The organism is Streptomyces sp. GL_141 (genome assembly GCF_057834385.1).
The window spans coordinates 1-55,364 of record NZ_JBYQMI010000003.1 but is presented as its reverse complement, the minus strand read 5'-3'; the positions used below and the strand labels follow the sequence as shown (position 1 = coordinate 55,364).

Annotated in this window: 57 protein-coding genes and 2 pseudogenes (1 of these 59 running past the window's edge); 34 read left to right on the top strand and 25 right to left on the bottom strand. The window is 72.1% G+C overall.

The window, feature by feature from the left end:
* The 6 genes from AC3IX6_RS40065 to AC3IX6_RS40040 form a co-directional block, all read left to right on the top strand.
* Window positions 1-549, top strand: partial view of an ATP-binding cassette domain-containing protein gene (locus tag AC3IX6_RS40065; protein ID WP_489371888.1) — the 3' portion only. 444 nt of this gene lie to the left of the window's left edge; 549 of the gene's 993 nt are visible here — the last part of the coding sequence; its start codon lies off the left edge, out of view; the stop codon is at window positions 547-549.
* Complete coding sequence (locus AC3IX6_RS40060) at window positions 546-1,331, top strand: ABC transporter permease (RefSeq protein WP_489371887.1); 786 nt, start codon at window positions 546-548, stop codon at window positions 1,329-1,331. The genes AC3IX6_RS40065 and AC3IX6_RS40060 overlap by 4 nt, the downstream gene beginning before the upstream one ends.
* An 81-nt stretch (window positions 1,332-1,412) precedes the next feature.
* Complete coding sequence (locus AC3IX6_RS40055) at window positions 1,413-2,249, top strand: alpha/beta fold hydrolase (protein ID WP_489371886.1); 837 nt, start codon at window positions 1,413-1,415, stop codon at window positions 2,247-2,249.
* A complete protein-coding gene (locus AC3IX6_RS40050; protein WP_489371885.1) occupies window positions 2,242-2,796 on the top strand; it encodes a TetR/AcrR family transcriptional regulator in 555 nt (184 codons plus the stop codon). Before AC3IX6_RS40055 ends, AC3IX6_RS40050 begins: the two co-directional genes overlap by 8 nt.
* Before the next feature lie 110 nt (window positions 2,797-2,906).
* Window positions 2,907-3,581, top strand: coding sequence for a ScbR family autoregulator-binding transcription factor (locus AC3IX6_RS40045; protein WP_489371884.1), 675 nt, complete (start codon window positions 2,907-2,909; stop codon window positions 3,579-3,581).
* Window positions 3,582-3,741: 160 nt separating this feature from the next.
* Entirely contained in the window at window positions 3,742-3,909 is a 168-nt protein-coding gene (locus AC3IX6_RS40040) for a hypothetical protein (RefSeq protein ID WP_489371883.1), read from the top strand.
* 85 nt (window positions 3,910-3,994) lie between these two features.
* On the opposite strand, the gene AC3IX6_RS40035 is transcribed toward AC3IX6_RS40040, so the two are convergent.
* Entirely contained in the window at window positions 3,995-5,011 is a 1,017-nt protein-coding gene (locus AC3IX6_RS40035) for a helix-turn-helix transcriptional regulator (RefSeq protein WP_489371882.1), read from the bottom strand.
* 300 nt (window positions 5,012-5,311) lie between these two features.
* Here AC3IX6_RS40035 and AC3IX6_RS40030 point away from each other — a divergent pair, with 300 nt between their 5' ends.
* The 15 genes from AC3IX6_RS40030 (at window position 5,312) to AC3IX6_RS39960 (ending at window position 18,345) form a co-directional block, all read left to right on the top strand.
* A complete protein-coding gene (locus AC3IX6_RS40030; protein ID WP_489371881.1) occupies window positions 5,312-5,503 on the top strand; it encodes a hypothetical protein in 192 nt (63 codons plus the stop codon).
* Window positions 5,504-5,676: 173 nt separating this feature from the next.
* Entirely contained in the window at window positions 5,677-6,663 is a 987-nt protein-coding gene (locus tag AC3IX6_RS40025) for an LLM class flavin-dependent oxidoreductase (protein WP_489371880.1), read from the top strand.
* Window positions 6,664-6,826: 163 nt separating this feature from the next.
* Window positions 6,827-7,927, top strand: a complete 1,101-nt coding sequence (mpaB, locus tag AC3IX6_RS40020) for a daptide biosynthesis RiPP recognition protein (RefSeq protein WP_489371879.1) — start codon at window positions 6,827-6,829, stop codon at window positions 7,925-7,927.
* Complete coding sequence (mpaM, locus tag AC3IX6_RS40015) at window positions 7,927-8,754, top strand: daptide-type RiPP biosynthesis methyltransferase (protein ID WP_489371878.1); 828 nt, start codon at window positions 7,927-7,929, stop codon at window positions 8,752-8,754. The genes mpaB and mpaM overlap by 1 nt, the downstream gene beginning before the upstream one ends.
* Window positions 8,754-10,073, top strand: coding sequence for a daptide-type RiPP biosynthesis aminotransferase (gene mpaD / locus AC3IX6_RS40010; RefSeq protein ID WP_489371877.1), 1,320 nt, complete (start codon window positions 8,754-8,756; stop codon window positions 10,071-10,073). Before mpaM ends, mpaD begins: the two co-directional genes overlap by 1 nt.
* Entirely contained in the window at window positions 10,070-11,275 is a 1,206-nt protein-coding gene (gene mpaC, locus AC3IX6_RS40005; protein ID WP_489371876.1) for a daptide-type RiPP biosynthesis dehydogenase, read from the top strand. The genes mpaD and mpaC overlap by 4 nt, the downstream gene beginning before the upstream one ends.
* An 82-nt stretch (window positions 11,276-11,357) precedes the next feature.
* Window positions 11,358-11,504: a daptide-type RiPP gene (locus AC3IX6_RS40000; protein WP_489371875.1), complete on the top strand. Its 147-nt coding sequence runs from the start codon at window positions 11,358-11,360 to the stop codon at window positions 11,502-11,504.
* Window positions 11,505-11,585: 81 nt separating this feature from the next.
* Window positions 11,586-11,732 carry a daptide-type RiPP gene (locus AC3IX6_RS39995; protein WP_389690519.1) on the top strand — a complete coding sequence of 49 codons (147 nt, stop codon included), beginning with the start codon at window positions 11,586-11,588 and terminating at the stop codon, window positions 11,730-11,732.
* A 51-nt stretch (window positions 11,733-11,783) separates the two neighbouring features.
* On the top strand, window positions 11,784-11,933 hold the full coding sequence (locus tag AC3IX6_RS39990) for a daptide-type RiPP (RefSeq protein WP_327257905.1): 150 nt from the start codon (window positions 11,784-11,786) through the stop codon (window positions 11,931-11,933).
* A 65-nt stretch (window positions 11,934-11,998) separates the two neighbouring features.
* Window positions 11,999-12,148, top strand: a complete 150-nt coding sequence (locus AC3IX6_RS39985; RefSeq protein ID WP_327257905.1) for a daptide-type RiPP — start codon at window positions 11,999-12,001, stop codon at window positions 12,146-12,148.
* A 143-nt stretch (window positions 12,149-12,291) separates the two neighbouring features.
* Window positions 12,292-13,083, top strand: coding sequence for an ABC transporter ATP-binding protein (locus tag AC3IX6_RS39980; protein ID WP_489371874.1), 792 nt, complete (start codon window positions 12,292-12,294; stop codon window positions 13,081-13,083).
* Complete coding sequence (locus AC3IX6_RS39975; RefSeq protein WP_489371873.1) at window positions 13,076-13,816, top strand: ABC transporter permease; 741 nt, start codon at window positions 13,076-13,078, stop codon at window positions 13,814-13,816. The genes AC3IX6_RS39980 and AC3IX6_RS39975 overlap by 8 nt, the downstream gene beginning before the upstream one ends.
* A gap of 93 nt (window positions 13,817-13,909) precedes the next feature.
* On the top strand, window positions 13,910-15,553 hold the full coding sequence (mpaP, locus tag AC3IX6_RS39970; RefSeq protein ID WP_489371872.1) for a daptide biosynthesis intramembrane metalloprotease: 1,644 nt from the start codon (window positions 13,910-13,912) through the stop codon (window positions 15,551-15,553).
* 32 nt (window positions 15,554-15,585) lie between these two features.
* Window positions 15,586-18,063, top strand: a complete 2,478-nt coding sequence (lanKC, locus tag AC3IX6_RS39965; protein ID WP_489371871.1) for a class III lanthionine synthetase LanKC — start codon at window positions 15,586-15,588, stop codon at window positions 18,061-18,063.
* 30 nt (window positions 18,064-18,093) lie between these two features.
* Window positions 18,094-18,345 (top strand): hypothetical protein, encoded by a 252-nt coding sequence (locus AC3IX6_RS39960; protein ID WP_489371870.1) that lies wholly within the window; start codon window positions 18,094-18,096, stop codon window positions 18,343-18,345.
* Window positions 18,346-18,431: 86 nt separating this feature from the next.
* Here the strand turns inward: AC3IX6_RS39960 and AC3IX6_RS39955 are convergent, their stop codons facing one another.
* Window positions 18,432-20,213: a trypsin-like serine peptidase gene (locus tag AC3IX6_RS39955; RefSeq protein ID WP_489371869.1), complete on the bottom strand. Its 1,782-nt coding sequence runs from the start codon at window positions 20,211-20,213 to the stop codon at window positions 18,432-18,434.
* A gap of 261 nt (window positions 20,214-20,474) precedes the next feature.
* Here AC3IX6_RS39955 and AC3IX6_RS39950 point away from each other — a divergent pair.
* Window positions 20,475-21,279, top strand: a pseudogene (locus AC3IX6_RS39950) (AAC(3) family N-acetyltransferase).
* Between the two features lie 13 nt (window positions 21,280-21,292).
* Here the strand turns inward: AC3IX6_RS39950 and AC3IX6_RS39945 are convergent.
* Window positions 21,293-21,955 carry a GNAT family N-acetyltransferase gene (locus AC3IX6_RS39945; protein WP_489371868.1) on the bottom strand — a complete coding sequence of 221 codons (663 nt, stop codon included), beginning with the start codon at window positions 21,953-21,955 and terminating at the stop codon, window positions 21,293-21,295.
* Window positions 21,956-22,207: 252 nt separating this feature from the next.
* Between AC3IX6_RS39945 and AC3IX6_RS39940 the strand changes: the two genes are divergently transcribed.
* From AC3IX6_RS39940 to fabI, 4 genes are all read left to right on the top strand, one after another.
* Window positions 22,208-24,418, top strand: coding sequence for a molybdopterin-dependent oxidoreductase (locus AC3IX6_RS39940; RefSeq protein WP_489371955.1), 2,211 nt, complete (start codon window positions 22,208-22,210; stop codon window positions 24,416-24,418).
* A 124-nt stretch (window positions 24,419-24,542) separates the two neighbouring features.
* Window positions 24,543-25,067 carry an SgcJ/EcaC family oxidoreductase gene (locus AC3IX6_RS39935; RefSeq protein ID WP_489371867.1) on the top strand — a complete coding sequence of 175 codons (525 nt, stop codon included), beginning with the start codon at window positions 24,543-24,545 and terminating at the stop codon, window positions 25,065-25,067.
* A gap of 48 nt (window positions 25,068-25,115) precedes the next feature.
* Window positions 25,116-25,820 carry a 3-oxoacyl-ACP reductase family protein gene (locus tag AC3IX6_RS39930; RefSeq protein ID WP_407841951.1) on the top strand — a complete coding sequence of 235 codons (705 nt, stop codon included), beginning with the start codon at window positions 25,116-25,118 and terminating at the stop codon, window positions 25,818-25,820.
* Window positions 25,821-25,824: 4 nt separating this feature from the next.
* Window positions 25,825-26,640: an enoyl-ACP reductase FabI gene (gene fabI, locus AC3IX6_RS39925; RefSeq protein WP_489371866.1), complete on the top strand. Its 816-nt coding sequence runs from the start codon at window positions 25,825-25,827 to the stop codon at window positions 26,638-26,640.
* A gap of 97 nt (window positions 26,641-26,737) precedes the next feature.
* Here fabI and AC3IX6_RS39920 read toward each other — a convergent pair whose 3' ends face one another.
* The 13 genes from AC3IX6_RS39920 to AC3IX6_RS39860 form a co-directional block, all read right to left on the bottom strand.
* Window positions 26,738-27,526 (bottom strand): MBL fold metallo-hydrolase, encoded by a 789-nt coding sequence (locus AC3IX6_RS39920; RefSeq protein ID WP_489371865.1) that lies wholly within the window; start codon window positions 27,524-27,526, stop codon window positions 26,738-26,740.
* Window positions 27,519-28,334 (bottom strand): 4'-phosphopantetheinyl transferase family protein, encoded by an 816-nt coding sequence (locus tag AC3IX6_RS39915; protein WP_489371864.1) that lies wholly within the window; start codon window positions 28,332-28,334, stop codon window positions 27,519-27,521. Before AC3IX6_RS39915 ends, AC3IX6_RS39920 begins: the two co-directional genes overlap by 8 nt.
* Window positions 28,331-29,194, bottom strand: coding sequence for an aminoacyl--tRNA ligase-related protein (locus AC3IX6_RS39910; protein WP_489371863.1), 864 nt, complete (start codon window positions 29,192-29,194; stop codon window positions 28,331-28,333). The genes AC3IX6_RS39915 and AC3IX6_RS39910 overlap by 4 nt, the downstream gene beginning before the upstream one ends.
* 13 nt (window positions 29,195-29,207) lie before the next feature.
* Window positions 29,208-29,453, bottom strand: coding sequence for an acyl carrier protein (locus AC3IX6_RS39905; RefSeq protein ID WP_489371862.1), 246 nt, complete (start codon window positions 29,451-29,453; stop codon window positions 29,208-29,210).
* Entirely contained in the window at window positions 29,450-30,340 is an 891-nt protein-coding gene (locus tag AC3IX6_RS39900; protein WP_489371861.1) for a diiron oxygenase, read from the bottom strand. The genes AC3IX6_RS39905 and AC3IX6_RS39900 overlap by 4 nt, the downstream gene beginning before the upstream one ends.
* Before the next feature lie 17 nt (window positions 30,341-30,357).
* On the bottom strand, window positions 30,358-31,458 hold the full coding sequence (locus tag AC3IX6_RS39895; protein ID WP_489371860.1) for a hypothetical protein: 1,101 nt from the start codon (window positions 31,456-31,458) through the stop codon (window positions 30,358-30,360).
* On the bottom strand, window positions 31,455-33,080 hold the full coding sequence (locus AC3IX6_RS39890) for an AMP-binding protein (protein WP_489371859.1): 1,626 nt from the start codon (window positions 33,078-33,080) through the stop codon (window positions 31,455-31,457). Before AC3IX6_RS39890 ends, AC3IX6_RS39895 begins: the two co-directional genes overlap by 4 nt.
* Complete coding sequence (locus AC3IX6_RS39885; RefSeq protein ID WP_489371858.1) at window positions 33,077-33,661, bottom strand: L-2-amino-thiazoline-4-carboxylic acid hydrolase; 585 nt, start codon at window positions 33,659-33,661, stop codon at window positions 33,077-33,079. The genes AC3IX6_RS39890 and AC3IX6_RS39885 overlap by 4 nt, the downstream gene beginning before the upstream one ends.
* A gap of 75 nt (window positions 33,662-33,736) precedes the next feature.
* Window positions 33,737-35,002: a beta-ketoacyl-[acyl-carrier-protein] synthase family protein gene (locus tag AC3IX6_RS39880; protein WP_489371857.1), complete on the bottom strand. Its 1,266-nt coding sequence runs from the start codon at window positions 35,000-35,002 to the stop codon at window positions 33,737-33,739.
* Window positions 34,999-35,649: a beta-ketoacyl synthase chain length factor gene (locus tag AC3IX6_RS39875; RefSeq protein WP_489371856.1), complete on the bottom strand. Its 651-nt coding sequence runs from the start codon at window positions 35,647-35,649 to the stop codon at window positions 34,999-35,001. Before AC3IX6_RS39875 ends, AC3IX6_RS39880 begins: the two co-directional genes overlap by 4 nt.
* Entirely contained in the window at window positions 35,646-36,800 is a 1,155-nt protein-coding gene (locus AC3IX6_RS39870) for a beta-ketoacyl-[acyl-carrier-protein] synthase family protein (RefSeq protein WP_489371954.1), read from the bottom strand. Before AC3IX6_RS39870 ends, AC3IX6_RS39875 begins: the two co-directional genes overlap by 4 nt.
* A 14-nt stretch (window positions 36,801-36,814) precedes the next feature.
* On the bottom strand, window positions 36,815-37,072 hold the full coding sequence (locus AC3IX6_RS39865) for an acyl carrier protein (protein WP_489371855.1): 258 nt from the start codon (window positions 37,070-37,072) through the stop codon (window positions 36,815-36,817).
* Window positions 37,069-37,341 (bottom strand): acyl carrier protein, encoded by a 273-nt coding sequence (locus AC3IX6_RS39860; RefSeq protein ID WP_489371854.1) that lies wholly within the window; start codon window positions 37,339-37,341, stop codon window positions 37,069-37,071. The genes AC3IX6_RS39865 and AC3IX6_RS39860 overlap by 4 nt, the downstream gene beginning before the upstream one ends.
* A gap of 75 nt (window positions 37,342-37,416) precedes the next feature.
* Here AC3IX6_RS39860 and AC3IX6_RS39855 point away from each other — a divergent pair, with 75 nt between their 5' ends.
* Window positions 37,417-38,064: a 4'-phosphopantetheinyl transferase family protein gene (locus AC3IX6_RS39855; RefSeq protein ID WP_489371853.1), complete on the top strand. Its 648-nt coding sequence runs from the start codon at window positions 37,417-37,419 to the stop codon at window positions 38,062-38,064.
* 86 nt (window positions 38,065-38,150) lie between these two features.
* On the opposite strand, the gene AC3IX6_RS39850 is transcribed toward AC3IX6_RS39855, so the two are convergent.
* Entirely contained in the window at window positions 38,151-39,587 is a 1,437-nt protein-coding gene (locus AC3IX6_RS39850; protein WP_489371952.1) for a class I adenylate-forming enzyme family protein, read from the bottom strand.
* 461 nt (window positions 39,588-40,048) lie between these two features.
* Between AC3IX6_RS39850 and pabB the strand changes: the two genes are divergently transcribed.
* Together pabB and AC3IX6_RS39840 are read left to right on the top strand one after the other, a co-directional pair.
* Window positions 40,049-42,217: an aminodeoxychorismate synthase component I gene (pabB, locus tag AC3IX6_RS39845; RefSeq protein ID WP_489371852.1), complete on the top strand. Its 2,169-nt coding sequence runs from the start codon at window positions 40,049-40,051 to the stop codon at window positions 42,215-42,217.
* Window positions 42,214-43,104, top strand: coding sequence for an aminotransferase class IV (locus tag AC3IX6_RS39840; protein ID WP_489371851.1), 891 nt, complete (start codon window positions 42,214-42,216; stop codon window positions 43,102-43,104). The genes pabB and AC3IX6_RS39840 overlap by 4 nt, the downstream gene beginning before the upstream one ends.
* A 195-nt stretch (window positions 43,105-43,299) precedes the next feature.
* Here the strand turns inward: AC3IX6_RS39840 and AC3IX6_RS39835 are convergent.
* Window positions 43,300-43,557 (bottom strand): annotated as a pseudogene (locus AC3IX6_RS39835) (hypothetical protein); the annotation flags it as partial.
* A 397-nt stretch (window positions 43,558-43,954) separates the two neighbouring features.
* Entirely contained in the window at window positions 43,955-44,725 is a 771-nt protein-coding gene (locus tag AC3IX6_RS39830; RefSeq protein WP_489371850.1) for a GbsR/MarR family transcriptional regulator, read from the bottom strand.
* Window positions 44,726-44,959: 234 nt separating this feature from the next.
* On the opposite strand from AC3IX6_RS39830, the gene AC3IX6_RS39825 reads away from it, so the two are divergent.
* The gene (locus AC3IX6_RS39825; RefSeq protein ID WP_489371849.1) at window positions 44,960-45,631 is read left to right on the top strand and encodes a DUF4097 family beta strand repeat-containing protein; all 672 of its coding nucleotides are present in this window, start codon (window positions 44,960-44,962) and stop codon (window positions 45,629-45,631) included.
* A 396-nt stretch (window positions 45,632-46,027) separates the two neighbouring features.
* On the opposite strand, the gene AC3IX6_RS39820 is transcribed toward AC3IX6_RS39825, so the two are convergent.
* From AC3IX6_RS39820 to AC3IX6_RS39805, 4 genes are all read right to left on the bottom strand, one after another.
* Window positions 46,028-46,225 carry a hypothetical protein gene (locus AC3IX6_RS39820; protein ID WP_489371848.1) on the bottom strand — a complete coding sequence of 66 codons (198 nt, stop codon included), beginning with the start codon at window positions 46,223-46,225 and terminating at the stop codon, window positions 46,028-46,030.
* 618 nt (window positions 46,226-46,843) lie between these two features.
* Window positions 46,844-47,587 (bottom strand): class I SAM-dependent methyltransferase, encoded by a 744-nt coding sequence (locus tag AC3IX6_RS39815; RefSeq protein WP_489371847.1) that lies wholly within the window; start codon window positions 47,585-47,587, stop codon window positions 46,844-46,846.
* 216 nt (window positions 47,588-47,803) lie between these two features.
* On the bottom strand, window positions 47,804-48,262 hold the full coding sequence (locus AC3IX6_RS39810) for a DUF2871 domain-containing protein (protein ID WP_489371846.1): 459 nt from the start codon (window positions 48,260-48,262) through the stop codon (window positions 47,804-47,806).
* A 231-nt stretch (window positions 48,263-48,493) separates the two neighbouring features.
* Window positions 48,494-48,865, bottom strand: a complete 372-nt coding sequence (locus AC3IX6_RS39805; RefSeq protein WP_489371845.1) for a DUF4267 domain-containing protein — start codon at window positions 48,863-48,865, stop codon at window positions 48,494-48,496.
* Between the two features lie 94 nt (window positions 48,866-48,959).
* Between AC3IX6_RS39805 and AC3IX6_RS39800 the strand changes: the two genes are divergently transcribed.
* Window positions 48,960-49,541: a TetR/AcrR family transcriptional regulator gene (locus AC3IX6_RS39800; RefSeq protein WP_489371844.1), complete on the top strand. Its 582-nt coding sequence runs from the start codon at window positions 48,960-48,962 to the stop codon at window positions 49,539-49,541.
* 10 nt (window positions 49,542-49,551) lie between these two features.
* Here the strand turns inward: AC3IX6_RS39800 and AC3IX6_RS39795 are convergent, their stop codons facing one another.
* On the bottom strand, window positions 49,552-49,962 hold the full coding sequence (locus AC3IX6_RS39795) for an IPT/TIG domain-containing protein (RefSeq protein ID WP_489371843.1): 411 nt from the start codon (window positions 49,960-49,962) through the stop codon (window positions 49,552-49,554).
* A 214-nt stretch (window positions 49,963-50,176) separates the two neighbouring features.
* On the opposite strand from AC3IX6_RS39795, the gene AC3IX6_RS39790 reads away from it, so the two are divergent.
* From AC3IX6_RS39790 to AC3IX6_RS39780, 3 genes are all read left to right on the top strand, one after another.
* Window positions 50,177-51,364 carry an NAD(P)/FAD-dependent oxidoreductase gene (locus AC3IX6_RS39790; RefSeq protein WP_489371842.1) on the top strand — a complete coding sequence of 396 codons (1,188 nt, stop codon included), beginning with the start codon at window positions 50,177-50,179 and terminating at the stop codon, window positions 51,362-51,364.
* Window positions 51,365-52,057: 693 nt separating this feature from the next.
* Window positions 52,058-52,255, top strand: a complete 198-nt coding sequence (locus AC3IX6_RS39785; protein WP_489371841.1) for a serine protease inhibitor — start codon at window positions 52,058-52,060, stop codon at window positions 52,253-52,255.
* A gap of 131 nt (window positions 52,256-52,386) precedes the next feature.
* Window positions 52,387-52,878 (top strand): hypothetical protein, encoded by a 492-nt coding sequence (locus AC3IX6_RS39780; protein WP_489371840.1) that lies wholly within the window; start codon window positions 52,387-52,389, stop codon window positions 52,876-52,878.
* A 181-nt stretch (window positions 52,879-53,059) separates the two neighbouring features.
* Here the strand turns inward: AC3IX6_RS39780 and AC3IX6_RS39775 are convergent, their stop codons facing one another.
* Window positions 53,060-53,725 carry a class I SAM-dependent methyltransferase gene (locus AC3IX6_RS39775; protein WP_489371839.1) on the bottom strand — a complete coding sequence of 222 codons (666 nt, stop codon included), beginning with the start codon at window positions 53,723-53,725 and terminating at the stop codon, window positions 53,060-53,062.
* Window positions 53,726-55,364 lie beyond the last annotated feature (1,639 nt).

The following is a 55,364-nucleotide window of genomic DNA, read 5'->3' as shown; positions in this document are numbered from 1 at the left end:
GGCGGGATGAAGCGTCGCCTGGACATCGCGATGACGTTGGTCGGTGATCCGCGGATCATTTTCCTCGATGAGCCGACCACGGGTCTCGATCCGCGGTCCCGGCACACCATGTGGCAGATCATCCGCGAGCTCGTCGCGGGCGGTGTGACCGTCTTCCTCACCACCCAGTACTTGGAGGAGGCCGACGAACTCGCGGACCGGATCGCGGTGCTGAACGACGGCAGGATCGCCGCCGAAGGCACCGCCGAGGAGCTGAAGCGGATGATCCCGGGGGGACATGTGCGCCTTCGGTTCTCCGACCCGGCCGTCTACCGGTCCGCCGCCGCGGTACTGGGCGAGGTCGGCCGGGACGACGAGGCGCTGGCGCTGCAGATCCCCAGTGACGGCAGTCAGCGTGCGCTGCGCTCGATCCTCGACCGGCTGGACTCGGCCGGCGTGGAGGCGGACGAGCTGACCGTGCACATGCCCGACCTCGACGACGTGTTCTTCGCCCTGACCGGCACCACTCACCAGACCCTGCCCAGCCAGTCCAAGGAGAACGTCCGATGAGCTCTCTGTCCCTCGCCGTCCGTGATTCGTCCACGATGCTGCGCCGCAACCTGCTCCACGCCCGGCGCTACCCGTCTTTGACCCTGAACCTGCTGCTCACGCCGATCATGCTCCTGCTGCTCTTCGTCTACATCTTCGGAGACGTGATGAGTGCGGGCATCGGCGGCGGCAGCCGCTCCGACTACATCGCCTACCTCGTGCCGGGCCTGCTGCTGATGACGATCGGCTCGACCACGATCGGCACCGCGGTGTCGGTCTCCAACGACATGACCGAGGGCATCATCGCCCGTTTCCGCACGATGGCCATCCACCGGGGTGCGGTGCTCGTCGGACACGTCGTCAGCAGTGTTCTGCAGTCGATCGCGTCCGTGGTCCTGGTCGGCGCCGTTGGCGTGGCCATCGGGTTCCGCTCCACGGACGCGACGGCCCTGGAGTGGCTCGCGGCGCTGGGGCTCCTGGTGCTGTTCGCCCTGGCGTTCACCTGGATCGCCGTCGGTATGGGGCTGATCAGCCCGAACGCGGAGGCTGCCAGCAACAACGCGCTCCCGATGATCCTCCTGCCACTGCTCTCCAGCGCCTTCGTCCCGGTCGAGGGGATGCCGGGCTGGTTCCAGCCCGTCGCCGAATACCAGCCCTTCACCCCGGCCATCGAAACCCTGCGCGGACTCCTCCTCGGCACCGAGATCGGCAACAACGGCTGGCTCGCGGTCGCCTGGTGCCTGGGCCTCGCGGTGCTCGGCTACTTCTGGTCGGCCGCGAAGTTCAACAGTGACCCGAAGTAGGGGTGTGGGGTTGACCGACTGCGGCTAATGGCATTAGCTTCTGAGTGAAAGGCATTAGCCGCTACTCCTGGGGGACGGGTCATGACGGAGGTTCTGAGCACCGACGGCGGGCGGATCGCGTACGAGGTCACGGGCGAGGGCCCGCTGGTCGTGCTCGCCCACGGCATGGGCGACAACCGCGCGGCCTTCCGCGAGACCGCGGCCCTCCTCGTCGCCGCCGGGTACCGCGTCGCCTCCACCGACCTGCGCGGACACGGGGAATCGAGCACCGGCTGGGCCTCGTACACCCGTACCGACGTGGCGGGCGACCTGCTCGGCCTGATCCGGCACCTCGGCGGACCCGCCGTCATCGTCGGCCACTCCTTCGCCGGCGGAGCCGCCACCATCGCGGCGGCGCAGGAGCCCGCGCTGGTCGACGCCATCGTCGAGATCAGCCCGTTCACCAGGGCGCAGAAGATCGACTTCGGTGCCCTCGGCTCCCACGCCCGCTACCGCAAGGGCATGCTCCTGCTGCTCGGCACCGGCATCCTGCGCAGCGCCGGCCTGTGGAAGCGCTACCTCGACCACGCCTACCCGGGCGCCCGCCCCGCCGGTCACGCCGCCCACCTCGCGGCGCTCGACGCCGATCTGGGCCGGCCGGGCCGGATGGCCGCCGTCGCCAAGATGGGGATGTCCGCCCCCACCGACGCCGGCGCCCGCCTCGGCGACGTCCAGTGCCCCGCGCTGATCGTCGAGGGCGACCTCGACTGCGACTGGGCCGACCCCGTCGCCGAGGGCGCGGCCATCGTCGCCGAACTGCCCGCCGGGCGCGGCCGCCTCGTGACGATCGAAGGCGCGGGCCACTACGCCCACGCGCAGTTCCCCGCCGAAACCGCCGCGGCCATCGTGTCCTTCCTCAAGGAGGCCACCCGTGCCTAGGGCCGCGCTCTCGGCCGGCGCGGTGGTCGACGTGGCGCTGCACCTCGTCGACGCGGAGGGGCCGGCGGGCCTGACCCTGTCGGCGGTGGCGGGCCGGGCGGGCGTGGCGACCCCCTCCCTCTACAAGCACGTACGCGGCCTCGCCGAGCTCCGCGACCTCCTGTCGGCGCGGATCATGAACGAGATGGCGGACGAGATCGGCGTGGCCGTCATCGGCCGCTCCGCCGACGAGGCGATCCGCGCGTTCATGACGGCCTGGCGCGGCTACGCCCTGCGCCACCCCCACCGGTACGCTGCCCTGCTGCACAGCCCCGAACCGCGAACGGCCGAAGCCGGGGAACGCCTCATCACCATCCTCTTCGCCACCCTGCGCGCCTACGGCCTGGAGGACTCCGCGGCCGTCCACGCGGCCCGCTGCCTGCGCGCCACCGCCCACGGCTTCGTCTCCCTGGAGACCGGAGGCGGCTTCGCCCTGCCCGAAGGCCTGGACGAGAGCTACGCCCTCCTGACGCACATGGTCGTCACGGGCCTGCGCACGCCGGTCTAGGAGGCCGAGCGCCGGTGCGACGCCTCCGTGGGTCGAGACACTGGTGCTGGAATGTGAACGAAGTGTAAAATAGAGGGTGTTCGTTTTGTTTGTCGATGGAAGTTAGGCACATGGCTGAACGGAAGAGAGAGCGCGTCCCGCAGAACCGCGCGATCCAGACCAAGGCGACCATCTTGCGGGCGGCCGCGGAGGTCTTCGACGAGTTCGGGTTCAGCGGTGCCAGCATCAGCAAGATCATGAAGCGGGCGGACGTCACCCAGGGCGGGATGTACTTCCACTTCGCCTCGAAGGAGGAACTCGCCTACGCCGTCATGGTCGGCCAGGGCGAGGGCCTCGAGTTCCCGGCCGGGCAGGACGGGCTGCAGCGCCTGGTGGACATCACGCTCTACCTCGCGGACCAGCTCCGGCACAATCCGGTGCTGCGGGCCGGCGTGCGGCTGGCCGTGGAGCAGGGCGAATTCGGTCTCCGCGACGACGTCGCCTACCAGGCCTGGGTGCTCGAATTCCGCCAGCAGCTGCGCTTCGCCCGCGCGAAGGGCGAGCTCCAGCCGGACGTGGACGACCACGAGCTGGCCTGGATCCTGGTCAGCTCCTTCACCGGGGCGCAGCTCTTCTCCCAGATGTCGACCGGGCGGGCCGACCTCCCGCAGCGGATCGCCTCGCTCTGGCGCTACCTGCTGCCGGCCGTCGCCACCGAGGAGACCCGTGGCGCGCTGCGACTGACGCTGCCGGAGGCGGAGGCCGAGGCAGCGACAGACGCGGAGAAAACCGAACGACCCCTGTGACGGCCTCGTCGTGGTGACCAGCCCCGTGGCCATTCGGCGCGGCCGGCGCGCAGCATGCTGCGCGCCGGAATGCCGGAAGCTGCACCGGTAACCGGGCCGGGCGGAGGGGCCCCGCTGTCAGAGTGGAATGGCCATCCCCGCTTTCGAAGGAGCCACCACCATGGCCCAGACCCAGAAGAACCCGCTCGCCGTCACGACCGGTGTGCTGATCGCCCTCCTGGCCTCGTCCACCGTGCTGTTCGACGGCACGGCGCGGTACGTGGTCATGGGTGTGCTCGCCGTCGGGGTGCTCTCCTGCGCCCGCGCCCTCCAGCGGGCCCGCGCGTAGCCGTGGCCGTCTTAGCGGGAGTCCGCGTGGGAGGAGCACCTCCGACGCGGACTCCGTGTTTACCGGGCGGCCCAGGCCGCCCCGCTCAGATCCAGCCGCGCTCCCGCGCGAGCAGCGCCGCGTGGAACCGGTTCGACGCGTCGAGCCGGTGCATCAGCGTCGCCACGTACTTGCGGTACGTCCGCACCGAGATGCCCACGTCCCGCGCCCCGTTCTCGTCCTTGTCGGCCGTGCACAGCGACTCCAGGATCCGGCGCTCCAGTTCGGTCGGGCGCTCGCCCGACACCGCCGGCCCCTCCTCGTCCGCCGCCGCCGGTATTTCCTGCGCCTGGCCCCACATCCGGTCGAAGAGGGACACCAGCGTGGTCACCAGGCCCGGTTCACGGGTCAGGAGCGCCCCCCGCTTGCTGTCGGAGGGGTCGATCGGCGTCAGCGCCGCCGCCCGGTCGAAGATGAGGATGCGCTCCAGGTCGAGCCGGGACACCCGCACCTCCGCCCCCTTGCCGACCATCTCCCGCAGGTACGCCATCGTGGCCGGATCGTCCAGCGCGGCCGCCCCGAACAGGCTGCGCATCCGGATCCCGCGCCGCAGGATGCGGGCGTCGGCCGGCCGGGAGGTCTCGATGATCTCGGGCCGCATCACCCCGGAGGGCCAGGTGGTCATGGACTCCGACCGGGTGAAGAAGGTCAGCTCGTCGATGGCCGCCCGCACCTGCTCGATGCCCATCAGCCGTTCCATGGGGGGCCGGTCCGCCCCCGCGATCGCGTCCGAGGTCGTGGCCGCGTCCCGTTCCGCGAGCAGCGAGGCCACGATCGCGTCCGCCGCGGCCCTTGTCTCCAGCTCCTGCCGCATCCGGGCGAGCCGGGCGTCGATCAGGTGCTGCACCGCCTTGGCGGGACTGACCGGGCGCAACAGCCCGTCGGTCATCGCGGCGAGACCGAGGGCCGTGGCCCGCTGCCGCAGGACGCGCACCGCCTCCTCGTCCAGATCCGCGTGCCGCACGAGCTGTTCGGGATCGGCGCCGCCGCTCCTGAGCAGGACGCGGTAGAAGCGTTCGTCCTCCGGATCGATATCGAGAAACGCCAGATCCGGATCCCCCATGGATTCCCCCAACGCCGTGGCCGGTCATTACCTGGCCTAGATCTACCTGTTACCCCGGGTCGAGGCTACGGCAATGATCCATTCCGCTTCCAGGTCCCGGCATGGAAGGGGGTCCCGGACGGTGCAGTAAGTGACCTCGCAGAACGCAGCAAGCTGCGCGTGACAGCCCTCGAACGAAGCCATTGCGAACGGCAGAGTTGTGGTCACAAGGAGCCGCCGGGAAAACACCGGAGGCCACCGGTACCGGGCGGGAAAGGGCCGGATCCGGTACGGACCGCAAACCAAGGGGGAACCACCGTGATGAAGCGCCTCAGCGTCACTCTCGCCGCCGCCGTACTGATCGGCCTGGCCGGTGCCGGCACCGCGAGCGCCGACGCTCCCGCCCCGCTTCCCACCCCCGGTACCCAGGTCTGCGTACCGATTCCGGCGGGCCTCCCGCTCCCCGGTGTCTGCGTGATCATCCCGGGCCGCGACACCCACAACTGGGACTAGCACTTCCTCCCGGAGGCTCCTTCCGGAAGGGATCGCCACATGATCTCCGACCCGGAATTCCCCCCGGTGGCCCGCTAGCACGGTATTCGATCTTCCTCGACGATTCCGATCTTCAATCATCCGGCTCCCGGGAAACGAACTCCCGGACCCCGAGCACAAGGAGAGAAAGTCCGATGACCGCCTACTCGGTGCTCGTCCCCTTCGTCCCGAGCCGCCCCGAGCAGCTCCTGCCCTTCGCCGGGCTCGTCCACTGGACCGGGGCCGAACGCCTCTGGCAGGGACAGAGCCTGGTCACCGAGACCCACCAGGCCTTCGCCCACGCCGCAGGCGCCGGATTCAGGGTCCCCGTCGGGCTCGGCGTGACCCTGATGCCGCTGCGCCACCCCACGGAGGCCGCCCTCCAGGCCCGTTCGCTGGCGCTGATGACGGGTCAGCCGGTCCTCGCCGGCTACGGGCCGGGCGCCCCCGCCGTACAGAAGGCCCTGCTCGGAGCCCCGTACCGGAGCCCCCTCACCGCCGCCCGGGAGTACCTGACCGCCGTACGCGCCGCCCTCGACGGTACGGCCGCGGTCCTGGAGGGGGAGTACCTGCACCAGGAGGCACTGCTCCCGCCGGTGCCCGGACCGCGCGTCGAGATCGGGCTCGGCGTCCTGCGCCCCGGCATGGCGAGGGTGGCCGGAGAGGTGGCCGACGCGGCGATCTGCTGGCTCACCCCGGCCCGCTACCTGGCCGACACGATTGTGCCCGAGGTGCGCAAGAGCGCCGAGAGCGCGGACCGGCCGGCGCCCAAGGTGGTGGCCATGGTGCCGATCGCCCTGGCGGCGCCCGACCGGGACCCCGTGAGCCTCGCCCTCGCCTCCAACCGGCACCACCTGAAGGCGGCGCACTACCAGGACATGCTCCGGCGCGGCGGTGTCGAACTGCCCGCCGCCACCGGTTCGGTGGCCGAGGACGAGAGGGCGCGGGGCGCGGCCCTGGTGGCCGGCGACGCCTTCCTCTACGGGGAGCCCGCCGAGCTCCTCGCGAAACTCGAGGCCTTCCGCGAGGCGGGCGCCGACGAGATCGTCCTCAACGTCACGGGAGTGGCCCAGCTGTACGGCGCCCAGGCCGCGAGCCGTGAACTGCGCACGCTGCTCACGGTCCTCGGACTCGCCTCCTGACCCGGGGCGGCCCGCGCTCCGCGCCCGCAGCCCCGTAGGTCCGCACGCCGGCGCCCCCTGCCCGCTTGCACCCCCTCAGACTTCCGGCCGCCCGGCCGATCCCCCTCCAGCTCCGCGTCATCAGGCGCCCGCGTCCACCCACGCACTCACGTTAGGCATGTTCATGACACTCACTTCCGTCAAGGCCCACGCCTTGCAGTGGGGCACCGGACGCCCCCTGGCCGCTCTCGCCCCCCGCCCGCCGTTCACCGCGACGGTCGTCCTGGAGGACGCCGCCCACCTCGACGCCCTGCTCGGCAGCGGCGTGGCCGGCCCCGGCACCGTCGTCCTGGTCCCCGGGGACGAGCCGACCGCCGAGCCCGAGCCCCACGAGGCCACCGGCGCCCAGGTCATCGTCTGGCAGGGCTCGCTGGGCGAACCCGGCGCGGAGGCCGGACTGCACCCCGACTTCTACCTCCAGGTGCAGGCCTACTCGATCACCCCCTACCTCTCCGTCCTCGGACCCACCCTGGTCCGCATCGTCGAGGAAGCCGACTTCCAGGCCTTCCTGGAGGACGCCGACCGGGCCCTGAACGAAGGCGAGTTCTCCGCCTTCCTGACCCACCCCTCGGTCCAGCTCGCCGACCTCGGAGCCCTCGGCGGCAACGGCGACGGCGACGGCCCGGCCCTGCGCCTCTACGTCGCCGCCGACGGAGCCGTCAGCGTCGCCCCCGGCGCCGCACCCCTCGGCCCCGTCGGCACCCCCGCCGCCGCACTGCACCAGGCCTGGGAGGACTCCACCGGCGCCCTGGCCGGCGTACTCGACGAGGACCTGCGCCGCGAGCAGCTCGCCGCCCGCCCCTGGATCTCCCGCTACCTGGCCGCCGTCGGCGCCATCCGCGAAGCCGTCACCCGAGGCCTCGAACAGCCCCGCGTCTCCGGCTTCGGCGGCCGCCTCGTCCCCGCCCTCGCCGCCCACGCCGCACCGCAAGACACCTCCGGCGACACCCCGGTGCTGCTCTTCAACGCCGAACAGGCCCTGATCCACCACCCCGGAGACCGCCGCACCATCGCCCTCTCCCTCGACGCCGCCCAGGCCGCCGAAGCCCTCCTCGTCACCGGCACCGCCCAGGCCGCCGCCGACTACGCCGACCCGGCCACCGTCGACGCCGTCGCCGCCTACTTCTCCGGCATCGGACTGCCCCTCACCGAGTCCGCCGCCCCCCGCACCGCCGCCGACACCGCCTCCGACACCCCTGCCGCCACGGAAGGAGCGACCCGCTGATGGGCGCCATGCTGCTCAGCCCCGCCGCCGCGGGCACCGGCCTCACCGGCCGCGCCGCCGAGGCCGTCGCCGAGCTCGGAGACCGGGCCGTCCTGTGCGACCTCTACGACGAGGCCGGCGCCCCCGTCTACCACGACATCGCCGGCACCACCCCGCACGAGGTCCGCGAACTCCTCTCCACCCTGCGCCGCATCCCCGGCCCGGTCCTCGACCTGGCCGCCGGCTCCGGTCGGCTGACCTTCCCCTTCCTGGCCCTCGGCCGCGAGGTCACCGCCCTCGAACTGTCCGGCCACATGATCGGACTGCTCCGGGAACGCCTCGCCGCCACCCCGGCCTCCCTCCAGGGCCGCTGCACCCCCGTCCAGGCCGACATGAGCGACTTCTCGCTCGGCCGCAGCTTCGGCGCCGTCGTCCTCGGCACCACCTCCATCTCCCTCCTCCCGCCGGAGGCCCGCCCCGGCCTCTACCGGTGCGTACGGGAACACCTGGCGCCCGGCGGCAGGTTCCTGCTCACCACCGTCGAGGTGGACGCCGCCGACGACGGCAGCGACGAGAGCGAGATCCTCGCCCCCGGCGAGATCACCGGCCGCTCCTACCGGATGATCGAACAGTGGACCTCGGGCAACAGCTCCCGCACGGTCACCGTCATCCCCGCGGACCCGCCGGCCGAAGGCCCCGTCCACGTCGCCACCACCACCATCGGCGTGATGCCCGCACCCCTGCTGGTCGCCGAGCTCGAAGCCGCCGGCTTCGCCATCCGCTCCACCACGCCCATCCCCGGCGGCGGCCGCCACCACGACGTCCTCCTGGAAGCCGAGGCCCTGTGATGACCACCGCCCTGCCCACCCTGACCGGACAGGACGAGGCTCCCGACCACGGCCACCCGGCCCTGTGGACCTCCCTGCTCCCGCCCTCCGCCCACGGCGACGACGGCATCTGCGCCGTCTCCGCCGAGGGGATGTACGTACGGTTCGCCGACGGAAGCGAACTCCTCGACGGCGACTCGGGCCTGTGGAACGCCAACCTCGGCCACGGCAACCGGCACATCGCCGAGGCCTGCCACCAGGCCCTGCTCAACGCCTCGTACCTGAGCGTCTTCCGCTACGAACACCCCTACGCCCGGCGGGCCGCCGAGGCCCTGGTGGAGCTCTGCGGAGCCGACCACTTCGCCCGCGTCCTCTTCTCCACCTCCGGCGGCGCGGCCAACGACCTGGTCATGAAGACCGCCCGGCACTACCACGCCCTGCGCGGCGCCGAGAAGCGCAAGATCATCGTGGGGCTGCGCGGCAGCTACCACGGCCTGACCTTCGGCGGCTTCGCCCTCACCGGCGAGAACCTCGGCCAGCAGGTCTACGGGGTCGACCAGCGCCTGGTGCGCCACGTCACCCCCAACGACCCGGCCGACATCGAGAAGCTGATGCGGGCCCAGGGCTCCCAGATCGCCGCCGTCGTCGTCGAACCCGTCCTCGGCAGCGGCGCCGTCCCCCTCACCGACGAGTACCTCCAGACCCTCTTCCGGCTCCGCGAGGAACACGGGTTCCTGCTCGCCGCCGACGAGGTGGCCACCGGATTCGGCCGCACCGGATCGATGTTCGCCTCCCAGTTGTGGAGCGAACGCCCCGACCTGCTGGTCACCTCCAAGGGGCTGACCAACGGCACCTGCGCGGCCGCCGCCGTCATCGTCTCCCGGACGATCGCCGACGCCTTCCGCGAAGCCGACGCCACCTTGACCCACGGCGAAACGCAGGCCGGCACCCCCGTCACCTGCGCCGCGATCATCGCCACCATCGAGGAGATGCGCCGCCTCGACGCCGTCTCCCGGGGCCGGCGCGCCGCCGAGACCCTCGGCGCCCACCTGGACCGGCTCGTCGCCGAACACCCCCTCTTCGACTCCCACGACGGCCGCGGCCTCTTCCGCTCCCTGCGGATCGTCACCGCCGACGGCGAACCGCTGCCGCAGGCCCGGGTCCTCGACCAGATCACCGCCATCCGTGCGGCGGGCGCCATCGTCCACGCCGGCGTCCACGGCATCCAGATCATGCCGCCGCTCACCGCGACGGACGCCGAGATCGACGCCCTCATGGAAGCCGTACGGACCGGAGTCGAAAGCTTCTCCGCCACGAGCGGTGCGGGAGGACTGCGGTGAACATCGCCTGGTCCGGATCCACCCGGCTGCTCATCGGCCCCGAAGGGCTCAGCGACTGGCTGGCGGACTTCGACGACGCCCACCCGGCAGGGGGGAGCCGTCCCGTCACCGCCCTGCTCCTCGACCCGGCCGTCGCGAACTCCCGCATCACCGCCCTGGTGACCGCGGAACTGGACCGGGCGGGACACACCACCCACCCCATCGTCCCCGACGGTGACGGAGGCCCGGACGAGATCCTCGCCCTGGCCCGAGCCACCGCCCACGCAGGCCTCATCGCCGTCATCGGCGGCGGAGCCCTCCTCGACCGGGCCAAGCTCCTGTCCGTGGCCCACGAGGACGAGCGGGCCCGCGCGGCCCTGCGCACCACCGGCCGCAGCGGACTGCTCACCCTGGACCCGCGCACCCGCCGCACCCGTCCGCTGCTCGCCGTACCCACCACGGTCGGCACCGGATCCGAACTCAGCCGGGTCGCCTGCCTGCCGCACAACAGCGGCAAACGGCTCGTCATGGGCGACGCCCTCGCCCCCGACGCGGCCCTGCTGGACCCGGCCGCCACCGAGACCCTGCCCGGCGAGCTGCTGATCGAAGGAGCCCTGGAAGCGGTCTTCCGCACCGTCGGCCCCTACGTCGGCAACCTGACCGACCGAGCCGTCGAGGACGCCCTCGCCCAGACGGCCGCCACCCAGCTGGTCCGCCTCGGCGGAGCACTGGCCCGGCAACTGGCCGACGGACAGGCCCCCGACGCCACGCTCCGCACCGACCTGGCCCGGCTGAGCGGACTGACCCAGTCCACCTGGCTCTGCTACGGCAGGGACCTGTTCAGCACCGAGGGCTGGATGATCGCCAACGAACTCTCCAGCGCCCTGGGCATCCGCAAGATGACCGCCGTCGCGGCCATCCTGCCGGCCCTGTGGCGGGCCGTCCTCGCCGGCGACACCCGGCTCGGCTCCGCCGCCCGCCTGCGGGGGATCTGGGAACTGCTCCGCTCGGCCGACAGCAGCGGCGACCCGCTGCCCGCCGAGCCGGTAGCAGGCATCAGCGCCCTGATGAACCGCTGGGGCATCGTCCGCGACATCGCCGTCACCCCGCAGCTGCTCGACGCGGTGGCCCGCAGGACCGTACGGGCCTGGGGCGCGGGCCTCCCGATGCTCGGCGGCCTGCGCGCGGCCGACGTCAACGCCCTGCTCAGCGAAGCGGCCTGATCCCCTGCGCCGCACCCACAGACTTCCGCGCCGGCTTGGCGCGGGGACCGCACCACCTCGCCTTCCACGAAAGGAAACCGTCATGGACAACAACACGTTCGACGCTGCCGCCGATGTGAACCACCTGGAGCTCGGCCTGCAGGAGCTCGAGGTCATGGAGGCCCCGGGCTGGTGGACGACCGGTGGCGTCGTCGTCGGCATCTCCCTCGTCTCGGTGGTCATGACCTGATCCGACCCGGATCAGCGCCACCCGCTCCATCCGCTCCACCCGCTCCACCCCTCGTACACCCCCTCACAGAAGGAGTCCGTCATGAACGAGAAGTTCGAAGCCCCCGCGGCCGACGTCAAGAACCTGGAGCTCGGCCTCCAGGAGCTCGAGGTCATGGAGGCCCCGGGCTGGTGGACCACCGGCGGTGTCGTCGTCGGCATCTCCATCGTCTCCATCGTCGCCACCTGATCCACCCTCAGCACCTTCCGTCAGTCACCGATCACCCAGAAGGAGAACGCAATGAGCGAGCAGAAGTTCGACAACACCGCGGTCGTCGCGCAGGACGGCCTGGAGCTGGGCCTGCAGGAGCTCGAGGTCCTCGAGGCCCCCGGTTTCTGGGAGGGCGTGTCCATCGGCATCGCCATCTCCACGGTGACCATCGCCACCTGATCCACCCCGGCACGCAGGCACCAACACACCACCGCACCACCACTCGACACACGAAGGAGAACGCAATGAGCGAGCAGAAGTTCGACAACACCGCGGTCGTCGCGCAGGACGGCCTGGAGCTGGGCCTGCAGGAGCTCGAGGTCCTCGAGGCCCCCGGTTTCTGGGAGGGCGTGTCCATCGGCATCGCCATCTCCACGGTGACCATCGCCACCTGATCCCGCCCCGGCGACCCCGCACACAAGTGAGCGGCGCCTGAAACGGATCGATGCGGACCGGGCCCGGCCGGGAAACCCCCGGCCGGGGCCCGGCCCTCGGCACCACCGAACCACCCACACACTCCGGAAAGGACGCGGCAGCGATGAGCAGCAGCGACCCGGCCGTCTCGCTGAACGGTCTCACCAAGATCTACAAGGGCGTGCGCGCCGTCGACTCGCTGACCGTGGACATCCGCGCCGGCCGTGTCACCGGCCTCCTGGGCCGCAACGGCGCCGGCAAGACCACCACACTGCGGATGCTGCTCGGCCTCGCCACCCCGACCGCCGGCACCGCCACCATCCTCGGCAAGCCGTACGCCGAACTCCCCGACGCGGCCCACCGCATCGGAGTCAGCATGGACGGCATGGGCGGCGTCACCGGCGCCACCGTCCGCGGCGAACTGCGCATCTGGTGCACCGTGCTGGGCCTGCCCGCCGGCCGCGCCGACCAGGTCATGGAGTACACCGGCCTCGACTACGCCGCCGACCGCCCGGTCAAGGGCTGCTCCACCGGTATGCGCCAGCGGCTCGCCCTGGCCACCGCACTGCTCGCCGACCCGGAGATCCTCATCCTCGACGAGCCGGCCAACGGCCTCGACCCGGACGGCATCCGCTGGCTGCGCGCCACCCTGCGCACCCTGGCCCTGGGCGGCCGCACCGTCATCGTCTCCAGCCACCAGCTCGCCGAGCTGGAGCAGACCGTCGACGACGTCGTGATCATGCAGCACTCCCTGCGCTACGCGGGCACCCTCGACGACCTCACCGGCGACGGCGCCGTCCGCCTGGAGGACCGCTTCTTCGAGCTGGTCGACCCGGCCGCCACCGCCGTTCCCGCCGCTGACACCGCTGACACCGCGGGCACCCGCACCCCGGAAAGGAACTACTCCCGTGCGTAACCTCATCGCCGGCGAAACCCGCAAGGCCCTGACCGGCCGCGCCTGGTGGGCCCTGCCGCTCGCGGGAGCCTGGCTGTGCCTGATCACCACCTTCGGATACGTCTCCGGAGGCGAGAAGGCCATCGCGGAGGGGTCCACGTCCCTGGCAGTCGGCCAGGACGTGGCCCGTTCCTGGATGATGATGTTCCTGCTGGCGGCCGTCTTCGGCGCCGTCCACGTCACCCGGGACTACGCCTCCGGCACCATGGTCCGCTCCGCGCTCCTCGCCGGCTCCCGCTCCCGCCTCTTCGGCGCGAAGCTCGCCGTCGCCACCGCCGCCGGAGCCGCCTTCGGCCTGATCGCCGCCGCCCTCGGCGCCGTCAGCGTCTACCTCGGCCCGCTGCCCTTCGGCCTGGAGGCCGCCGCCGACGGCGAGACCGCCCTCATCCTGGTCGGCGTCTTCGCCTGCTGCACCCTGGCCGCCCCCTGGGGCGCCCTCATCGGCTGGATCGTCCGGAACCAGACCGGCGCCGTGGCCACCCTGATCGGCCTCACGCTCCTGGTGGACCCCGGGCTGCAGCGGCTGGTCCCCGAAGTCTCCAAGTACCTCCTGACCATCGCGATGAGCTCCGTCTACCGGGACGTGAAGCCCGACCTGCTCTCGCTGCCCTGGGCGTACGCGGTCATCGCTGCCTGGCTCGCCGCGGCCTTCGTCGCCGGCCGCCACCTCGTCCGCACCCGCGACATCGCGTAAGGGCGTGTCCAGCGCACCAGGCAGAACCGGTCCGGCCGGCCCCGACCCACCGGACACGTCCTCACCGCCCCCTTGAGCAGAGGTGCTTCCACCATGTCCGCCAAAACCGCCTTCGCACCCGATCTGGAGCGGCCCCGCACCGCCGACGACGTGGCCGTGCGCGAACCGCTCACCGAAGACGCCCCCTGGGTGATCCAGCGCGGGGAGCACAAGCACTTCCGTACTGGCGAGGACCTCGCCCGCCTGGTCCGCCTCCTCGACGGAAGCCGCGACCACGACCAGCTCGCCGCCGAACTCGGCTCCCCCTGGACCCCCGGCCACATCGGCCGCGCGGTCCGCAGCCTCGCCGACTCCGACCTCCTGGAAGACGGCCGGCCCGTCAAGAAGCCGGCCAGGGTCCGCTTCGCGGGCCCGCTGACCATCCAGTTCACCCTGGTCAAGCCCGAGCGGATGCTGCGCCGCCTCGCCCCGCTGGTCCGCCCGCTCGGTCACCGCCTCGTCCTCGGCGCGGCCGCCGCCGTCGTCCTGCTGGGCGTCCTGGCCCTCGCCGCCTGCGGCGCCACCCTCGGCGAGGCGCTCTCCCGCCCGATGCCCCTGTGGGCGTACGCCTGCGTGATGCTCGGCGTGGTCGCCACCACCGCCGTCCACGAGATGGCCCACGGAGCGGTCCTGACCCATCACGGCGGCACACCCAGCCGGATGGGCTTCATGCTCTTCTACATGTCGCCGGCGTTCTTCTGCGACGTCTCCGACGGCTGGCGGCTGCCCAGCTCCCGCCAGCGCGTCCAGGTCGCCCTCGCCGGCATCGCCATCCAGGCCGTCGCCGCCGGCACCGCCGCCCTCACGGCCCTCGCCGTACCCGCCGGACCGGCCCGCGAGACCCTGCTGCTGGTCGGCCTCGTCAACTACATGACCTGCCTGGTGAACCTGCTCCCGCTGGTCAAGCTCGACGGCTACCTCGCCCTCATGAGCCACCTGGACATCTCCCACCTGCGGGAGAAGGCCATGACCGACGCCCGCCGCGCCATCGCCCGGATCGTCTTCGGCGGCCGTGGCTACCAGCGCGAACTGCCCGGCCGCGGCTGGTCCGTCCCGTACGGCATCGCCTGCCTGCTCTTCCCCCTGTACCTGGTCTCCACCGCCCTGACCCTCTGGTCCGGGATCCTGCAGCGCCTCGGCATCGCCGGCTCCTGCATGATGGTCTGCGCGCTGGGCTACCTGCTGTGGCGCCTCGGCAAGGGCGCCACCACCCTGGTCCGCGAAGCCGCCTCGGCCGGCGCCCGCCCCGCCCGGATCGCCGCCGCGGGAGTGCTCGCCACCGCCGCACTGGCCCTGGCCGCCACCCTCGTACAGATCCCCGCCACCGTCTCGGCCGGCTACACCACCGAACCGGACGGCAGCCTCAGCCTCCTCGTCCCCCGGGGCGGCGGCGGCTTCGACCTCACCGAGGGCACCCCGGTCACCCTGCGCCGCTCCGGGCTCTTCTCCCGGCCGCAGACGGGCACCGCCACCCTCGGCGAACCCACCGGCCACGACGTCCTCGCCCCGGTCACCGCCATGCTCCCCGTCGCCAGCGACCGCCCCTGGCTGGAGATGAAGGCGTACCCGCTGCACCGCGTCACCGCCACCCCCGCGCCGAACGGCACGGACCGCACCGGCGTCGCCGAGGTCCAGGCGGGCGACCACCCGCTCTGGAAGTGGTTCGCCGTCTCCTACCTCGGCCCGCTGCTCCCCTGACTTCTCCCGTACGCCGCCCACGGAGGCCCGCCATGTCCCTGCGACACGTTGCCCACTGCCCGCCCGGCACTCCCTTCTACGACCGTCCGGCCGCGATCACCGGCGCCGACGCCTTCCCGGCGGCCCCCGCCGACGCCCCCGCCGGGTGGACCCGTGAGCCGATGGGGGAATGGACCGTCCTGACCCCGCCGGGACTCGAACTCCCCGGCCAGGGCTGGAAGATCCACGTGTCGGCGACCGAGCGGACGGCCCCCGAGGTCCTCGACATCGTGAGCGCGTACTGCACCTCCCGCTCGCTGCTCTTCAAGTTCCTCACCAGCCCCTCGATGCTGATGCTGCGCAACAGCAAGTACGGGGACCGGGGCAGCAGCGGCAAGTTCATCACCCTCTACCCCCGTGACGAGGCGGAGCTGGAGACCGTACTGACCGAGCTCGACGCCCTCCTCGAAGGCCGCCCGGGACCGGCCGTCCTCAGCGACCTGCGCTGGGGCGCGGGCCCCCTGTACCTGCGCTACGGAGGCTTCAAGCTGAAGCTGGGCCCCGGCCCGAACGGCGCCCCCGTGCCCTGCATCGAGGACCCCGAAGGCAACCTCGTCCCCGATGTGCGCGGCCCCTCCTTCCGCCCGCCGGCCTGGCTGGAGCTGCCGCCGTGCGTGGTGCGGGCGCTGGCCGAACGGAGCCGCGGCGGCTCCCTCGGGGACTTCCCCTTCAAGATCACCCAGGCCCTGCACTTCTCCAACGGCGGCGGCGTCTACCGCGCCACCGACACCCGCGACGGACACGAGGTCCTGGTCAAGGAGGGCCGCCCGCACGCCGGCCTCGACGACGCCGGAGCCGACGCCGTGGAGCGGCTGCGCCGCGAGCACGACGCGCTGGCCGCCCTCGACGGACTGCCCTGGTTCCCGCGGGTCCTGGACTGGCGCCGCGGCGCCGAACACTGGTTCCTGACACGGGAGTTCGTCGACGGCAACGCCCTGACCAAGGAGACCGCCGAGCGCAACCCGATGCTCCACCCGGTCACCGCCCGCGACACCGCGATGCCCGTGGCCGAGTACACCGCCTGGGCCTTGGAGGTCCTCGACCGCATCGAGGCCGCCGTCACCGCCATGCACGAACGCGGGCTGGTCTTCGGCGACCTGCACCCCAACAACGTCCTGATCCGCCCCGACGGCACCGTCGCCTTCATCGACCTGGAGACCACCCTCCCCATCGAGGGCCACACCGGCCAGGCCATCGGAGCCCCCGGCTTCTGCGCCCCCGCCGGCACCACCGGCACCGCCGTCGACCGCTACGCCCTGGGCTGCCTGCGCCTCAGCCTGTTCCTGCCGCTGACCCCGGTCATGTCCTTCACCCGGCACCGCTCCGAGGACCTCCTCGCGCAGATCGCCGCCTTCTTCCCGGTGCCCGAGGGGTACGCCGACCAGGTCCGCGCCGACCTCGGACACGCCCCGGCACCCGCCGGCGGGCCGCTGGCCACCCCCGAGCGCATCGCCACCGGCATCCTGACCTGCGCCACCCCCGAGCGCACGGACCGCCTCTTCCCCGGCGACGCCGACCAGTTCCTGCACGGCGACGGCGGCCTCAACATCGCCAACGGCGCCGCCGGAGTCCTGTGGGCCCTGCGCGGCGCCGGGATCACCGTCCCCGAGGCCCACCTCGACTGGCTGGCGGACGCCGCCCGCGCCGTCACCGGCCCGCGGCCCGGCCTCTACGACGGACTGGCCGGCATCGCCTGCGTCCTGCACGACTTCGGGCGCACCGACGAAGCCGCCGCCATCCTCGACCGGGCCCACGGCCTGCTGCCCACTGCCACCCTGCGCGACGGCAGCCCCGACCGCAGCCTCTCCGGCGGCATCGCGGGCCTCGGCCTGGCCCTGCTGCACCTCGGCGAGGACACGGCCGCCCGCGAACTCGCCGCCGCCCTCGTCAACAGCCCCACCCTGGAGGAACGCCCCGGCCTGCTCCGCGGAGCCAGCGGCGAGGCCCTCTTCCTGCTCGCCGCCGGCCGTGACGACGCCGCCCGCGTGGCCCTCGTACACGACCTCGAACTGTCCCGGCAGCCGCTGCCCAGCCCCTGGCACCGGGTCCAGCTCGCCCACGGCGGAGCCGGGCAGGCCATCGCCGTCCACCACTACCTCGCCGCGCACCGGGACCCGTACCTGACGGCCGTCCACGACGCGCTGCTGACCGACCTGACGTCCCAGTTCCACCCGGCCTGCGGCCTGTTCACCGGCCGCGCCGGCGCGCTCGCCGCCCTGACCTGCACGGACGACGGATCGGCGGCCACGGCGCGGGCACGGGCCGAACTCCGCTCGGGCCTGGAACCGTTCGCGGTGGCCCACGAGAACGACCCGTACGCCACCGGCTTCCTCGGCGACCACCTGCTGCGCCTGTCCACGGACCTGGCCACCGGCTCCGCCGGCGTCCTGGCGGCACTGACCGCCCCCCGGACGGCCGTCCTGCCCTACCTGCCCGCCCCGGCGGCGGCGCCCGTCCCGGCCGCCCGCTGACGCCCGACCCGACGACGTACGGAGCCCCGCATGCCCACCCACCTGACGGTCAGCATCAGCATGACCGCGGAGGCCCCGTCCTCGGCGGCCCCCGAGACCACGGCCGTACGCCTCGTGTCCTGCCTCCCCGCGTCGTGGACGGTGGTCCCCCTCTCGATGACCCCCCGCTCCGCGACCCTGTCCCTGACCACCCCGGACGACACCCGCGCCCCGGCGGTCCTGGAAACCCTGGACACGGCCCTCTCGTCCCCCGCCTTCACCGGCTGGATCCGCGTCGCCTGACCCGCCGCCCCCGACCACCCGCAGGCCGCTCATCCCCCACAAGCGGCCTGCGGGTGCACGCCCTCGTCCGGCCCCTCTCCTACGGGTCAGCCCCTCGGCGGGACGAGCATGCGCTCCGCGGTGAGGCCGGAGGTGCGGGTGTTCTCGTACAGGGTGGTCTCGCCGTCGCTCCAGCGGACGACGAGGTCGTCGGTGAGGGCGTCGCCGGTGTAGCGGCCGGTGGTCAGGAGGACGCTGTGGGTCCAGGTGCCGTCCGGGCCGTGGAGGCGGCGTTCGCTGCCGAGCCCGCGGGTGGTGACGGCCGGGTGGACGGCGAGCGCGCCGTTGGACCAGCGGACCATCAGGTCCCACTTCCGGTTGCCGGAGAACTGCCCGGCGGCGAGCAGGGCGGCGCCCTTCCAGGCCGGGCCGGGGGCCTTGAGGCGGTGCTCGCGGCCGAAGGTGCCGGCGCCCACGGCGGTGTGGAGGGTGAGTTCGCCGTCGGACCAGCGGACCACGAGGTCGGTGACGTAGGTGGAGGCGTTGAAGCGCCCGGCGGTGATCTGGGCGGCGTGCTTCCAGACGGATCCGGCGGGGGCCATCTCGGTGACGCGGCCGAGGCCCTGGGAGCCGACGTCCCCGTGCAGGGTGGTCCGGCCGTCCTTCCGGCGGACCAGCAGGTCGAACTGGTCCGACCCGGTGAAATCGCCCGCCGTGATGGTGGCGACGTCCTTCCAGCCCGCGTTCGGTGCCATGAGCCGGCGCTCCGGGAGGAAGCCGCCCCGGCCGTCACCCGGGAAGAGGGTCACCTCCCCGTCCGTCCACACCACGAGCAGGCTGCTGCGGCCGCTGCCGGTGAAGTCGCCGGAGGCCATGGCCTTGGCATGGGTCCACAGCTCCCCGGAGCCGGGCAGCGGGGGGCCGTCCGCGGAAGTCGGGTAGGGCGGGCGGGAGAGGGAGCCGGGGGCGCGGCCCGCGTCGGCGTCCTCGTACAGCTCCCGGGCCTCCTTGCCGTACACGGGCGCGTACGTCACCCAGGAGTCGTTGCCGCCGCCGTGGTAGCCGCCGGTGTTGCCGATGACCTTTCCGGTGCGGCGCGCGGCGTCGTAGTCCTTGATCCAGGGGCCGCCGGACACCCCGCCGTAGAAGCCCTTGCACACCATCCGCAGCTGTCGGAAGCCCCGTAGCCGCGTGGTGGGAACGTCGCACCGGACGGCCTCGTGGCCCTTGTTCACGCGGGAGGAGGACGGATAGCCGACGACGGTCACCCGGTGCTCGTACGTGCCGACCGGCGTGAAGGCCAGCGCCCCGGTGACGTTCTCGACGCGTCCCTTCGCGTTCGGCTCGACCAGGACGAAGGCGAGGTCCAGGTCGGACACGGCGGCCCTGCCGTGCACCCGGTAGCGGGGGTCCGTGTAGACGCCCCCGGCCCGGACCGGGAAGATGCCGAACGGCTGGGCGGCGGCGGTCTTTCCGTGGCGGTAGCGCGGTACGAAGACGGCCCGGTTCGCCGGCTGCCGCATGCCGATGGCGCAGTGCCCCGCCGTGAGCACCATGCTCTTGCCCGCGCTGCGCACGACACTGCCGGTGCAGGAGGTGTCCGCCGTGCCGATCCCGGCCTCCCGGTAGAAGAAGGTTCCCACCATCGGCATGCCGTCGAAGTGGACGCCCGCCGGAATGCCGGAGGGCGCGCGGGCACCGGCCACGGCACGGCTCCGGGCGGCGTCGACGGGCACGGCCGCGGCCATGCGTTCGGCGGTCCAGTACGCCTCCGCGGAGCGGAGCCCGCCGGAGGGCGCGGGCACGGGAACGACGCCCGGCACGGCCGCCCACACGCAGGCGGCGGAGACGGCGGAGACGGCCGAGACGGTGAACCATCCGGATCCCAAAGAACCTGCCCGCCTTCTGCGTGGGGTGACCCCATCCGAACACCGAACACCGAACACCGAACACCGAACACCGAACACCGAGCGCCGGGCCGGCCGGGCCCGACCGTCGACGGACAAGAAAGAGATCACACGAGCGTGCCGAGGACGCGGACGGGCGCGTTCGCCGCGCGGACGCTGCTCCGGATGCACCGACGGGAAGCACCCTCGGCGGAAAGGGGTGGTGCGGGGACGGCGGGGCCTCGACCCTGAGCCCTTGTGTCCATGAATTCTCAGGCCGGGCCCCTCTGTACGCGCGATTCGCTCGCCGCCGAGCTGCGCGGGCTCGGTCTGCGCCCCGGTGAAACCCTCCTCGTGCACTCCTCCCTCGGTTCGCTCGGCTGGGTCTGCGGCGGCGCCGCCACGGTGGTCAGGGCACTGCTCGACGCCCTCGGCGACGCGGGGACCCTGGTGGTGCCGACGCACTCCGGCGACAACTCCGACCCGGCGCACTGGGAGAGCCCGCCGGTGCCCCAGGCGTGGTGGGCGGACATCCGCGCCTCGATGCCGCCCTTCGACGCACGCACCACGCCCACCCGCGGCATGGGCGCCGTCCCGGAGGCCGTCCGCAGCTGGCCGGGGGCCCTCCGCAGCGGCCATCCGCAGACCTCCTTCGCCGCGCTGGGCCCGCGCGCTGCCACGATCACCGACGGCCATGCGCCGGAATGCCGGCTCGGCGAGCGCAGCCCGCTCGCCCGGCTGGAGGAGGCCGGGGGCGCGGATCCTGCTGCTGGGCGCGGGCTTCGACTCCTGCACGGCCTTCCACCTGGCCGAGTACCGGGTTCCCGGGCCGCGGGTCGAGAACTCCTTCGCCCTCATGACCGCACGGGGCCGCCGCTGGACGACGGTCCGCGACACGTCGGTCTCCTCGGACGACTTCGAGGCTCTGGGCGCCGACTTCGAGAAGGACCGTCCGGTGGTGCGGGGCACGGTGGGCGGTGCGGAGGTCCGGCTGTTCGACCTGGCCGGCGCCGTCGCCTACGCCGAGGGCTGGCTGTCCGGCAACCGGCCGCCGGTGGCTCCGGCCTGACGCCGGGACGGGGTCAGGCCGTGGCGCGGGAGTCCGCTCCGGGGCGTCGGCGCTCGAGAGCGCGGGCGATCCGCTCTTCGAGGCGCTCGCGGCAGGCGGGCCATTCCGCCGCGGTGACCGAGTAGATCGCGGAGTCGCGGAGCAGGCCCTCCTCGCCCGGGGCCCACGAGCGGGACCAGTTGCGGAGCACGCCCTCGAAGCGTGCGCCGACGGCCTCGATCGCGGCGCGCGAGCGGACATTGCGGGCGTCCGTCTTCAGGTCGAGCCGGGCCACGCCCCAGTTCTCGAACGCGTGCCGGAACAGCAGGTACTTGGCCTCGGTGTTCAGTCCCGAGCCCAGTGCCGAAGCCGCGAGCCAGGTGAAGCCGACCTCGATGGCGCACAGGCCCTCCCCGGTCGTCGGCCACGGCCGGGGGTCCCAGTAGGCGGTGGCCCCGACCGCCCGCCCCGATGCCCGGTCCACCTGCGCGTACGGGGCCAGTCTGCCCGTGTCGCGGCGGGCGAGCTGGGCGTCGACGTACGCCCCGGCCTCGTCCGCGGTGGGCACCCACGTGAACCCGTAGGGGCCGCGGTCCTCTTCGGCGGCCGCGGCCAGGTCCGCCGCGTGGCGGTGCTCCAGCGGCTCCAGCCGTACGAGCGTGCCGTCCAGGACCGGTCCATCGAGCGCGAAGGTCATGGCCGCAGCGTTCCAGAGCCGTCCCGTCGTGTCGCGCGAATTCGGCGGCGCCGGAGCAGAGACCCGGAGGGCTTCGCGGCCGCCGTCCGGGAGTTCCTCGCCGGCCCCTGACGCGCCGCTCCCCTCCCGGCGCCGGGCCGTCGGCTCCGACGGGCGATAGAACGCGGGACAGCCCGGACCCCCCTGGCTACACTGCGCGCAGTTGATCAAGTGGTGTGGGGGCGGCCGGTGTTGGAGCGAACTGCGACACGGGTGTGCCCGTTGTGCGAGGCGACGTGCGGGCTGAGCATCACCCTGTCGGACGAGGTCGTCACCCGCGTCAAGGGGAACCGGGACGACGTCTTCAGCAAGGGGTACCTCTGCCCGAAGGGCGCCTCCCTGGGCCGGTTCGACAGCGACCCCGACCGGCTGACCGCCCCGCTGGTGCGCCAGCCCGACGGCGGGTTCGACGAGGTGGGCTGGGCCGAGGCCTTCGCCGCCGTCGAGCGCGGACTGCGCGGGGTGACGGAGCGGCACGGCAAGGACGCCGTCGCCCTCTACATGGGGAACCCGGTCATCCACACGCTGGCCCTGCCGCTCTACATGCTGGTCCTGCGCGAACGGCTCGGCACGCGGAACGTCTACTCCTCCACCACCCTCGACACCATGCCCAAGAGCGTGGCCTGCGGCTGGATGTACGGGGACCCGCTCGCCTTCCCGCTGCCGGACATCGACCGCACCGACCACCTGCTGGTCCTGGGCGCCAACCCCATGGAGTCCAACGGCAGCCTGTGGACCGTCGCCGACCTGCCGGGCCGCCTCAAGGCGCTGCGGGCGCGGGGCGGGCGCCTCGTCGTCGTCGACCCGCGCCGCACCCGCACCGCGGACCTCGCCGACGCACACGTCCCGATCCGCCCGGGCACCGACGCCCTGCTGCTGCTCGGCATCGCCCACACGCTGTTCGACGAGGGCCTGGCCACGGACCCCGGCTCCGGCTTCGCCGGCTTCGCCGAGCTGGCCGTCCAGGTGAAGGGCTTCGCAGCGGAAGACGTCGCGGACGCCTGCGGGATCCCCGCCGGGACCATCCGTACGCTCGCGCGCGACCTGGCCGCGGCGCCGACGGCCGCCGTGTACGGGCGGCTGGGCACCTGCACCACGGAGTTCGGCACCCTCACCAGCTGGCTGGTGGACGTGGTCAACATCATCACCGGCAACTTCGACCGACCCGGCGGAGTGCTCTTCGGCGAGGCCCCGCACGCCACCCGCCGCCCCGCCGAGCCGTTCCGCACCGGACGCTGGCACAGCAGGGTCCGCGGACTGCCGGAAGCCAACGGCGAGCTTCCCACCGCGACCCTCGCGGACGAGATCGAAATCCCCGGCGAGGGGCAGGTACGGGCCCTGCTGTGCATCGCCGGGAACCTGGTCCTCGCCTCGCCGCAGGGCGAGCGGATGGACCGGGCCCTGCCCGGCCTGGACTTCATGGTCTGCGTCGACCCCTACCTGAACGAGACCACCCGCCACGCGTCCGTCATCCTGCCGCCGCCGAGCGCCCTGGAATCACCCCACTACGACGTGGTCCTGGCGGGCCGCTCCGTCCGCCGCAACGCCCGCTTCTCCCCGCCCGTACGGCCCCTGGCGCCCGGGCGCCCCAGCGAGGCGGAGATCCTCGCCCGGCTGGTCCTCATCGCCTCGGGCAAGAACGCGGCCGGGGACCCGGACAGCGTGGACGAGGCGCTGACCGACCTGACCCTGCGGGCCGCCTCCGGCCGCCCCGGGGCGCCCCTGCACGGGCGCGAACCGGCCACGCTCAAGCGGGAACTGACCGGGGACGGCGCACTGGAGCGGCGGCTCGACCTGATGCTCCGCCTGGGACCCGCCGGCGACCTGTTCGGCAAGCGTCCCGACGGCCTGAACCTGGCCCTGCTCAAGGCGACCCCGAACGGCATCGACCTCGGGCCGCTGCGGCCCCGCCGCGAGGAGGTCGTGATGACCGCCTCCGGCCTGGTGGAACTGTGCCCGCCCGCCGTCACCGGGGACCTGCCCCGGCTGGAGGCGCGGATGCGGGAACTGGACGACGGCGGGTTCGTGCTCATCTCCCGCCGCCAGCTGAAGTCCGTCAACAGCTGGTCGCACAACATCGCGACCCTGTCCGGCGGGACCAACCGCTGCGCCCTGGAGATCAGCACGGGGGACGCCGAGCGGCTGGGCGTCACCGCCGGAGACCTGGTCCGGGTCCGGGGCCGCGGCGGTGAGGTGGTGGTGCCGGTGGAGCCCACCGACCGGCTGCGCGAAGGTGTGCTGAGCCTCCCGTACGGCTGGGGGCACGGGCGCAAGGGCAGCCGGCTCGCCCACGCGGCCACCCAGCCGGGTGTGAGCATGAACGCGCTCACCGACAGCTCGGTCGTCGACCCACTCTCCGGCACGGCCGTCTTCAACGGGGTGCCCGTCCGCGTGGAGAAGGCCGAACGGGAAACGGACAGCTGAATTCCGAATGGTCCGCATTCTGCGTCATTCGAATTTCTGATGGCCCCGAGTGAAAACTTTTCAGACATCCCGAGCGTCCCTAGACTGGCCAAGTGAGTCCGATCGCCAGTCATTGGGAGATTCCGTGAGTCTTGCCCGTCGCATCATGATTCCTGCCGTTTCCATGGTGCTCCTCGCCGGGGTGGCCACCGCGGCGAATGCCGTGGAAGAACCCACGACGGATTCCTTTGGCGGTCTGGCGTGTTCGCCGACGCAGACCGCCATCACCGACGTTCCGCACCGGCTTTTCACCGCCTGGAACAACGGGGACGCGGCCGGAGTCGCCGCCCAGTTCACGACGGACGGGCACATGATTCCGAGCAATGGTGCCTACCTCACCAGCAGGACCGCGATCCAGTCCTTCTACCAGGGCGCCTTCGCCGGCCCCCTCGCGGGCACCCGGATGATCGGCAAGCCGCTCACCGTGCGCTGCCTGTCCAGCTCAACGGCCGTGATCGACGGGCTCGGCGGGCTGCTCAAGCCCGGGGACACCTACACCGAGCCGGAGCAGGTGCCGATCGGCCAGCGCATCATCGTCTCCTGGACGGCGGTCCGCGTCGGCAGCACCTACTACATGAAGGAATTCCAGAGCACCACCATCCAGGGCTGATCGCCGAGCCGGCTGCCGCGAGGAAATCGAGAGGAACGGAGAGTTTCGTTGCCACGCACGGTGCTGGTCACGGGAGGAAACAGGGGAATCGGGTTGGCCATTGCCGAGGAATTCCTCGGACGTGGTGACCGGGTTGCCGTCACCTACCGCAGCGAACCACCGGACGGCAAATTCCTCGCCGTTCGCTGCGATGTGTCCGACCCGGAACAGATCGACGCCGCATTCGCAGCGGTCGAGGCCGAACTCGGCCCGGTGGAGATTCTCGTATCCAACGCCGGTATAACCGAGGACCGGCCCATGCTCCGGATGCAGGAAGAGCAATTCTCCCGGGTCATCGACACCAATCTCACCGGCGGCTGGCGCTGTGCCCGGCGGGCCCTGCCCAAAATGCTGCGCGGCCGGTGGGGGCGGATCGTCTTCGTGTCCTCCGTCGCCGGACTGCGCGGGAACCAGGGACAGGTCAACTACGCCGCCAGCAAGGCCGGCATGGTCGGCATGGCGCGCTCGCTCGCCCGCGAGGTCGCCACGTCCGGCATCACCGTGAACGTGGTGGCGCCCGGCCTGATCGAGACCGACATGACCGCAGCCCTGTCCGGAACCCGCAAGAGCACGCACCTGGCGGAGATCCCGGCGGGCCGGGCGGGACGGCCCGAGGACGTGGCCGACACCGTGGCCTGGCTCGCGGGGGAGCGGGCCGGTTACGTCACGGGCGCGGTCGTGCCCGTGGACGGCGGCCTGGGAATGGGGCACTGATCCCATGACCACGACACCTCCCGTCACCGCGCCCGCCGTTGCCGCGCCTCCCGCCACCGGCGGCCTGCTCGCCGGCAAACGGATCGTCGTCACCGGTGTGATCACCGAACGGTCCATCGCGTTCGCCGCCGCCCGGATCGCCCAGGAACAGGGCGCCCGGATCGTCCTCACCGGTTACGGCCGGATGTCCCTGGTCGAACTGGTCTCCCGGCGGCTGCCCGAGAAGCCGCCGGTCGTGGAACTGGACGTGACCGACCCCGGGCACCTCGCCCGCCTCCCGGAACTGGTGGGCGAACACCTCGGCGGCGTCGACGGAGTACTGCACTCCATCGCCTTCGCCCCGCCGAGCTGCCTCGGCGGATTCCTCACCGCACCCTGGGAGGACGTGGCCACCGCCGTCCACACCTCCGCCTACTCCTACGTCTCCCTCGCCAAGGCGCTGTTCCCGCTCATGGGCCGCGGCGGCTCGGTGGTCGGGCTGACCTTCGACGCCACGAAGGCCTGGTCGGGCTACGACTGGATGGGCGTGGCCAAGGCCTCCCTGGAATCCGCCAACCGCTATCTCGCGCGGGAGGCGGGCCCGCTCGGCATCAGGTCGAACCTGGTGGCGGCCGGTCCTCTGCGGACCACCGCCGGGAAGGCCATCCCGGGGCTGGCCCGCACCCAGGACGAGTGGGCGGCGAAGGCACCGCTGGGCTGGAACATCACCGAGACGGAGTCCACGGCACGGGCCTGCGCCGCGCTGCTCTCCGACTGGTTCCCGGCGACCACGGGCGAGATCGTCCACGTCGACGGGGGACACCACGCGATGGGCGCCTGACCGCGGCACCGCCCGCCCGCAGGACCGCAGCACGAAAGGGGTGGTGCCCCGGGCCGCACGCGCGGCCCGGGGCACCACCCCTTCCCCGACCCGCGGGTCAGAGCGCGAAGCTGCTGCCCGCCTCGGGAACCACCAGGCGCTGGGCCGAGCCCGCCTTCTCGAAGGCGGCGCTGACCGTGTCCTGACCCTCCGTGAAGTGCTGCCAGCCGTCCTGGTGCACGGCGAGCACCTTGCGGGCGCCCAGCAGCTCGGCCACCTCCACCGCCTGCTCGGAGGTCAGCGAGAGCAGCGTAGGGCCGAACGGGGCGAGCTGCGCCGCGCCCACGTGCAGCACCGCCAGGTCGACGCCGGCCCCGCCGAGGCGCTCCGCGAGGGCCCGCACCGGCTCCAGGGAGACGTTGTCGCCGCTGACGTACACGGTCGGCAGGCCCTCGCCGCTCAGCAGGAAGCCGGTGACGGTGCCGAGCATCGGCTCGGTCCCGGCCGGACCGTGCTGCGCCGGGACGGCGGTGACCACGAGGCGGCCGCCGTCCGGGCGTTCCAGTACGTGCTCGGCCCACGGCGCCAGCCCGGTGCCGCCGACGCGCTCCGCGGACTGCTCGGTGGTGAGGACCAGCGCGACCTCCTTGAGGAAGGCGCGCCCGGCCCCGTCGAGGTTGTCGGGGTGCTGGTCGTGCGACAGCAGGACGGCCGCGACCGGGCCCAGCCGGTCGGTGGTGAGCGCCGGGCCGGCCAGCTTGTGGAGGGCGACCGGGCCCATCTCGTAGGAGGAACCGGCGTCGTCGAAGGTCGGGTCCGTCACGAACCGCAGCCCGCCCAGGTCGATGACCACGGTGGGGCCGCCCACCGCGGTGACGGCGAGCTGTGCGGCGGTGTTCTCAGTCATGGAACTGCTCCTCGGGAAGTGCGACTCGAACGGTGGGATGGGAAAGAGAAGGGAGGGGGCGGGCCGGCCGGCCGGGCTCCACGACCACCAGGCTCCCGGTGAATCCCCGCGGCAGCCGCAGCGGGTGCCAGCGGTGGCCTACGTCCTGCTCGGGAGCCCCGGCCAGGGCCCGGACCCCGGTGCCCACGGCCTTCACGTACGCCTCCCGCCTGGTCCAGACGTCGAGCCACAGCAGGTCCCCGGCCCGGCCGGAGGCCCGGTCCAGGCGGGCGCGTTCGGCGGGGGAGAACAGCCGCCGGGCCAGGTCCCCGGCCCGGGGGACCGTACGGACCTCCTCGACGTCCACACCGATCCGGGTCCCGGGCACGAGAGCGCTGCCCACGGCGACGGCGACCAGGCCGGCGGCGTGCGCGACGCTCACGTCCACCCCCAGGGCGTCCGTCACCCACGGCCGTCCGGCCCGGTCCACGGCGAGGCCCACCCGGGCGGGCGGCCGCCCGAGCATCCGCCCCAGCACGCCGCGCAGCACGAACCGGGCCAGGACGAACTCGGCCCGGCCCAGCGGATCGGAGACGGCCTCGTACCGGGAGCGCTCCTGCGGGGCCAGCGCGGCGGCCGCCAGCGCCGCCACCTCGCCGGCCCGCAGACCGCGCCCGTCGGCCCACCAGGCGCGTACGACACCGGGACCCGCGGCGACCTGCGCCGCGCAGACGCCCCGCCCTGCCGTGGCGGCCCGCGCCGCCGAGAAGGCCCGCCCCGCCGGGGCGGCCACGGCCGCCGCCGCCCCGTCCGGTCCGCTCCGGGTCACGGCCGTCCGGCCGCCAGCACCCGGTCGGCCAGCTCGTCCTCGGTCAGGCCGAAGTGCGAGGTGAGCGCGCTGATCCAGCGCTCCAGGCCGAAGGCCACGCAACCGGTGAAGGCGGGCTCGCCGTCCGCGGTGCGGATCTCGCAGCGCTCGCCGAAGAAGTTGCGGTGGAAGTTGAGCGAGCCGATGGCCAGCGACCCGTCGAAGACGAACTCCTCCTTCACCGGGAAGAGCTGGGCCATCAGCGCGCGTCCCGCGCTCGCGTCGAAGAACGGGTCCGTGGCGGCCTCGATCTCGACCGGCAGCCCGAGCTCCGACAGGTAGCCCGTGATCTTCTTCCGGAACAGCTCCAGGTGGGCCAGGACCTCGTCCCGGGTGCCGACGCACACGATCTCCCGCATGCTGAAGCCCAGCAGCCGGCGCAGCGCGTCGTAGTGCGTCTCGCGGCGGAAGCAGGTGGCGACGGTGGTCACCTTGTGGGGACCGTCCGCCAGGGTGCGGCCCGTCAGATCGAGGTAGACGTTGTAACAGGCCGCCGAAGGCAGCGCGTACGAGGCCTCCGTGAGGTGCCCGGCCGGCAGCGAGGGTTCCCGCGAACCGCCCGTCGCGTACTCGGGAGCGGCCTCCTCCGTCAGGGCCGCTCCCAGGATCGCCAGCTGCGGGAAGTTCTGGAAGTAGTCCAGCCGGTGCAGGTCCTCGACCCGCATCAGGGGCGGGTACTGCACCGCGTCGGCGCCGACCTCGGCCGCCCAGCCGGTGAACACGCCCTCCAGCGTGGCCCGGAGCCTGAGCGCACCCGGTCCGAGGGTGGCGAGACCGCCGCGCGTCGAAGGGGTGCGGCGCGCCTGCGAACCCGTGCTCACGGAGCTCCCTGGACTACGCAGACTCATGGAAGAACCTCTTTCGAATCGAATTGATCGTACGAAAATCCGACGGGGTTACGTTCTCCATCAAGATCTCTTCACCCGTCTGCTCCTCCAGTACGTAGAGGAAGTTGACGAAGCCGAGGGAGTCGAGGATCCGGTTCTCGACCAGGTCGAGGTCCGGGTCGATCGAGGTCAGCTCCGGCCGCTTGGTCAGCAGGTACTGGATCACGGCGTCGAAGCCGGTGACGGTGCTCATGAGCGCGGCAGAACGTCGTCGGTGAAGATGCCCTCGTTCACCAGGAAGCTCATCGAGCGCTTGAGCATCTTGCGCTCCAGCTCGTGGAAGGCCGGGTCGGCCAGCACCTCGGTGCGCACCTGGTAGGGGTTCGGGATGCCCGCGTCCTTGAAGGCCGCCGGGTTCACCAGCCCGTCCACGGACTTGCGCAGGTACCGCTTGAGGTACAGCTCCAGCTCGGCCAGCTCCTCCGTGCTCAGCTTCTCCCGCAGCTGGCGGTGCAGGTGCGAGACGATCTGCCGGCCGAAGGCGACGTGCCGGGACTCGTCCTGGTGGTGGATCGCGTTGATCTTGCGGATCGTGGGGTGCAGCCGGTCGTCGTCGCCCATCCGCTTGTTGAAGAAGTCGACGACCTCTTCGAAGAGCAGGAGCCGCGCGAAGACGAGGAAGTGGGCCGACTCGCCCTCGGACTTCATCTCCAGCTGGACGCCCTTGTCCGGGTAGACCTTGCCGCCGTACAGCAGGCAGAAGCGGGCGAAGAACCACATGTGCGAGTTCTCCTCGCCGATCATGTGGTGGAAGTACTCGGAGGAGAGGGCGAAGTCCTTCGTGTGGATCCGCGCGATGATCTCGGTGATCAGCTCACGGATGCCGTCGACGTTCAGGCTGTAGAAGTTGACGCTCTCCCACTTGCTGATCGCCCACTTCTGCTCCTCGGTGAACGACTCGGCCACCTTGGTCCCGTGGATGGACAGCAGCTCCGGGGTCATCCAGTACTGGTCCTCGGGCAGCGAGTCCGGCCAGTCGAACATCGTGTAGGGGTCGTAGTGGTCGCGCTCGGACATCGACACGAGCCGGTCGAGTATGGACTGCAACTGCGCGTCGGCCTGCAGCACGGGCGTGCTCATCGGATCCTTTTCCTCTCTCAGTTGCCGGAGCCGTTGCCGGCCCCGGCCGTCTCGCGCGGAGCGGGCTGCTCCGCCGAGAGCTGGATGTCGGTCTGGTGGCGCGGGTGGGCGAACTCGCCGCCGCGGCGGTACCCGTTCACCGGTTCGTCCGCATGGTGTTCCGTGGGCAGCAGCCGGTTCAGCAGCGAGCCGGTGAAGGCCTCCGCGATGTCCGGGTGCGGGGTCTCGGCGTGGTGGTCGGCCAGGATGACGAAGGCCGGGTCCACGTTCTTGACCAGGCCGTCCTCGTCCACGACCTCCAGCCACGAATGGGCGAGGTCGAGCATCCCCATGATCCAGCCGCGCCGGGTACGGGCCTCGAAGCCGGCCTCCCGGCACCGCTCGGCCAGCTCCAGGCAGACGGAGATGCACGGGGCGTAGCCCTGGGCCAGCACCTCGTCCTTGCGCCACTGGAGTTCCTCGGGCATCCGGCCCCAGCGGAACCGGTCGGGGCCGTACGAGGTCACGATCTCGCGCAGCCGCTCCGAGACGATCGGGCGCCGCTCCCCGGAGGTCACCAGCACCCCGGAGGCGGTGAGCCCGGCCGTGCCGCTCGCGGTGATGTCCTTCTCCCCGAGCGAGGCCCCCTCGGGCCCGATCGACAGGGACTCCGTCCAGCCGCCGCTCAGCTCCGGGTGCGGCGTGGCCAGGTTCCAGTCGGTGAGCTCCGGGCCGTCAGGGCCCTCCTGGCCATGGGCGGCCGGCGGGGTCAGCGCGACGGAGTAGTTCCAGCGCTGCGGCCGGAACAGCGCCTCGGGATCGGCGTGCATCCAGCGCAGGGCGTAGCGCATCGTCTTCTCGGGCACGGAGGTCCCGGACCCGGAGTAGAGCGCGAGGTTCACCAGGTCGAAGCGGTCGAAGCGCTCCGCCCCCGGTGTCCCGCCGTGCGGAAGCCCGGCGCGCAGCAGCTCGTCGAGGATCTCCGGCCCGCACTGGAGCAGTTCGAGCGCGGCGTTCCGCTCCACCCACTCGTCGCGCAGCTCAGGCGGGATCACCAGCAGGTCGCGGAGGGAGTCGAGCCAGCCCTCCAGGCCGCGCGGCGACGCGGGGCGGGTCCACGGTTTGGCTTCGATGTTCATCCGTTGCTCCCGGAGGGCGTCAGGCTTGTCAGGTTCGGCGGGGCCAGGGGCGAGAAGCGGGCGCGCAGCGCCGCCTTGTCGGGCTTGCCGTACGAGGCCGTGGGGATGTCCGCGACGAACTCGAACCGTCCGGGCACGTGCGCCGCGCCCAGGGCGCCGCGCACCGCGGCGGACAGTTCCTCCACGAGGCCGGGCCGGTCGTCCTGCCCGGCGACGCACACGGCGACCAGGGCCTCGCCCGTGCGCGGGTCGGGCACCCCGATGACGGCGGCGCGCCGGATGTCCGGATGGGCCGTCAGCACGTTCTCGACGGCCTGCGGATAGCAGTTGGTCCCGTCCACGATGACCAGGTCCTTCGCCCGCCCGGTCAGGTACAGGTAGCCGTCCTCGTCGATCACCCCGAGGTCGCCGGTGCTCAGCCAGCCGTCCCGCAGCACCTCGCCGCTCAGGTCGGGCCGCTGCCAGTAGCCGGCCATCACGGTGGGCCCGGACACCTCGACCGCTCCTTCCGTACGGGGCCCCAGCGCGCGGCCGTCCCCGCCCGTGACCCGGAGGGACACCCCGGGCACCGCGCGGCCGACCGAGCCGAACAGCTCGGGCCGGGACGCGGCGGCCGCCGCGTGGTCCTCGGGACCCAGGCTGGTGATCGCGATGGCCTCGGTGAGGGCGTAGCTCTGCCGCAGCCGGGGGCCGAGGCTGCGGACCGCCTGGGCGAGCCGGTGCGGGGTCACGGGGGCGCTGCCGTAGCTGACGGCCGCGAGCCCGGAGAGGTCGGTGTGCGCGAGGTCGGGGTGGTCCAGCAGCCGGTACAGGTACGGCGGGTAGAGGTACGTGGTGACCGGCCGGTGCTCGGCGGAGGCCTCGGCGATGCGCACCAGCAGCGCCTCCGCGTCGAACTCGTCGAACAGCTCGACGCTCACGTGGTGGCGCAGCAGCCCGCAGGCGATCGCACCCGCGGCGTGCGCCATCGGGGTCATGGCCAGGAACCGCAGCCCCGGCGGCGGGGCCGCGCCCGCCCAGGCGCCGGCGGCCGCGGTCAGCGCGCCGAAGGTGTACACGACCCCCTTGGGCAGGCCGGTGGTGCCGCCGGTGTACAGCACCCGGGCGACATCGTCCTCGCGGGCTTCCACCGGCAGCGGGGCGTCCGACCGGCCCGCGGCCGCGGCGAGCAGGTCGGTCACCTCCGGGTCCGAACCGGGGCCGAGACCGAACAGCAGCTTCACCCCGGCGGCGCGCGCGAGGTCGGCCATCCGGTGCCCCGGCAGGATCGGCCCGGCGCAGGCGAGGATCACGGCCGCGGGGGCGGCGTCGCGCAGGATGTGCGCGGCGACCTGCTCGCCGCCGGCCGCGTACACCGGGGTGTAGCTGATGCCGAGCAGGTGCGCGGCCAGGCCCACCGCCGACATCTCGATCGGGTTGGCGGCCAGCAGGACGAGCCGGTCCCCGCGGCCCAGGCCCGCGTCCCGCAGGACCCGGGCCGTCCGGTAGGCCAGCGAGAGCAGCTCGGCGAAGGTCATGGACCGCTCGCCGTGGATCAGCGCGATGCGCTCGCCGCGGGCGGTGAACTGCTCGATGGCGCTGGTGACGTACGCGGCGGGGGCGCCGGAGTCGGGCGTGGTCACGGGGTCTCCTTCCCGGGGACGGTGGTGGCGGCAGTGGTGGCCGGGGCGCTCGCGGCGGCCGCGCCGGACGCCGTGCTCGTACGGAAGCGGCAGGCGGAGCCGCCGGTGCGCAGGCACTCCACGCGGTGGTCGCTGACCTCCGTCTTCAGCCCCTCGAACCAGCCCGCCCGCATCTGCGGGCACGGGCACTCGTAGCCCTCCAGCGTCCCGGCGCGCGCGAGCATCTCCAGGGCGAAGTTGCGGGTCACTGCCGTCTCGAAGGACTCCTCGCCGGTGACCTTGTTCGAGGCCTCCACGGCGTCCCCGGTCATCAGCTCCGAGATGCCGGTCAGCGCGGTGGCCAGCTCGGCGGCGGAGAGCCCCGGAGCCAGCCCCTCCTCCCGTGCGTAGGCGGAGGCGATCCGCCGGGTGACGAACTGCATGGCCTCGGCGTTGACCTCGTTCGCCGCGTCCTGGCCGAACCGCCGCGCGACCCCCTGGTACCAGCGGGCGTCGTGCAGCCACCAGAACTGGCGCAGCAGGTCGGCGGAGGGCTCGCCGGGGCCTGCCGGTCCGGGTGCCTGGGAGGCGGAACTGGTCACGGTGTCCTCAGTCCTTCGGGTGGGAGGGGATGCGGCTGGTGCGGTGGTTCCGGTGCGGGGACGGTGCCGTGCGGGTCAGACCGCCTCCGGGGCCCTGCCGAGCACGAGGCTCACGTTGTGGCCGCCGAAGGCGAAGGAGTTGGACACCGCGGCCTCGGGCGCCGCCGCGCGGGGCGCGCCGCGGACGTGGTCGAGCGCGCAGGCCGGGTCCGGCCGGTCGAGGTTGGCCGTCGCCGGCAGGCTCCGGTGGTGCAGGGCGAGTACGGTCGCCGCCGCCTCCACCGCGCCCGCCGCGCCCAGCAGGTGGCCGATGGCGCCCTTGACCGAGCTGACCGGCGGCCCGTCCTCGCCGAACACCGAGCGGACGGCCCGCGCCTCGGCCAGGTCGCCCACCTTGGTGCCGGTCCCGTGGGCGTTGACGTAGCCGATGTCGCGGGGGGACAGCCCCGCGTCCGCCAGCGCGCGCCGCATGGCGTCCGCCGCGCCCTCGCCGTCGGGCCGGGGCGAGGTCGGGTGGTGGGCGTCGCTGGTCGCGCCCCAGCCCAGGACCCGCCCGTAGGCGTGCGCCGAGCGGGCGCGGGCGTGGGCGGCCCGCTCCAGGACGAGGACCCCGGCGCCCTCGGCCAGGACGAAACCGCTCCGGTCCAGGTCGAACGGGCGGCTGGCCGCCGCCGGATCGCCCGTCCCGGCGCGGGCCAGCGCGCGGGCGTTGCCGAAGGAGGTGGCCACGGAGGGGGCGAGCGCGGTGTCGGTGCCCCCGCAGATCACCACGTCCGCGGTGCCCTCGCGGATCAGCCGCAGTCCCTCGGCCACCGACATCGCCCCCGCCGCGCAGGCCGTGGCGATGGAGCTGCTGAGTCCGCGGACGCCGTGGCGGATCGCGATGCGGGCCGCCGCCATGTTGGGCAGCATGCCGGGAAGGAGGTACGGGCTGACCGCGGCCCGGCCCCGCGCGGCGCGGGCCACGGCCTGCTCCTCGTACGTCGCGAGCCCGCCGGCGCCGGTGGAGACCACCACCGCCACCCGGTCCGCCGCCACGTCCTGGCCCACCGTCAGCTTGGCGTCGCCGAGCGCCTCGTCGGCCGCGGCCAGCGCCATGAGCACGAACCGGTCCACCGACCGCGCTTCGGTGCGCGGCAGCAGGTCCAGGGCGGAGATCTCGGGGGCCACCCCGGCCACGTCGGCGCCGGTCGCGGCCCACGCCTCGCCCTCCAGCCGGCGCAGCCCGGAGCGCTGGGCCGCGAGCCCGTCCACGAAGGCCGGTACGCCGATCCCGAGCGGGGTGACCAGTCCGATCCCGGTGACCCAGACGTCGTACTGCTCCCGCAGGCCGCTCCTCACGACTCCTCCCCGGCGAACGGCGCGAGGTCCGGTGCCCCGTCCGGCGCGGCATCCGGCGCGGGCCGTACGAGCAGGGCGCGGGCGCTCGCGGGCGCGCCGTCCGGGCCCACCTGCTCCACGAGCAGCAGCAGCGCCTCGTCGGCGTCGCCCCCGTCGACCAGGAAGCGGGTGACATCCAGGGCCTCGCCCAGCGGATCGGCGCTCGCCGCGTCGGGGCTGAAGCAGATCACCGGACCGGCGAGCCCCCAGCGCTTGGCGATGTGGCCGACCACCGCGTTGGGCACGGACTGGAAGAACAGCAGGGGCGCCGCGGGCCGGCCGGCGTCCACGGCGACCGCGGTCGCCGTGTGCGTCTCCAGGTCGCCGCCCCGGGAAGCCAGCACGATCGCCGTACGCCCGGCCCGCCGTACGAGCTCCTCCGCGCCGGAACCGGCCGGCTCCGCGCCGGACTCCGCCGCGCCGGGAGCCCCGTACACCTGCTCCAGGCAGCGGTCGGCGGCGGCCGAGGCCATCGGGCTGAAGGAGGAGACGGCGAAACCGGCCAGCGGCACCGGCAGTGCGGGGTCGCCCGCGGCGGGCCAGCCGCCCTCCGCGAGGACCTCCACGGCGGCCGCGGAAGAGGGGATGAGGGTCGGGGACGCGGTCATGGCGCGCTCACCACCAATGCGGTGTTGGCCCCGCCGAAAGCGGCGTTCAGGCTGAGGACGTGCCGGGGGGCGACCCGGCGGGGCGAGCCGAGGACCAGGTCCAGGCGGCAGTCGTCGTCGGGCCCCAAGTGGCCGGCGTTCACGGGGAGTTCCCCGCTGCGCAGGACCAGCAGGGTGACGGCCAGTTCGAGCATTCCGGAGGCCTCCAGGGAGTGCCCGTGGAGGGACTTCGTGGAGCTCACCGGGGTGCTGTCGACGGCCTCCCCGAGGGCGAGGCGCAGGGCGGCGCTCTCCGAGGAGTCGTTGGCGGGCGTGCCGGTGCCGTGGGCGTTGACGTAGCCGATGTCCGCGGGCGTCAGCCCGGCCCGGTCCAGCGCGGCGCCGATGGCCCGCGCCATCCCCAGGCCCCCGGGGTGCGGCCGGCACACGTGGTGGGCGTCGCCGGCCATGCCCCAGCCGGACAGGACGGCGAGCGGCCGGGCACCGCGCGCGGCGGCGGCCCGCGCGGACTCCAGGACCACCGCGCCGACGCCGTCGCCGAGCAGCAGGCCCTTGCGGCCGGAACTGAAGGAGCGCAGGACGCCGTCCGGGGAGAGCGCCCGCCCGGCGGAGAACAGCGCGAAGTTGTCCTCGTCCACGAGGTAGCCCGCGGAGACGACCACGCGCTCTTCCCGGCCGGTGCGGATCCGTACGGCCGCCTCGGAGACCGCCGTACTCGCGGCGACGCAGGCGTTGGTGTACGTCCGGGCCGCGCCGAGCAGCCCGCAGGCCCGCGCCAGGGCGGCCGCGGTGTCCGAGATCGCCGACTTGCCCTGCACGGCCAGCGGCCCGCGGGCCACGGCCGGATCGGCGTGCCGGCCCAGCAGCAGCGGAGCCTGCGCCCGCTCCGCCGGCGACAGGCCGGCCTGCTCGCAGGCCTCCTCCACGACCCGGCGCAGCTCCTCGTCCAGGTCGGGAGAGCCCGGCAGGACGGCGGCGACGCCCGTGCGGTACCGGTCCGTGGCGAACCGCCCGACCGGTCCGAACGCCGCCCGGGAGGCGGCCAGTCCCCGCCCGAGGGCCGCTTCGCCGCGGCCGAAGGCGCTGGTGACGCCGAGCCCGGTGATGACGACCGCGCGGTCGGTGCGGTCCGCCTGGCCGGTCCGGTCCACCTGGTCCGCCCCGGTCACGAACCGCTCCCGCCCGCCGCGGGGGCGGCCAGGGCGCCGGCCAGCACCGCGACGGCGCCGTCGACCGTGTCCATGGCCTCCAGCTCCTCGTCGAGGTCGATCCGGATGCCGTACCGCTCCTCGACCACGTGCACCAGCCAGGCCAGCTGCAGGGAGTCGATCCGCTCGCCCACCTCGCCCGGGGCGCACTCGTCGTGCTGGGCCAGCAGGGCGATCACCTCCGGGCGGCCGGGGGCGGGGGACCGGCCGCTCACGCCGAGCCAGCCTGGGCCGCGACCTGGGTCCGGCGCTGCTCGACCTGGGAGACGAACTCACCGACGGTCAGGGTCTGCAGGGCCTCGACGTCCTCGTCGGAGAACTTGACCCCGTACTCCTCCTCGACCTGCATGACGAGTTCGGCGGTGGTCAGCGATTCCAGCTCCAGGCCGTCGTCGCCGATGGGGGTGTCGTCCGTGACCCCGGCCGTGTCGAGGTTCATGGTTTCGAGGGTGTTCACTACGAATGCGCGCACAGGGGTGCTCATGAACTGGCTCCTTGTATCAGTGTTCGTACGGGTGTTCAGGACGTGGCCGGGCACCGGGGACGAGTGGGGGTGTCGGTGTCCCGTGTAGAGGTGTGGCTCGCGGTCCCGGTCGGTGACCAGCGCAAGCACGCGCACGCGCTGCTGCGGCGGGCCGCGGCGGCGGTACTGGGCGTCGGGCCCGAGGGCCTGGCCGTGGCCCGCGAACCGGGCGGACGGCCGTACGTGGTGTCACGGCCCGGCGCCGCGGACCGCGGGTCGCGGCCGCCGGTCCGGGTGAACGTGAGCGTGAGCCACACCCGCGGTCTGACCGCGGTCGCGGTCTGCACCGGCGGAGACGTGGGCGTGGACGTGGAGCCGGCCCGCGAGCTCCCGGCGGTGGCCCTCGCCCGGCGCTGGTTCGCCGAGGAGGACGTCCGCTGGATCGAAGGCCACGCACCCGCCCTGCGGGCCCGCGCCCTGCTGTGGGTCTGGACGCACAAGGAGGCGCTGGGCAAGGCGGTCGGCACCGGGCTGGCCGGCGGAGGCAGGCTGCGGCCGGTTCCGCTGCCCGCCTCCGGCCTGCCGCCGGAGCCCGCCGGGCATCCGGTGAGCCTGCGGGAGATTTTCCCGGGCGCGGGCCTGACCAGCGCCGTTCCCGGCGGCCCCGAGGGCTACGTGCTGTGCGTGGCGGGCGGCCCGGGAACCGAGGGCGCTCCGGTGTCCGTCACCCGCGTGGACGGCTGAAGTCCGGCACGGCGTCCCGGGGTTCCCGCGCGGCGCTCCAGAGTTCTGGTGCGGCGTGACGGGCTGCCCGTGCCGCTCCACCGGGCTCACACCTGTTCCAGGGCGGCGGCAGCCCGCAGCGCGGCCGGGTCCCGTACCGGCTTCCCGGTGGTCGTCCGGGGCAGGGCGGCCAGCACGTGGATGCGGCGCGGCAGCTTGAAGCCGGCCACCCGCTCGGCGAGCAGGCCCTCCACGGCCCGTGCCGTGACGCCCTCGCCGAGGACCGCGTAGGCCTCGATGGCCCCGTCGTGGACCACCACCGCCTCGCGGACGCCGGGCAGTTCGGACAGGGTCCACTCGACCTCGGTGAGGTCGACCTTGAGCCCGCCGACCGACACCTGGGAGTCCAGCCGGCCGACGATGGCGAGCAGTCCGGTCTTCGGGTCGAGCGTCCCGGCGTCGCGGGTGCGCAGCCAGCCGTCCGCCCAGCGGTCCGGAGCGGCCGGTCCGAGGTACGGGCTCACGGGCCGCCGTACGAGGAGCTCGCCGTCCACGACCTTCGCCTCGATGCCAGGAGCCGTGCGCCCCGTGGCCGGCCGGGAGGCCCCGGACAGGTCGGCCGCGATGACGCCCGTCTCCGTCATCCCGTACACCTCGCCCAGCGGTACGGAGTACCGCGCGGCGAAGGCCTCGGCGACCCCCGGCCGCACCGACTCGCCGGCGGATATGGCCCCGACCAGCTGCGGCAGCGGCGGGGGAGCGGAGACCGAGGCCAGCAGCTGCGCGTGGAACGGCACGCCCGTGATCACGGTCGGCGCGGTCCGCGCGGCCACGGCGGCGAGGATGCCGTCGGCGCTCATCCGCTCCGGCAGCACGATCTCGACGCCCGCGTGCAGGCTGTGCAGGACCCCGGCCATCAACCCCATCGCATGGATCAGGGAGTTGAGGACCACGATGCGGTCGCCCCGGCGGGGCATGCCGGGGATCAGGGTGTAGCGGTGGACCTCGGCGACGAGGTCCGCGGCCGTGCGGCCGATCACCTTGGAGGGGCCGGTGGAACCCGAGCTGAGCTGGACGAGCGCGTGCCCGCTCGCGGCCGGGCGTCCCTCGGGGTACGGCTCGGCCACGGCGTCGACCGTGTGGAAGCCGCGCAGGACGCCGAGGCGCACCGGTCCGGCAGGCCGCACGAGGAACTGAGGGGCCGTCCGGCGCAGTGCCCGCTCGCTCTCGTGGGCGGTCAGCCGGTGGTCGAGCAGGATCACCTGGGCGCCGGTCCGCCAGGCGGCCAGCAGGTGGGTGAGCAGCGCGAGCGACGGGGGCAGCTGGAGGGCGACCGATCCGCCGCGGCGCAATCCGGCCTCCGCCAGCTCCGCGTGGCGGGCTGCTACCTCGCGGCGCAGACCGGCGCGATCCAGCCGTTCGCCGATGTGCACCGCAGGCTCGGCGTCGTCGTGGCCGGCGTGCAGGAGCAGCTCGTCGACCCAGCTTCCGTCGTGCTGTTCCGGATCGGTTGTCCCGGGCCAGGGGCCCCCGAAATCGCTGATCACGAACAAACATCTCCCCGTTGCACTGCCCCGTTGTGCTGCTGATTCACCCTGACTGGCTCAGCAGTTCCGCATAATAGAAACGACCCCTCGGGGACTGTCAAGCGTCATATGCAAAGCGCGACAGCATTCTTGCGGAATTGCGAATTCCTACTGCCGAGTTGCCTTGTGGGGCCGGTCTCGGGGTGCGGAAAATGTTTGACTGAACAGGGACTCCCTGTAGGGTCTGCCCGTGTTGAACGGGGAGATCAATCATTCCCAGATTTCCCTGGCGGGGAATCGGGAGCTCAGGGCCGGGTATCCATTGACCGGCTGTAGCGCCTGCGCGCGGCGCCGGTTTATCCGGGAGGCCATCGAGGCGATCTTTCCCGGGCTGCGTAGTCCGTCCGGAATTCAGTCATCAGATCTTTCTATCGGATCCGGCTGTCGAATCCGTCCCTCCATGACCTCGTGAGGTGAGCATGCGCACTCTCCTGGTGGATAATTACGACTCCTTCACCTTCAATCTGTTCCACCTCCTTGCGGAGGCCAACGGGCAGGAGCCCGTCGTCATCCGCAACGATGAGCCGGGATGGAGAACCAGCCATCTGGAGGAGTTCGACAACGTCGTCCTGTCTCCCGGACCCGGCACCCCCGAGCGCCCGGAGGACTTCGGCGTCTGCACCGAGATCGTCCGCGCGGCGGACCGCCCGGTCCTCGGCGTGTGCCTCGGCCACCAGGGCATAGCCCACCTCGGCGGCGGCTCCGTCCGGCGGGCCCCCGAACCCCGGCACGGACGGGTCTCCCCCGTGGAGCACTCCGGGACGGACCTCTTCGCCGGGATCCCCTCGCCCTTCGACGTCGTGCGCTACCACTCCCTCACCGTGGCCGACCTGCCCGAGGACGTCTTCGAGGCCACCGCGTGGGCGCCGGGCGGCATCCTGATGGGCCTGCGCCACCGCGAGCGCCCGCTGTGGGGCGTGCAGTTCCACCCGGAATCCATCAGCAGCGAGCACGGACTGCTGATGATGCGAAACTTCCGCGAGCTCACCGCCCGCTGGCAGGAGGAGCACCCCGCCGCGCGGCCCCTCGCCCCGGCCGCGCCCGCCGCCGCACCCGCCCGCCCCGCCCCGAGCCGGCACCTGCGCGTCCTCACCGAGCGGCTGCCCACCGCATGGGACCCCGAGATCGTCTTCGACGAGCTGCTGCGCGGCGGGAACCACGCCTTCTGGCTCGACAGCAGCCGCAGCGACGGCACCACGGGCCGCTTCTCGATCATGGGGGACGCCTCGGGCGACCTCGCTCGCGTGGCCACGGCCGACGTGGCGGCCGGTACGGTCACCGTCGTGTCCGAACGGGACGGCGTCCGCAGCGCGCAGGTCGCGCAGCGCCCCTTCTTCGACTGGATCGACGAGGACCTGAAGTCCCTGCGGGTGGACCTGCCCGACCGGGCCGAGAACCCCTGCAACTTCGCCCTCGGCTGGGTCGGGTACCTCGGCTACGAACTGAAGGCGCAGTGCGGGGCGGGCCCGGTCGTCCACCGCTCGCGGCAGCCCGACGCCACGATGGTGTTCGCCGCCCGCGCCCTGGCCTTCGACCACCTGACCGGCACCACCCACCTGCTGGCGCTGGCCCCCGCCGACCCCGTATCCGACGACGCCGGGGCCCTCGCCCTCGACGGCTCCGCCCGGGCCTGGCTGCACACCACCGCCGGACGGCTGCGCGCCCTCGCCGGCAAGGCGGCCGACGCCGAGGTGCCCGCGCAGCCCCTGGACGCCGGCGACCTGAGCCTGCGCCACGACCGGGACGCCTACCTGGACCGCATCCGGCGCAGCCAGGAGGACATCGCCGCCGGCGAGACCTACGAGGTCTGTCTCACCAACGAACTGCACAGCGAGGCGAAGGTGGACCCCTGGGAGGGCTACCGGTTCCTGCGCCGCACCAGCCCGGCGCCGTTCGCCTCGCTGCTCCTCTTCGAGGACCTGGCCGTCCTCAGCACCTCGCCGGAGCGGTTCCTGCGCGTCACCGCCGCGGGGCTGGCCGAGTCCAAGCCGATCAAGGGCACCCGGCCGCGCGGAGCCACCGCGCAGGAGGACGAGGCGCTGATCGCCGATCTGCGGACCAACGAGAAGGACCGCTCCGAGAACCTGATGATCGTCGACCTGGTCCGCAACGACCTCGGCCGGTGCGCGGAGGTCGGCTCGGTCCACGTGCCCAAGCTGTTCGACGTGGAGACCTTCGCCACGGTCCACCAGCTCGTCAGCACCGTACGGGCCACCCTGCGCCCCGGAGTGAGCGCCGTGGAGTGCGTGCGCACCGCGTTCCCGGGCGGTTCGATGACGGGCGCCCCTAAGATCCGCACCATGCAGATCATCGACGACCTGGAGGAGGGCCCGCGCGGCGTGTACTCCGGAGCGATCGGCTACTTCTCCCTGTGCGGCGGCGCCGACCTCAGCATCGTCATCCGCACCGCCGTCGTGACGGACGAGGGCATCCGCTACGGAGTCGGCGGCGCCATCGTCGCGCTCTCCGACCCCGCCGACGAGTACGAGGAGACCATCACCAAGACGACCCCGCTGCTCCGCCTCCTCGGCAGGGGCTTCCCCGGCCGCGACGCGTCGGCATCCGCCGACCACCCGGTGTCCCGTTGACCGGGCCGACCGGGCGGACCGCGCGGACCGAGCCGAGCCCGCAGCCCCCGCCCGCCCCACCGGGCCGCGCCGACCGCCTCTTCGCGCTCACCCGGTACGGAGCCCTGCGCGAGGTCCCCGCGACGGACGCCCCGGGCACGCTCCTCGCCGCGGACTCCTGGCTGGTCGACGACGGCCGGGTCCGCGCCCTGGACCGGCACCGCCACCGCTTCACCACCACCTGCACCGAGACCGCCGGCGTGCCCGCCTCACTCCTGGGCACCTTCTGGACCGCGATGGAGGCCCTGCTGCCCCGGGAGGCCGGCGACTGGTTCCCGCGCGTGGAGCTGGAGACCGTGTCCCCGGACGCCTCCCCGGACACGGAACTGCCCGGCGGCCACCGGCTGCTGTACCGGCTGCGGCCCGCGCCCGCGCGCTCCACGACGGCCAGGGTCTGGGGACTGGCCGTCTGCGATCCGCGCCGGACACCCCGCCACAAGGGGCCGGACCTGGGCGCCCTGGCCGAGGTCCGCTCCAGGGCCACGGCGGCGGACGCCGACGAGGCGCTCCTGGTCACCGCGGACGGAGTGGTGCTCGAAGCGGCCAACTCCTCGCTCCTGTGGTGGGAGGAGGACGTCCTGTGCCATCCGCCGGCGGAGCTCCCCGTGCTCCCCGGGGTCACCGCCTCGCTGCTGCTCGACCGGGCGGCGCGCACGGGCGTGACCGTACGGCCCGTCAGGCGCAGGCTGTCCGCGCTGGCCGGACGCGAGGTCTGGGTGGCCAACGCCCTCCACGGCCTGCGCCCCGTCACCGCCTGGACGGGAGGCTCCCTCCCGGCCGGCGACCCGCTGCACGCCGCCGCGTGGCAGAGCTGGCTGGACGGCCTGCGGACCCCGCTCCCGGCGTGAGCCCGCTTCCGGCAGGCCAGATCGCCGGAGAGCACGGCCTGGTACAGCTGCTGGAGCGGAGCGGACGGCTCCAGCCCCAGTTCGCGTACGAGCGAGGCCCGCAGCTTCTGGTAGGCCTCCAGTGCGCGCCAGCCCCCGCCCGAGCCGGTGCAGGGCGCGCATCAGCTGCCCGCAGAAGCCCTCGTGGAGGGGATGGCGGGCCGCCAGCACCCGCAGTTCGGGGATCACCTCGGCGCAGCGGCCGAGCCGGATGTCGTCCTCGATGCGCCGCTCCAGGGCGGCCCGCCGGCACCTGGAGCAGGGAGCCGCCGAACCGGGTGACGAGGACCTCCTTGGCGTCGAGCGCCGGGTCCGATCCAGGGCGGTGCCGATCTTCCGGCGCAGCTGGAGGATGTACGTCTGCAGCGTCGTGGTGGCGCTGCGGGGGATGTTCTCGCCCCAGATCTCCTCCATCAGCGTCGGCACGGTGACGACCAGGCCGACCTCCAGGTCGCGGCGTGACGCCCCCGCCGGAGGCCCAGGCGGGCCACTTCGTGGCCTTCAAGCGCCACGTGCGGGCCGAAGCGGTTCCGGGCGAGGCCGCGTTCGTCCTGTCCGACCAGGGCGTGACCGTCCTGCGCGGCGCCGGCAGAGAGAGCCTGGTGCGACTGCTCGACGGCAGCCACACCCTCGACGCGTTACTCAGGGCCGCCTCGGCGACCATGCCGGTCGCCGAGGCGGGGCGGGCGCTGCGGAGCCTCGCGCAGGCCAATCTGGTCGGGTACCGGCACGGCGGCGCCGACCCGGCCGGCGGGGACACCACCCTGGCCCAGGTGAAGTTCAGGGGAGAGACAAAGGGGCCCGCCCGTCCTCAGGCGGAGTCCTCCGGGGACCGCGGACCGGTGGCGCCGGGTGCCCCGTCGGCGGGCGGCGCGGGCTTGGTGTGGAGGACCTCGCGGGCCTGCTCCGCGGCGCGGGTTATCCCCTCGCTCACGAAGTCGACGAAGCGGGCGATGTTTTCGAGGCGGGTCGCGGCCGGCGTGCCCGGACCGAGGACGCCGACACCCTGCCGGGCCGTCTCCACGAGCAGCGTGTGGGCGCGGGCGCTGGCGATCATCCCCTGGTACCAGACGTCGTCGTCGACGACGTAGCGCTCGCGGCGGCCCTCGTCCGGCTCCCGGCGGACGAGGGACTGGCCTTCGAGGAAGGTGATGGCCTTGGAGACGGACGCCGGGCTGACCTGGAGGCGCCGGACGAGTTCGGACGCGGTGAGACTGCCCGCGTCGGTGGTGTAGAGCGCGGCCAGCACCCGCGCCGTCATCTTGGACAGCCCCGACTGCATGAAGATGCCGGCGAACGTCTCCTCGTACGCGCGCACGGCCTCGGCATCGCGCCCGTCGGCCTGCGGAGAGGCCTGCGGCCCCCGGGGCGCGGACTGCCTGCTCCGGTGGGCACGGCGTTCGGTGGCCCGGTGGGCCAGGTCGGAACGGTAGGAGGCGGGACCGCCGTTGCGCATCACCTCGCGGGTGACCGTCGAGGTCGGCCGGTCCAGACGCCGCGCGATCTCCGCGTAGGCGAGCCCGTCGGCCAGCCCCAGCGCGATCTGCTGACGCTCCTGCTGCGTGAGTCTGCCTCCCGGCACCGTGATCTCCCTCTGTAGGCCCGCGATGCTCCCAGCATAGCGTTCACTCCCAGTCCATTGCAACGTACGGGGCCCGCGCGTTGCATTGAATCGTAAATCATTGCAACGATAATAGGTCGTTGAACTGCATGAATCTGCAATCTGCGCAACGAGCATGTTGCCGAGTATTGGAATGCAACGTAGCTTTTCCGTTGTCGGAAACAAGCGGCACATCGAAGCGCACAGGAGAAGACCATGCAGAAGTTCGCCACCACCGCCCCGATCGCCGCCGTCCTCGACATCCCCGCCGGCCGCATCCGCCTCATCGCCGCCGACCGGGCCGACACCACCGTCGAGGTCCTGCCCGCGGACGCCTCGAAGGGCCGCGATGTGAAGACCGCGGAGCAGACGACGGTCTCCTACGCCGACGGTGTCCTGCGCATCGAGGTCCCCGGGGCGATGAACCGGATCCTCGGCGCCGCCGGGTCCATCGAGGTCAATGTCCAGCTCCCCGCCGGCTCCCGCATCGAAGCCAAGGCGGCCGCCGCCGAGTTCCGGGGCGTCGGACGGCTCGGCGACGTCGCCTTCGAGGGCGCGCAGGCCTCGGTCAAGCTCGACGAGGCCGCGAGCGCCCGCCTCACCGTCCAGGCCGGCGACATCGCGGTCGGCCGCCTGGGCGGTCCCGCGGAGATCAGCACCCTGAAGGGCGACATCAGCGTCGCCGAGGCCGTGCGCGGCACGCTCGTGCTGCGCACCGAGTCCGGCGAGATCTCGGTCGGCGCGGCCGCCGGATCCTCCGCCTCCCTGGACGCGGGCACCTCCTACGGCCGGATCCACAACGCACTGCGGAACACCGGCGCCGCCACTGCCGACCTGGCCATCCACGCGACCACCGCCTACGGCGACATCACCGCCCGCAGCCTCTGAGCCTCGCTTTGGCCAGGGGGAAGACCCTCGTGGAGGGCCTGCTATCCCCCGTACGGGTGGAGGGGGGATCAATAGTGCGAGACACCCGGGAAGGGCGCCAGAGGATCTCCGCACCTGAGATTCGAAGGCTTCGGCGATTGCCCAGATGGCGGGCGCTAATGCTCACGGATTGTGTTGATCGACAAGGCGTACCGCAAGAGACTGCGGCCCTCGATCGGCCGATCATTGATCGGACCACCCATGGCGACCCCTGCGCCCTCCGTGCGATGGTGGAGCCCTGCAATACCTCGCGGCCACTTAGCTGAGGTATTCCTAAGTACAGCGAAGGGGCCCCCGGCCTGCAAACCATGAGGGCCCCCTGCTGTCACTGCGGTGTCGACTCCTGGCAGGTGGTGGTTACCACCGCCAGGGGGCGGCCCAGTCGGGCAACTGCCCCAGGACCAGCAGCGTGCAGTACACGGCCCAGGCGACGGCGGCCCACACCTTGGCCACCTTCAGGACCTGCTCCGAACGCGGGGACCGCGCCGGCGCTTCGTACTTCTGCGCCCGGGGTGAGCGCGCACGCCTCGACTTCTTGCGGGTGGTTCGTCCCATAAGGGGGACTCCCCTTTCACCTCAACTTCCCTGGTGCGTCCAGGGCCGCCGGGCTTCTCAGCCCGCGCGTCGCCCAGAAGCCTTCCGGCCCTGAGGGAAGTGCGATGAACCGCTAGGAGAAGCACACCACATGAGCCCCTGTCAGAGATAACGAGCGCAGATAGCGCTCCGTGGAGGCACTGAGTGCCAGGGGTCACTCACCGCGAGCGTTACACCTGACTATCCATGAAAAACCGATGTGATTCGCCTCACAAGATGAGGCAAAACCCATACCGGCAGGGGAGTGGGCCCGTTCCTCAATCCGGAATGCCGCGCCGCATTCGATCATCATCAGTCACAGGCAGTAACGGTCGGTGATCATGGGGGGAATTCGGGTGAGGCGTAGATCACAAAGGCACATTCCTCATTTTCGCGGCTTATTGCGCCCGACTGGGAGAAAAGCACCTTCGCTTCGGACGTTTCCGCCGTGCCGGGTCCGCCCGATTCTGATTACCCCATGTGAGTACCGACGCCCTTTCCGGTAGCCCTGTAACCCCCTTTCGGGGACCGCCGAACCGCCGACGGCCCGGCCCCGGGAAACCCCGGGGCCGGGCCGTCACCGCATCTGCCGACGCGCCGTCAGGCGCGGCAGCGCAGCATCTCCAGCGGGGGGTTGTCGGCGAGGTTCGCCCAGTGCTCCGCACCGAACTCCTGCACGCCGGCCTCCGACACCGTCACCGGGATCCAGGTGAGCTCGCTGAATCCAGCCGCCTTCAGGGAGGTCTCGTACACCTCGCGGCGCGGGAAGTTCGCTTCGAACGAGACCGGCGGGTCGAGCAGCGCCGTGGTCCGCACCTTGAACCCGACCTCGACCTCCTCGCCGGTCAGCTCGGTGCGGAAGCCGTACTTCTCCGGAGTCGGCCCGTCGAAGCGGTAGTCGGGCGACTGGTTGATCAGGAAGAGCTCGGCGCCGGGCTTCAGGCTCCGGTGGATGTTGCGGCACATCCGCTCCGTGGTGGCGATGTCCGCGGAGTAGTTGAGGAGCTGGACGGCCAGCCCGATGTCGAAGGGCTCCTCGAAGGACCGCAGCTCGGCCGCGTCGCCCACCTCGTAGCGCACGCCCAGGGTGTCGCGCTCCTCGATCGCCTGAGCCACGGCGACCATCTCGCCGGAGATGTCGATCCCGAGAACGTCGGCCGCGCCGCGCCGCTTGAGCTCCCGGCTGTAGAAGCCGGTGCCGGACGCCAGGTCGAGCACCGACTTGCCCGTCACGTCCCCGACCAGGGCCAGGAATCCGGGCACGATCGCCCACTGTTCCAGCGGAAGGGCCTTGAACCCCTCGTACGCCTCACCGATCTCGTCGTACTGCTCCTGTGCACTCATCGTGCTGTCCTCCCCGTTGGTTTTCACCGTGCAAGAGGGCCTGCCCCGCCCGTGAACGCGACGGATCAGGCCCTCTGACCGGCAGTCTCTCCCAAACCGACAGGTCATCAGGCCTGGCGAAAACCACAAGAACCGCCCGTTCCTCCCGGCCTCCCGTACAGCCGGCGCCGGTTCAGGAGGCCGCGAGCGCGACGCACATCCCGCCGAAGGCGATCGTCAGACCGAGCTGTTCACCGGCTCGGTCTGCTCGGTCTGCTCGGCCCGAGGGGTGTCGTGCTCCTTGACCCGCTTCCCGAGCAGTATGAAGAACAGAACGAGCCCCACCGTCAGAACGATGTGACCCAACCCTCCCACCAGGGAGAAGAGTTCGGGAACCTCGTTGCCGAGCACGGTCTGGGTTCCCCGGTAGAGCATGCTGAGGCAGGTGACGGAGAGGCCCGCGTTGTAGACCCAGAAGAAATGGGTGAACTGCTTCGCCCCGGACAGTCCGAACACCTTGTCGAGGCCGAGGACTATGAGGAAGACCAGCATGCCCAGCGAGAGCAGATGCGTATGAAGGGTCGAGAGCTGGGACTCGCCCTCGAAGTCGTTGATCTTGACCATCTCGCGGTAGTACAGCCCGGAGATCAAACCGATGATCATGTATATGTGCGCCGCGACGTATGACTTCCGCATCCCCGTGCCCGCTCCCTGCTGATCCCATGCCGCCCCTGACGGTGGCCATTGAAGCACCTCACGTCGCCCGTTCGGCGGAATCGACGGCCTCACTCAAGCCCGGTTCGAGCAAGATTCCACAGCCCCTGGCCCCACCCGCCACCGTCGGCCCCGGGCAGCGGCGGGCGTCGTACCCGAAGCGCGCCCCCTGACCTGCAGCGAACCAGGCGGCGGAATCTCTCGGCCGGTTGCTCAGAGGGCGAACAGCAGGCCGGCGCTGAGCAGGACGACCACCGCCGTGGCGAAGTGGATGCCGTACGCGGCGGCCTTGGTGCCGCCGTGGCGCAGCACGATGAACGTGTCGCCGAGGGGCGTGAGGGCGACCGTCAGCATGAACCAAGCCGCGGCCTGGGCATCGGAGAAGGAGAGCAGGGCGAGGCCGATGACGCCGGATGTCAGGTCGCGCAGGCCCTTGATGGTCAGGTATGCGGTGTCCCCGTCGCGCTTGGCCGGCACGCCGTACCCGGCCGCCGCGGCCTGAGGGCTGATCAGGAAGCGTGCGCCGATGAAGACGACGAAGAGAGTGAGGACGACGGCCAGGCCATAGGCGACGGTGGTGAGCATGTTCCCCTCCAGGACCAGAATCTAGCGCCGCTAGCAATAGGAGTGACGCTAGCAGAGCGTCGAAACAAATCCTAGCGATGCTAGAATATTCCGTATGACGATGCAGACGCGCCGAGAGCGCGACCGGGCGGAACGGGAGCGGCTGATCATCACCGAGGCCCGCGAACTGGCCGAGGCCGAGGGTTGGGAAGCCGTCACCACACGGCGCCTGGCCGAGCGGGTCGAGTACAGCCAGCCCGTGCTCTACAGCCACTTCAAGGGCAAGGAGGCCATCGTGGCCGCGGTCGCGGTCGAAGGCTTCGCAGACCTCGCCGCCGAACTGCGCACGGCCCGTACCACCGCCCCCCAGGGCCGTGCTCTTGCCGAGGTCAGCGCCGCCTACGCCGCCTACGCGGACCGGCGGCCCGCGCTCTACGAGGCCATGTTCGGCCGGCGCGTCAGCCTGTCCTTCGCCACCGCCGAGACGCCGGCAGCCCTGCACGCGGCCTTCGGCGAACTGCTGGAAGCCCTACGGCCAGTGGCAGCAGAGGACGAGGACTTGGCCCTGCTCACCGAGACGTACTGGAGCGCCCTCCACGGCCTGGTCACCCTCATGCAAGGCGGCCGACTCCCACGCGAACACCACGACCGCCGCCTCGCGCTGCTCCTCGGGCGCTTCTCCAGTCAGAGCGGCTGACCGCCGGACCTCAGCCGAGATACGTATACCCGAGCCCATTGCTCAGCCGTCCACACGCGGTGCCCGCGTAGACGGAGACGACCGCCGCCGTGGGCCACGGGGGCGCGACGGCGACGACGGTGGTGTCACTGACCACGACCACCTCCGAGCTTTCCCGCCCCGCGAAACACCCGTCGGCCCCCACGGTGCCGAAGAACACCCGCGTAGAGCCGCCGAGGCCGGCGCCGCTCAAGGTGACCTGCGTACCGCCGCTCCGCGGTCCGGCATCCGGCCGAAGCGCGACGAGCTCCCCCTGCGTGCCCCCGACCGCGACCGCACAGCGCCCGGGCCCGTCCCCCTCGGCCCGCGCCGCGGACTGACCCAAAGGCAGGAGGCACAGAAACACCACAGCGAGCACGATCCCGCTCCGGGTACGCGTCATGACAACCCTTCGGGCGGAGATGGAAACCGGAGGAACCCCGGCCCGCCCCATCATGAGGACCGAATACGCCCTAAATCCAGCACAAACACCCCATGTTCCGCCGGGTCGGTAGCGATTCCACCCGGTGACGCAGGTCACACATCCGGACCTGTCACACGATCCAGCCCACCGGTGTCTTGTGCCCAGAACCCCATCGAAGCGCTGGAGAGACACGATGAACGCGTACGAGAACACCGAAGTGGTTGTCATCGGCGGCGGATACGCGGGCGTCATGGCCGCGAACCGCCTGACCCGGCGAGGCGACGTGACGGTGACTCTGGTCAACCCCCGCCCCGACTTCGTCCACCGCGTCCGCCTGCACCAGCTGGTGGGCGGTTCCGACGCGGCGGTCATCGCCTACCGCGACGTCCTGGCGGAGGGCGTCCGCCTGGTGGTCGACACGGTGACCCGGATCGAGGCAGACGACCGCAGCCTCACGCTGACTTCGGGCACGACGCTCGGCTACGACTACCTGGTCTACGCGGTGGGCAGCGCCAGCGCCGACCCGACCGTGCCCGGAGCAGCCGCACACGCCTACCCGATCGCCACCCTGGAGGACGCGCAGCGGTTGATGCCGGCCCTTGACGAGGCGCCCACAACCGCGGCGGTGACGGTCGTCGGGGCAGGCCCGACGGGTATCGAGACGGCGGCCGAACTGGCCGAGCAGGGCCGCACGGTCACTCTGGTCTGCGGCGGGATCCTCGGCCCGTACCTCCACGCCCGCGGCCGCCGCACGGTCGCGACCCGGCTGGCCCGCCTCGGCGTGACGGTCCTGGACGGCCCGGGCACGAAGGTGACGGCGGTAACCGCCAACACGATCGAGCTCGCGGACGGCCGCGAACTGCCCAGCACGGTCACGATCTGGACCGTCGGCTTCGCCGTCCCGGACCTGGCCGTCCGCAGCGGCCTGACCACCGACCCGCTGGGCCGCCTCCTCACGGACGAAACCCTGACCAGCATCGACGACGCACGCATCGTCGCCGCCGGCGACTCGGCGGCCCCCTCGGGCCTGCCGCTGCGGATGAGCTGCCAGGCCGCCATGCCGATGGGCGCACGCGCGGCTGACACGGTCCTGTCCCGGATCGCCGACGAGCAGCCCGCTCCCCTCAACCAGCCGTTCGCGGCGCAGTGCATCAGCCTGGGCCGCAACGCCGGGATCTTCCAGTTCGCCAACCGTCTGGACGCCGCGGTCTGGTTCAACATCAACGGCACCCTGGGCGCGAAGCTCAAGGAGACCGTCTGCAAGGTCATCCCCAAGCACCTCGCCGACGAAGCGACCAAGCCCGGCGCCTACACCATGCACCTCAAGTCAGGAGCCACAGCCCGCCGCCAGCGCCTGCAAACCACCCACCAGACGGCTTAGGAGCGAAGAGCTGCTGTGATCGGGGACGAGTTCCTTGCACTGATGGTCGAGAGGATCCCGGAACCCAGACCGTTCCTCGAGGAGCGGTACGACCTCCCCCCTTCCCCCCGGCGGGGAGTCCTGCAGCCGGCGCTACTGGCCGACCCCTTGGACGAGGACCTGCTAACGGCCTCCCAGCCCTCCTGCAGGTGACCGAGCCCAGTCCCTATCCACCCCTCAAATTGAAGCACCACGACGCGACGTTCCCCCTCACGGCACGGCAGCCGGCCGGGGAGCCAATTCTGTGACGACTGGGGCAGGTGGAGCCCCCCAGGTGTCCTGTTAAGACCTGTACTTAGGGTCTTGAGATGATCCAGCCTCTCTCTGGTCCTCCTACGTGGAGGCATCCTCTTGCCGCGTTCCTCATGACCTTGGTGATATCTGCCTGCTGGTACGGGCTTAGCCGGTCCCTCAGGGATGTGTTCTGCTGCACGGAGGAGGGACCAATGGGAAGGACGCGTATAGGCAGGCCCTTGAATCGGGAGTGTGTGAGGAGCCGGCGCGCTGGAGGACTCGGATCGAGTAACCCGGTTCATGTCTGCGGAGGGCGAGCAGAACGCCGCAACGGCACAGCGGGCTGGTCGTGAAGGCGCAGCCAGAAGGCGGCCTGTAGCGTCGAACGGGAGCCGAACCGACCATGACCCTGGAGGGGCGATGGATGAGAAGAGCGTGTGGCCAGAGCTATTGGGGGAGTCGGCGGAGGAAGCCGGCAGGCAGATCCAGGCGGAGTTCCCGGAGATCGCGGTCCATGTGGTGCCTGAAGGCAGCATGGTGACGATGGACTTCAACGAGCACCGGGTGAGGCTGTTCGTGAAGCACGGCAAGGTAGTAAGGGAACCCAGGCGCGGGTAGCGGGCCGTAGGCCCGGTCCCAGCAAATCCGGGTTTCTGCCAGTGGCCGGGGCATTCGGAAGGCTTCCTTTCAGCTACCACATTCAAGAAGTCTTCGGGCATATTTCTGACGAGCTCCGATAGAGTAAGAATATGGAGGAATACCTGGAAGGCTGGAGCGACTTCAATGTCGCCATGATGGGAGCAGCGGGTGCGCTCGCCGGCCTCGTGATTGTGGCGGCAAGCGTCAACATCGCTGAGGTCGTCAAAGCTCCATCGCTCGCATCACGACTGGCTGGCGGCATCGCAGGCCTCGTCCTGGCCCTCTCGGGTGCGGCAGTGGGGCTAGTCCCCCAGGTCTCGCCGATGCCCTACGGTTCGGCGATGGCCACACTCGCAGTCGGCGCAGGCTTTTTGCAGGTGCAGGCAACGAGACGGATCTACGAGAATTCCCACCCCGATAATCAGATGAAGTTCGCTAAGTCTGCCGTCGGCTTCCTGGCACCTCTCGCATACCTCGCCGGTGCCGTGCTTCTTGTCGCAGGTTCCCCCCAAGGCGTTGCATGGTTCGCCGCCGGCTCCATCCTCGCAATCATCACCGCACTTGTTATCTCCTGGATTGCACTGGTCGAAGTTCTGCGCTAACGAGCGAGAAGCCTTCCGCCCCCATCCCCGAAGGCCCGCCGCCACTCCCTCCTGGGCGCTTTCTGAGTACAGCGCAGAACTCTGACTCGGAGCGAAGCGGAGAGCCAACGCCCTAGAGGCCGGCTTTGGGCCGGCCTGGCTCTGTCCACGAGATCGGACAGCGCTGGCAGTTCGGGTGGTGCTACAGGGGGACGGTCTGGGTGACGCGCCACAGCCTCCGGGGAAGCCCGCCTTCCTCGAACGCGGCGACCTCATCGAGCGTCCAGTTCTTGGCGAGGGTGTCGACCAGGTCGCGGGGGAAGAAGTGGACGGCGAAGCCGCCGTGTTCCCAGATGTCGTCTCCGTGCCCGGTACCGGCCTGGTAGTGGGCGTCCCCGGTGTGGCGGACGGTGTAGACGAAGGATCCGCCCGGCCGCAGTACCCGTCGCACTTCGGCGACCAGGCCGTGGATCTCCTGGGTGGACAGCGCCATGCAGAGCAGCATGTGCGCGAACACGGCATCCACCGAGGCGTCCGCGAGCGGCAGGGGCTCGCGGACGTCGTGGACCGCCGTGGTGACCAACCCGGCCACGCCCTGGGCCGCGGCGACCTCGCGCAGCTGATCGAGACCCACCGGGCTGAAGTCGGTGGCCATCACGGAGAAACCTTCACGGGCGAAGTACAGCGCGTCACGGCCGTGGCCGGCACCCAGCTCCAGCACCTCGCGGGCGTCGGCGGCTCGGAAGACAGCAGCGGCACGGATCGCCGGCTCGGACGGCTCCGCACCGTACATACCGGGATGCTCGCCGTAGGTCTGCTGCCAGTGCGCCCGCTGAACCTCGGCAAGCCCGTGCTCCGACTCAGACACTCTGACACTCTCCTGACCAGGCCGACATCGAACAACCAGCCCCCTCAGCCAACCCTAAGGGCTGTCCCGATATCGGCGTCCTGTTCGACGTAGGGTCTGCGGGACGGTGTGGCTGGTGCTGCTGTCTCGGCGAGATGAGAGGGCATCGTTGGACCCGAACCCCGTCTGCTGCTTCTGCTATCAGGTCATCGATCTCGACCAGGACGGGGCAGCGACCGACCTCAGGCTCGGTGCGGTTGCCCCGGTGCGAGGCGGTGCCGTGCGGCAGCAGGTCTATTCACACTCAGACTGTCTGCGCGAACAACGATCTGTGGTTTGAGCTCTGAGGCCAGGCTGACCTCCAACGATCCCAAGCGCGCAGCGCTCGGGTACCCATGGGGGGCCAACGGCCCCCCATCCCGGAGGGAAGCGGAGGGAAGCGGAGGGAAGCCTCCTCCGAAGGAGGAGGCTCTGGCTGCGAAGCAGCCCCCCCCCCCCCCCGAGCTTAGCGAGGGCCTTCAGTCCCAAGCGCGCAGCGCTTGGGTACCCATAGGGCCAACGGCCCCTATGCCGGAGCGAAGCGGAGGGATACCCCCTCCGAAGGAGGGGGCCCTGGGCTGCAAAGCAGCCCGCGCCGAGCGCAGCGAGGCGTCTCAGTCCCAGGCGCGCAGCGCCTGGGTACCCATGGGGGGCCAACGGCCCCCCATCCCCGAAGCGAAGCGGGGGGACACCCCCTCCGAAGGAGGGGGTCCTGGCTGCGAAGCAGCCCTCCGAGCGCAGCGAGGGGCTTCCATCCTAAGCGCGCAGCGCTTAGGCACCCGCTCCGGGGAGCGCAGCGAAACCCGGAGCTAGTCCGGCCCGAAGGGCCGGCCACAGCTCGGAGCTGCAGGATTGGTTTGGCTGGATGGGGACAAGTCCTGAGGGTGTTCGGCGCGTAGCGTGTGGTGGATGGGGAGTCGGGGGAAGTCGCTGATGGATAGGTACTTGGCGGTCGAGCGGGCGTATGGGGCTGGGTTGCCCTTGACTCGTTTCCAGAGGTGGGTGGTAAAGCACCCGGTCCGGCTGGGTGTCTATATCGCGGTTCCTGTCGGTCTTGGGGGTGTGCTGTTAGCGGATGAGCCGGGTGGGGTGGTGGTGGCGTTGATCGCCGGGCCGTTCCTGGGGACCATCTATACGGGTGTGGCTATCGCCGACCGGGCTGTGCGGGTCCGTTTGAGGCGGCGGATGGGGTTCAGGGACGAAGGATGAGCCCGATGTGCACACCACCCGCCACGCACTACTGCTGCTAGCAGGGCCCGCGGAGCGGGCCTTGGCCCTGGAGGCGAAGCCGTAGGGCCCGGAGTGGAAGCGCAGCGGACACTCTGACTGGCCGAAGGCGTGGACCGCGTGAAACGGGGTCACCTCCCGTGCGTAGCACGGGGAGCCCTGGCCGGCGAAGCCGGCCCGTTGCGTGTGGAGCGCAGCGCAACACGCAACCCAGCTCGAAGCGAAGCGGAGAGCTCCGGCCGAAGGCCGGCCCCGGGCTGCGAAGCAGCCCCGCCGAGCACAGCGAGGCGGTTCGTTGCCCCAGAGCGAAGCGGAGGGGCAGGCGCGAAGGCGCCTCGGCTGAGCGCAGCGAGGCCGTTCAGTCCTGAGCGCGCAGCGCTCAGGTACCCGCTCC

Excerpts from the sequence above, each read along its gene's own strand:
- AC3IX6_RS40000 (WP_489371875.1), top strand. The coding sequence starts at position 11,358 with ATGGACAACAACACGTTCGACGCTGCCGCCGATGTGAACCACCTGGAG.
- AC3IX6_RS39795 (WP_489371843.1), bottom strand. The coding sequence starts at position 49,962 with ATGACGCGTACCCGGAGCGGGATCGTGCTCGCTGTGGTGTTTCTGTGC.
- mpaD (WP_489371877.1), top strand. The coding sequence starts at position 8,754 with ATGACCACCGCCCTGCCCACCCTGACCGGACAGGACGAGGCTCCCGAC.
- mpaM (WP_489371878.1), top strand. The coding sequence starts at position 7,927 with ATGGGCGCCATGCTGCTCAGCCCCGCCGCCGCGGGCACCGGCCTCACC.
- AC3IX6_RS39805 (WP_489371845.1), bottom strand. The coding sequence starts at position 48,865 with ATGCTCACCACCGTCGCCTATGGCCTGGCCGTCGTCCTCACTCTCTTC.
- AC3IX6_RS39860 (WP_489371854.1), bottom strand. The coding sequence starts at position 37,341 with ATGAGCACCCCTGTGCGCGCATTCGTAGTGAACACCCTCGAAACCATG.
- AC3IX6_RS39780 (WP_489371840.1), top strand. The coding sequence starts at position 52,387 with ATGGAGGAATACCTGGAAGGCTGGAGCGACTTCAATGTCGCCATGATG.
- AC3IX6_RS39905 (WP_489371862.1), bottom strand. The coding sequence starts at position 29,453 with ATGAGCACCGTCACCGGCTTCGACGCCGTGATCCAGTACCTGCTGACC.
- AC3IX6_RS39800 (WP_489371844.1), top strand. The coding sequence starts at position 48,960 with ATGACGATGCAGACGCGCCGAGAGCGCGACCGGGCGGAACGGGAGCGG.
- AC3IX6_RS39985 (WP_327257905.1), top strand. The coding sequence starts at position 11,999 with ATGAGCGAGCAGAAGTTCGACAACACCGCGGTCGTCGCGCAGGACGGC.
- pabB (WP_489371852.1), top strand. The coding sequence starts at position 40,049 with ATGCGCACTCTCCTGGTGGATAATTACGACTCCTTCACCTTCAATCTG.
- AC3IX6_RS39980 (WP_489371874.1), top strand. The coding sequence starts at position 12,292 with ATGAGCAGCAGCGACCCGGCCGTCTCGCTGAACGGTCTCACCAAGATC.
- AC3IX6_RS39920 (WP_489371865.1), bottom strand. The coding sequence starts at position 27,526 with ATGACTGAGAACACCGCCGCACAGCTCGCCGTCACCGCGGTGGGCGGC.
- AC3IX6_RS40035 (WP_489371882.1), bottom strand. The coding sequence starts at position 5,011 with ATGGGGGATCCGGATCTGGCGTTTCTCGATATCGATCCGGAGGACGAA.
- lanKC (WP_489371871.1), top strand. The coding sequence starts at position 15,586 with ATGTCCCTGCGACACGTTGCCCACTGCCCGCCCGGCACTCCCTTCTAC.
- AC3IX6_RS40025 (WP_489371880.1), top strand. The coding sequence starts at position 5,677 with ATGACCGCCTACTCGGTGCTCGTCCCCTTCGTCCCGAGCCGCCCCGAG.
- AC3IX6_RS39815 (WP_489371847.1), bottom strand. The coding sequence starts at position 47,587 with ATGAGTGCACAGGAGCAGTACGACGAGATCGGTGAGGCGTACGAGGGG.
- AC3IX6_RS39960 (WP_489371870.1), top strand. The coding sequence starts at position 18,094 with ATGCCCACCCACCTGACGGTCAGCATCAGCATGACCGCGGAGGCCCCG.
- AC3IX6_RS39785 (WP_489371841.1), top strand. The coding sequence starts at position 52,058 with ATGGATGAGAAGAGCGTGTGGCCAGAGCTATTGGGGGAGTCGGCGGAG.
- AC3IX6_RS39820 (WP_489371848.1), bottom strand. The coding sequence starts at position 46,225 with ATGGGACGAACCACCCGCAAGAAGTCGAGGCGTGCGCGCTCACCCCGG.
- AC3IX6_RS39825 (WP_489371849.1), top strand. The coding sequence starts at position 44,960 with ATGCAGAAGTTCGCCACCACCGCCCCGATCGCCGCCGTCCTCGACATC.
- AC3IX6_RS39895 (WP_489371860.1), bottom strand. The coding sequence starts at position 31,458 with ATGAACATCGAAGCCAAACCGTGGACCCGCCCCGCGTCGCCGCGCGGC.
- AC3IX6_RS39790 (WP_489371842.1), top strand. The coding sequence starts at position 50,177 with ATGAACGCGTACGAGAACACCGAAGTGGTTGTCATCGGCGGCGGATAC.
- AC3IX6_RS40045 (WP_489371884.1), top strand. The coding sequence starts at position 2,907 with ATGGCTGAACGGAAGAGAGAGCGCGTCCCGCAGAACCGCGCGATCCAG.
- mpaP (WP_489371872.1), top strand. The coding sequence starts at position 13,910 with ATGTCCGCCAAAACCGCCTTCGCACCCGATCTGGAGCGGCCCCGCACC.
- AC3IX6_RS40060 (WP_489371887.1), top strand. The coding sequence starts at position 546 with ATGAGCTCTCTGTCCCTCGCCGTCCGTGATTCGTCCACGATGCTGCGC.
- AC3IX6_RS39990 (WP_327257905.1), top strand. The coding sequence starts at position 11,784 with ATGAGCGAGCAGAAGTTCGACAACACCGCGGTCGTCGCGCAGGACGGC.
- AC3IX6_RS39875 (WP_489371856.1), bottom strand. The coding sequence starts at position 35,649 with ATGACCGCGTCCCCGACCCTCATCCCCTCTTCCGCGGCCGCCGTGGAG.
- AC3IX6_RS40055 (WP_489371886.1), top strand. The coding sequence starts at position 1,413 with ATGACGGAGGTTCTGAGCACCGACGGCGGGCGGATCGCGTACGAGGTC.
- mpaB (WP_489371879.1), top strand. The coding sequence starts at position 6,827 with ATGACACTCACTTCCGTCAAGGCCCACGCCTTGCAGTGGGGCACCGGA.
- AC3IX6_RS39810 (WP_489371846.1), bottom strand. The coding sequence starts at position 48,262 with ATGCGGAAGTCATACGTCGCGGCGCACATATACATGATCATCGGTTTG.
- AC3IX6_RS40040 (WP_489371883.1), top strand. The coding sequence starts at position 3,742 with ATGGCCCAGACCCAGAAGAACCCGCTCGCCGTCACGACCGGTGTGCTG.
- AC3IX6_RS39945 (WP_489371868.1), bottom strand. The coding sequence starts at position 21,955 with ATGACCTTCGCGCTCGATGGACCGGTCCTGGACGGCACGCTCGTACGG.
- AC3IX6_RS39995 (WP_389690519.1), top strand. The coding sequence starts at position 11,586 with ATGAACGAGAAGTTCGAAGCCCCCGCGGCCGACGTCAAGAACCTGGAG.
- AC3IX6_RS40030 (WP_489371881.1), top strand. The coding sequence starts at position 5,312 with ATGAAGCGCCTCAGCGTCACTCTCGCCGCCGCCGTACTGATCGGCCTG.
- AC3IX6_RS39900 (WP_489371861.1), bottom strand. The coding sequence starts at position 30,340 with ATGAGCACGCCCGTGCTGCAGGCCGACGCGCAGTTGCAGTCCATACTC.
- fabI (WP_489371866.1), top strand. The coding sequence starts at position 25,825 with ATGACCACGACACCTCCCGTCACCGCGCCCGCCGTTGCCGCGCCTCCC.